Annotated in this window: 59 protein-coding genes, 1 other RNA gene and 1 riboswitch (1 of these 61 only partly in view); of the genes, 35 read left to right on the forward strand and 25 right to left on the reverse strand. The window is 66.7% G+C overall.

What is annotated here, in order from left to right:
• Window positions 1–50: 50 nt before the first annotated feature.
• Together GGR03_RS24645 and GGR03_RS14965 are read left to right on the forward strand one after the other, a co-directional pair.
• On the forward strand, window positions 51–1,730 hold the full coding sequence (locus GGR03_RS24645; RefSeq protein WP_183209447.1) for a peptidoglycan L,D-endopeptidase MepK: 1,680 nt from the start codon (window positions 51–53) through the stop codon (window positions 1,728–1,730).
• Between the two features lie 740 nt (window positions 1,731–2,470).
• Complete coding sequence (locus tag GGR03_RS14965; protein ID WP_183209449.1) at window positions 2,471–2,902, forward strand: Ros/MucR family transcriptional regulator; 432 nt, start codon at window positions 2,471–2,473, stop codon at window positions 2,900–2,902.
• An 88-nt stretch (window positions 2,903–2,990) separates the two neighbouring features.
• Here GGR03_RS14965 and GGR03_RS14970 read toward each other — a convergent pair whose 3' ends face one another.
• Together GGR03_RS14970 and GGR03_RS14975 are read right to left on the reverse strand one after the other, a co-directional pair.
• Entirely contained in the window at window positions 2,991–3,254 is a 264-nt protein-coding gene (locus GGR03_RS14970) for a DUF2312 domain-containing protein (protein WP_163043884.1), read from the reverse strand.
• Window positions 3,255–3,357: 103 nt separating this feature from the next.
• On the reverse strand, window positions 3,358–3,663 hold the full coding sequence (locus GGR03_RS14975) for a DUF1244 domain-containing protein (RefSeq protein ID WP_183209451.1): 306 nt from the start codon (window positions 3,661–3,663) through the stop codon (window positions 3,358–3,360).
• Between the two features lie 322 nt (window positions 3,664–3,985).
• On the opposite strand from GGR03_RS14975, the gene GGR03_RS14980 reads away from it, so the two are divergent.
• Together GGR03_RS14980 and pyk are read left to right on the forward strand one after the other, a co-directional pair.
• The gene (locus GGR03_RS14980) at window positions 3,986–4,456 is read left to right on the forward strand and encodes a DUF1036 domain-containing protein (RefSeq protein WP_246368058.1); all 471 of its coding nucleotides are present in this window, start codon (window positions 3,986–3,988) and stop codon (window positions 4,454–4,456) included.
• On the forward strand, window positions 4,453–5,889 hold the full coding sequence (gene pyk, locus GGR03_RS14985) for a pyruvate kinase (RefSeq protein ID WP_183209453.1): 1,437 nt from the start codon (window positions 4,453–4,455) through the stop codon (window positions 5,887–5,889). Before GGR03_RS14980 ends, pyk begins: the two co-directional genes overlap by 4 nt.
• 84 nt (window positions 5,890–5,973) lie before the next feature.
• Here the strand turns inward: pyk and GGR03_RS14990 are convergent, their stop codons facing one another.
• The 7 genes from GGR03_RS14990 to GGR03_RS15020 form a co-directional block, all read right to left on the reverse strand.
• A complete protein-coding gene (locus GGR03_RS14990) occupies window positions 5,974–6,261 on the reverse strand; it encodes a type II toxin-antitoxin system RelE/ParE family toxin (RefSeq protein ID WP_183209455.1) in 288 nt (95 codons plus the stop codon).
• Complete coding sequence (locus GGR03_RS14995) at window positions 6,258–6,485, reverse strand: hypothetical protein (RefSeq protein ID WP_183209457.1); 228 nt, start codon at window positions 6,483–6,485, stop codon at window positions 6,258–6,260. Before GGR03_RS14995 ends, GGR03_RS14990 begins: the two co-directional genes overlap by 4 nt.
• Window positions 6,486–6,540: 55 nt before the next feature.
• On the reverse strand, window positions 6,541–7,284 hold the full coding sequence (locus GGR03_RS15000; protein ID WP_246368060.1) for a tetratricopeptide repeat protein: 744 nt from the start codon (window positions 7,282–7,284) through the stop codon (window positions 6,541–6,543).
• Between the two features lie 80 nt (window positions 7,285–7,364).
• Window positions 7,365–7,490, reverse strand: coding sequence for a type B 50S ribosomal protein L36 (gene ykgO, locus GGR03_RS15005; RefSeq protein ID WP_163043889.1), 126 nt, complete (start codon window positions 7,488–7,490; stop codon window positions 7,365–7,367).
• 176 nt (window positions 7,491–7,666) lie between these two features.
• A complete protein-coding gene (locus tag GGR03_RS15010) occupies window positions 7,667–8,743 on the reverse strand; it encodes a 5-(carboxyamino)imidazole ribonucleotide synthase (RefSeq protein WP_183209459.1) in 1,077 nt (358 codons plus the stop codon).
• Window positions 8,740–9,243, reverse strand: a complete 504-nt coding sequence (gene purE, locus GGR03_RS15015; protein ID WP_183209461.1) for a 5-(carboxyamino)imidazole ribonucleotide mutase — start codon at window positions 9,241–9,243, stop codon at window positions 8,740–8,742. Before purE ends, GGR03_RS15010 begins: the two co-directional genes overlap by 4 nt.
• The gene (locus tag GGR03_RS15020) at window positions 9,240–9,443 is read right to left on the reverse strand and encodes a YdcH family protein (protein ID WP_163043892.1); all 204 of its coding nucleotides are present in this window, start codon (window positions 9,441–9,443) and stop codon (window positions 9,240–9,242) included. Before GGR03_RS15020 ends, purE begins: the two co-directional genes overlap by 4 nt.
• A gap of 210 nt (window positions 9,444–9,653) precedes the next feature.
• Between GGR03_RS15020 and GGR03_RS15025 the strand changes: the two genes are divergently transcribed.
• Window positions 9,654–9,830 (forward strand): YdcH family protein, encoded by a 177-nt coding sequence (locus GGR03_RS15025; protein ID WP_183209464.1) that lies wholly within the window; start codon window positions 9,654–9,656, stop codon window positions 9,828–9,830.
• Window positions 9,831–9,875: 45 nt separating this feature from the next.
• Here GGR03_RS15025 and GGR03_RS15030 read toward each other — a convergent pair whose 3' ends face one another.
• Window positions 9,876–11,507 carry an acyl-CoA synthetase gene (locus GGR03_RS15030; protein WP_183209466.1) on the reverse strand — a complete coding sequence of 544 codons (1,632 nt, stop codon included), beginning with the start codon at window positions 11,505–11,507 and terminating at the stop codon, window positions 9,876–9,878.
• A gap of 60 nt (window positions 11,508–11,567) precedes the next feature.
• Window positions 11,568–12,326: a sulfite exporter TauE/SafE family protein gene (locus GGR03_RS15035; protein WP_246368062.1), complete on the reverse strand. Its 759-nt coding sequence runs from the start codon at window positions 12,324–12,326 to the stop codon at window positions 11,568–11,570.
• 204 nt (window positions 12,327–12,530) lie between these two features.
• On the opposite strand from GGR03_RS15035, the gene GGR03_RS15040 reads away from it, so the two are divergent.
• The 8 genes from GGR03_RS15040 (at window position 12,531) to GGR03_RS15075 (ending at window position 19,989) form a co-directional block, all read left to right on the forward strand.
• Window positions 12,531–13,184 carry a thiamine phosphate synthase gene (locus GGR03_RS15040; RefSeq protein ID WP_183209468.1) on the forward strand — a complete coding sequence of 218 codons (654 nt, stop codon included), beginning with the start codon at window positions 12,531–12,533 and terminating at the stop codon, window positions 13,182–13,184.
• A complete protein-coding gene (locus tag GGR03_RS15045; protein ID WP_183209470.1) occupies window positions 13,184–14,209 on the forward strand; it encodes a tetratricopeptide repeat protein in 1,026 nt (341 codons plus the stop codon). Before GGR03_RS15040 ends, GGR03_RS15045 begins: the two co-directional genes overlap by 1 nt.
• Before the next feature lie 200 nt (window positions 14,210–14,409).
• Complete coding sequence (efp, locus tag GGR03_RS15050) at window positions 14,410–14,973, forward strand: elongation factor P (RefSeq protein ID WP_183209472.1); 564 nt, start codon at window positions 14,410–14,412, stop codon at window positions 14,971–14,973.
• 70 nt (window positions 14,974–15,043) lie between these two features.
• Complete coding sequence (locus tag GGR03_RS15055; RefSeq protein WP_183209474.1) at window positions 15,044–15,880, forward strand: inositol monophosphatase family protein; 837 nt, start codon at window positions 15,044–15,046, stop codon at window positions 15,878–15,880.
• A gap of 196 nt (window positions 15,881–16,076) precedes the next feature.
• A complete protein-coding gene (locus GGR03_RS15060) occupies window positions 16,077–17,108 on the forward strand; it encodes a MotA/TolQ/ExbB proton channel family protein (RefSeq protein ID WP_183209476.1) in 1,032 nt (343 codons plus the stop codon).
• A 3-nt stretch (window positions 17,109–17,111) separates the two neighbouring features.
• Window positions 17,112–18,140: a peptidoglycan -binding protein gene (locus tag GGR03_RS15065; protein WP_183209477.1), complete on the forward strand. Its 1,029-nt coding sequence runs from the start codon at window positions 17,112–17,114 to the stop codon at window positions 18,138–18,140.
• A 146-nt stretch (window positions 18,141–18,286) separates the two neighbouring features.
• Window positions 18,287–19,540 (forward strand): PQQ-dependent sugar dehydrogenase, encoded by a 1,254-nt coding sequence (locus GGR03_RS15070; RefSeq protein ID WP_183209478.1) that lies wholly within the window; start codon window positions 18,287–18,289, stop codon window positions 19,538–19,540.
• 113 nt (window positions 19,541–19,653) lie between these two features.
• Entirely contained in the window at window positions 19,654–19,989 is a 336-nt protein-coding gene (locus GGR03_RS15075) for a c-type cytochrome (protein ID WP_183209479.1), read from the forward strand.
• Window positions 19,990–20,008: 19 nt separating this feature from the next.
• Here GGR03_RS15075 and GGR03_RS15080 read toward each other — a convergent pair whose 3' ends face one another.
• Window positions 20,009–21,802: an ABC transporter transmembrane domain-containing protein gene (locus tag GGR03_RS15080; RefSeq protein ID WP_183210051.1), complete on the reverse strand. Its 1,794-nt coding sequence runs from the start codon at window positions 21,800–21,802 to the stop codon at window positions 20,009–20,011.
• 203 nt (window positions 21,803–22,005) lie between these two features.
• On the opposite strand from GGR03_RS15080, the gene rpmE reads away from it, so the two are divergent.
• Window positions 22,006–22,227 carry a 50S ribosomal protein L31 gene (gene rpmE, locus GGR03_RS15085; RefSeq protein ID WP_163043904.1) on the forward strand — a complete coding sequence of 74 codons (222 nt, stop codon included), beginning with the start codon at window positions 22,006–22,008 and terminating at the stop codon, window positions 22,225–22,227.
• 82 nt (window positions 22,228–22,309) lie between these two features.
• Here rpmE and GGR03_RS15090 read toward each other — a convergent pair whose 3' ends face one another.
• The 6 genes from GGR03_RS15090 to rcdA form a co-directional block, all read right to left on the reverse strand.
• A complete protein-coding gene (locus tag GGR03_RS15090; protein WP_183210097.1) occupies window positions 22,310–22,477 on the reverse strand; it encodes a hypothetical protein in 168 nt (55 codons plus the stop codon).
• Entirely contained in the window at window positions 22,474–23,811 is a 1,338-nt protein-coding gene (locus tag GGR03_RS15095; RefSeq protein ID WP_183209480.1) for an amidase, read from the reverse strand. The genes GGR03_RS15090 and GGR03_RS15095 overlap by 4 nt, the downstream gene beginning before the upstream one ends.
• Window positions 23,804–25,219, reverse strand: coding sequence for a TRAP transporter large permease (locus tag GGR03_RS15100; RefSeq protein ID WP_183209481.1), 1,416 nt, complete (start codon window positions 25,217–25,219; stop codon window positions 23,804–23,806). The genes GGR03_RS15095 and GGR03_RS15100 overlap by 8 nt, the downstream gene beginning before the upstream one ends.
• Window positions 25,216–25,800: a TRAP transporter small permease subunit gene (locus GGR03_RS15105; protein ID WP_183209482.1), complete on the reverse strand. Its 585-nt coding sequence runs from the start codon at window positions 25,798–25,800 to the stop codon at window positions 25,216–25,218. The genes GGR03_RS15100 and GGR03_RS15105 overlap by 4 nt, the downstream gene beginning before the upstream one ends.
• A gap of 77 nt (window positions 25,801–25,877) precedes the next feature.
• A complete protein-coding gene (locus GGR03_RS15110; protein WP_183209484.1) occupies window positions 25,878–27,002 on the reverse strand; it encodes a TRAP transporter substrate-binding protein in 1,125 nt (374 codons plus the stop codon).
• 350 nt (window positions 27,003–27,352) lie between these two features.
• A complete protein-coding gene (rcdA, locus tag GGR03_RS15115; RefSeq protein ID WP_183209486.1) occupies window positions 27,353–27,883 on the reverse strand; it encodes a protease adaptor protein RcdA in 531 nt (176 codons plus the stop codon).
• A 330-nt stretch (window positions 27,884–28,213) separates the two neighbouring features.
• Here rcdA and GGR03_RS15120 point away from each other — a divergent pair, with 330 nt between their 5' ends.
• Window positions 28,214–29,203, forward strand: a complete 990-nt coding sequence (locus GGR03_RS15120) for an NAD(P)H-quinone oxidoreductase (RefSeq protein WP_183209488.1) — start codon at window positions 28,214–28,216, stop codon at window positions 29,201–29,203.
• Window positions 29,204–29,398: 195 nt separating this feature from the next.
• Entirely contained in the window at window positions 29,399–30,103 is a 705-nt protein-coding gene (locus GGR03_RS15125) for a DUF1013 domain-containing protein (RefSeq protein WP_183209490.1), read from the forward strand.
• Window positions 30,104–30,162: 59 nt separating this feature from the next.
• On the opposite strand, the gene GGR03_RS15130 is transcribed toward GGR03_RS15125, so the two are convergent.
• Together GGR03_RS15130 and GGR03_RS15135 are read right to left on the reverse strand one after the other, a co-directional pair.
• Window positions 30,163–30,954, reverse strand: coding sequence for an SDR family NAD(P)-dependent oxidoreductase (locus GGR03_RS15130; RefSeq protein ID WP_183209492.1), 792 nt, complete (start codon window positions 30,952–30,954; stop codon window positions 30,163–30,165).
• A 90-nt stretch (window positions 30,955–31,044) separates the two neighbouring features.
• A complete protein-coding gene (locus GGR03_RS15135) occupies window positions 31,045–31,854 on the reverse strand; it encodes an SDR family oxidoreductase (RefSeq protein WP_183209495.1) in 810 nt (269 codons plus the stop codon).
• Window positions 31,855–31,982: 128 nt separating this feature from the next.
• Here GGR03_RS15135 and GGR03_RS15140 point away from each other — a divergent pair, with 128 nt between their 5' ends.
• The 8 genes from GGR03_RS15140 to phoB all read left to right on the forward strand — a co-directional run bounded on the left by GGR03_RS15140 (window position 31,983) and on the right by phoB (window position 40,923).
• Window positions 31,983–33,242, forward strand: coding sequence for a hypothetical protein (locus GGR03_RS15140; RefSeq protein WP_183209497.1), 1,260 nt, complete (start codon window positions 31,983–31,985; stop codon window positions 33,240–33,242).
• Between the two features lie 117 nt (window positions 33,243–33,359).
• Window positions 33,360–34,652, forward strand: coding sequence for an ATP-binding protein (locus GGR03_RS15145; RefSeq protein ID WP_183209499.1), 1,293 nt, complete (start codon window positions 33,360–33,362; stop codon window positions 34,650–34,652).
• Between the two features lie 160 nt (window positions 34,653–34,812).
• Window positions 34,813–35,847 carry a substrate-binding domain-containing protein gene (locus GGR03_RS15150; protein WP_183209501.1) on the forward strand — a complete coding sequence of 345 codons (1,035 nt, stop codon included), beginning with the start codon at window positions 34,813–34,815 and terminating at the stop codon, window positions 35,845–35,847.
• 61 nt (window positions 35,848–35,908) lie between these two features.
• Window positions 35,909–37,291, forward strand: a complete 1,383-nt coding sequence (pstC, locus tag GGR03_RS15155; RefSeq protein ID WP_210292160.1) for a phosphate ABC transporter permease subunit PstC — start codon at window positions 35,909–35,911, stop codon at window positions 37,289–37,291.
• Window positions 37,284–38,573, forward strand: coding sequence for a phosphate ABC transporter permease PstA (gene pstA, locus GGR03_RS15160; RefSeq protein ID WP_183209503.1), 1,290 nt, complete (start codon window positions 37,284–37,286; stop codon window positions 38,571–38,573). Before pstC ends, pstA begins: the two co-directional genes overlap by 8 nt.
• Before the next feature lie 22 nt (window positions 38,574–38,595).
• Entirely contained in the window at window positions 38,596–39,405 is an 810-nt protein-coding gene (gene pstB, locus GGR03_RS15165; RefSeq protein WP_246368140.1) for a phosphate ABC transporter ATP-binding protein PstB, read from the forward strand.
• 25 nt (window positions 39,406–39,430) lie between these two features.
• Window positions 39,431–40,168: a phosphate signaling complex protein PhoU gene (gene phoU, locus GGR03_RS15170; RefSeq protein WP_418884983.1), complete on the forward strand. Its 738-nt coding sequence runs from the start codon at window positions 39,431–39,433 to the stop codon at window positions 40,166–40,168.
• 5 nt (window positions 40,169–40,173) lie between these two features.
• The gene (gene phoB / locus GGR03_RS15175) at window positions 40,174–40,923 is read left to right on the forward strand and encodes a phosphate regulon transcriptional regulator PhoB (protein WP_183209518.1); all 750 of its coding nucleotides are present in this window, start codon (window positions 40,174–40,176) and stop codon (window positions 40,921–40,923) included.
• A 22-nt stretch (window positions 40,924–40,945) separates the two neighbouring features.
• Here phoB and GGR03_RS15180 read toward each other — a convergent pair whose 3' ends face one another.
• On the reverse strand, window positions 40,946–41,506 hold the full coding sequence (locus GGR03_RS15180) for a GcrA family cell cycle regulator (protein WP_183209520.1): 561 nt from the start codon (window positions 41,504–41,506) through the stop codon (window positions 40,946–40,948).
• A gap of 403 nt (window positions 41,507–41,909) precedes the next feature.
• On the opposite strand from GGR03_RS15180, the gene GGR03_RS15185 reads away from it, so the two are divergent.
• From GGR03_RS15185 to GGR03_RS15210, 6 genes are all read left to right on the forward strand, one after another.
• Window positions 41,910–43,124 (forward strand): aspartate aminotransferase family protein, encoded by a 1,215-nt coding sequence (locus tag GGR03_RS15185; protein WP_183209522.1) that lies wholly within the window; start codon window positions 41,910–41,912, stop codon window positions 43,122–43,124.
• 10 nt (window positions 43,125–43,134) lie between these two features.
• Window positions 43,135–44,079: an ornithine carbamoyltransferase gene (argF, locus tag GGR03_RS15190; protein WP_183209524.1), complete on the forward strand. Its 945-nt coding sequence runs from the start codon at window positions 43,135–43,137 to the stop codon at window positions 44,077–44,079.
• Window positions 44,072–45,112: an Hsp33 family molecular chaperone gene (locus tag GGR03_RS15195; protein ID WP_183209527.1), complete on the forward strand. Its 1,041-nt coding sequence runs from the start codon at window positions 44,072–44,074 to the stop codon at window positions 45,110–45,112. The genes argF and GGR03_RS15195 overlap by 8 nt, the downstream gene beginning before the upstream one ends.
• Before the next feature lie 256 nt (window positions 45,113–45,368).
• Complete coding sequence (locus GGR03_RS15200; RefSeq protein ID WP_183209529.1) at window positions 45,369–46,322, forward strand: sigma-70 family RNA polymerase sigma factor; 954 nt, start codon at window positions 45,369–45,371, stop codon at window positions 46,320–46,322.
• 76 nt (window positions 46,323–46,398) lie between these two features.
• Entirely contained in the window at window positions 46,399–46,911 is a 513-nt protein-coding gene (locus tag GGR03_RS15205; RefSeq protein ID WP_252920279.1) for a carboxymuconolactone decarboxylase family protein, read from the forward strand.
• A gap of 113 nt (window positions 46,912–47,024) precedes the next feature.
• On the forward strand, window positions 47,025–47,627 hold the full coding sequence (locus tag GGR03_RS15210; RefSeq protein ID WP_183209531.1) for an OsmC family protein: 603 nt from the start codon (window positions 47,025–47,027) through the stop codon (window positions 47,625–47,627).
• Between the two features lie 97 nt (window positions 47,628–47,724).
• Here GGR03_RS15210 and GGR03_RS15215 read toward each other — a convergent pair whose 3' ends face one another.
• Together GGR03_RS15215 and apaG are read right to left on the reverse strand one after the other, a co-directional pair.
• Window positions 47,725–48,612, reverse strand: coding sequence for a DMT family transporter (locus GGR03_RS15215; RefSeq protein ID WP_183209533.1), 888 nt, complete (start codon window positions 48,610–48,612; stop codon window positions 47,725–47,727).
• A 223-nt stretch (window positions 48,613–48,835) separates the two neighbouring features.
• On the reverse strand, window positions 48,836–49,228 hold the full coding sequence (gene apaG / locus GGR03_RS15220; RefSeq protein ID WP_183209535.1) for a Co2+/Mg2+ efflux protein ApaG: 393 nt from the start codon (window positions 49,226–49,228) through the stop codon (window positions 48,836–48,838).
• A 99-nt stretch (window positions 49,229–49,327) separates the two neighbouring features.
• Between apaG and GGR03_RS15225 the strand changes: the two genes are divergently transcribed.
• Window positions 49,328–49,933: a CDP-alcohol phosphatidyltransferase family protein gene (locus GGR03_RS15225; RefSeq protein ID WP_183209538.1), complete on the forward strand. Its 606-nt coding sequence runs from the start codon at window positions 49,328–49,330 to the stop codon at window positions 49,931–49,933.
• A gap of 4 nt (window positions 49,934–49,937) precedes the next feature.
• On the opposite strand, the gene GGR03_RS15230 is transcribed toward GGR03_RS15225, so the two are convergent.
• On the reverse strand, window positions 49,938–51,134 hold the full coding sequence (locus GGR03_RS15230) for an O-succinylhomoserine sulfhydrylase (RefSeq protein WP_183209540.1): 1,197 nt from the start codon (window positions 51,132–51,134) through the stop codon (window positions 49,938–49,940).
• 71 nt (window positions 51,135–51,205) lie between these two features.
• Window positions 51,206–51,283: riboswitch (SAM riboswitch) on the reverse strand.
• Window positions 51,284–51,355: 72 nt separating this feature from the next.
• Here GGR03_RS15230 and GGR03_RS15235 point away from each other — a divergent pair.
• The 3 genes from GGR03_RS15235 to GGR03_RS15245 all read left to right on the forward strand — a co-directional run bounded on the left by GGR03_RS15235 (window position 51,356) and on the right by GGR03_RS15245 (window position 53,344).
• Window positions 51,356–52,450 (forward strand): 2'-deoxycytidine 5'-triphosphate deaminase, encoded by a 1,095-nt coding sequence (locus GGR03_RS15235; protein WP_183209542.1) that lies wholly within the window; start codon window positions 51,356–51,358, stop codon window positions 52,448–52,450.
• A gap of 77 nt (window positions 52,451–52,527) precedes the next feature.
• Window positions 52,528–52,683, forward strand: a non-coding RNA gene (gene ssrS / locus GGR03_RS15240) — 6S RNA.
• A gap of 55 nt (window positions 52,684–52,738) precedes the next feature.
• Entirely contained in the window at window positions 52,739–53,344 is a 606-nt protein-coding gene (locus GGR03_RS15245; protein ID WP_183209544.1) for a 5-formyltetrahydrofolate cyclo-ligase, read from the forward strand.
• On the opposite strand, the gene GGR03_RS15250 is transcribed toward GGR03_RS15245, so the two are convergent.
• Window positions 53,341–53,856 (reverse strand): CAP domain-containing protein, encoded by a 516-nt coding sequence (locus tag GGR03_RS15250; RefSeq protein ID WP_183209546.1) that lies wholly within the window; start codon window positions 53,854–53,856, stop codon window positions 53,341–53,343. The genes GGR03_RS15245 and GGR03_RS15250 overlap by 4 nt on opposite strands.
• Before the next feature lie 385 nt (window positions 53,857–54,241).
• Between GGR03_RS15250 and GGR03_RS15255 the strand changes: the two genes are divergently transcribed.
• Window positions 54,242–54,377, forward strand: the 5' portion of a protein-coding gene (locus GGR03_RS15255) for a TIGR00282 family metallophosphoesterase (protein WP_183209548.1). The gene runs 686 nt beyond the window's last position; the window shows 136 of its 822 coding nt (coding positions 1–136); the start codon lies at window positions 54,242–54,244; the stop codon falls past the right edge of the window.

Consider the following 54,377-nt stretch of genomic DNA (forward strand, 5'->3'; position numbering starts at 1 on the left):
GCCCGGGGGACATGCGCGGGGACTGCAGCGGTTTTTGAGGGGAATACCGAATGCTCGGACACACCGCTCGCGCGGGCCGCATGGCCAAGCGCATCGCGACGCTCGCTGCTCTGGTCGTGTTCGGACTGGGGGTTGCGACGACGGTGAAAGCCGAGACCCGGGTCATCAAGCTCTACAACGTCCACAACAAGGAGCAGGGCTCCTTCGCCTACAAGCGCAACGGCCGCTACGTGGCGGCGGAGATGAAGAAGATCAACTGGTTCCTGCGCGACTGGCGCCGGAACGAGCCGACCACCATCGACCCGCGCCTCATCGACCTGGTATGGGAAGCCTACCGCCAGACCGGCTCGAGCAACGCCATCAACGTCGTCAGTTCCTACCGCTCCCCAGCTACCAACAACATGCTGCGTTCGCGCAGCTCCGGCGTCGCCAAGACCAGCCAGCACACGGCCGGCAAGGCGATGGATTTCTACATTCCCGGTGTCCCGCTCAAGAAGATGCGTGACATCGGCCTGAAGATGCAGGTCGGGGGCGTCGGTTATTATCCCCGGTCCGGTTCGCCCTTCGTGCATTTCGACGTCGGCAATGCGCGCCACTGGCCGCGCATGAGCCGCAAGGAACTGGTTGCCGTCTTCCCGAAGGGGAACACCGTGCACGTTCCGTCCGACGGCAAGCCGCTGCCCGGCTACCAGCAGGCGCTCGCCTCCTACAAGCAGCGCAAGGGCGCTTCCGAGGTCCAGGTCGCGAATGCCAGTTCGTCCGGTGGCGGCAAGACGCTTCTGGCCATGCTGTTCGGCGGCGGGAGCGACGAGGCCGAGGATGAGGCGGATGTGGCACCGGCCGCGGCGCCTGCAGCTCGCCAGCCTGCAGCCCGCCAGCCCGAGCCGGCTGTCGCCGTGGCCTCGGTCGTGCCGCAGTCGCGCCCGAACCAGAGCCTGCCCAACGCCGTGGCGGTGCAGGTCGGCGATCGCTTCGACGTGACTTCGCCGGCGCGCGAGAATGCTCCGGCCGTCGAGACGGAAGTCGCGGCGCTGGAGTCTGCCAAGATCCCGGTCCCGACCTGGGCGCCATCGCGGGCCATGCCGGAACAGCCGGCAACCGCCGAGCCGGACGCCGTATCCTCGCTGGTCGCGGCACTCGAGACCCAGGCTGCCGAGACCGTTGCCGCCGGCCAGATGGCCTACGCCGTGCCCACCCCGCGTGACCGGCCGCAATTCGATGCCGTGCTGAACGAGCCGGCGGTGGTCGCCGCTGCCCCTGCAGCGCCTTCCACGCCCGCTGCCGATCCGGCCAAGCCGACTGTCGTCGCTGCGGCACCGGTGCCGGCTGCCTCGCCGCGCCCGGCGGCAAAGCCGGAGACGACACAGGTGGCTTCCCTGCTCACCGCGGCGGCAAGCCGTCCGGCTCCGCTGCTTCAGCCGGCGCGCGCGCCGGTGATCGAAGGCAAGGGCGGACGCGTGCTGAAGGAGCCGGCGATGCCGCCGGTCAAGGCCGTCACCGTCGATCCGCAGGAAGCCATCGCGTCGCGTATCGCCGTCGCCGCCCTGGTCGCCGATCCGGCCCAGCGCGCACGCGAATTGCCGCAGCAGATGCCGGATGGGCACCGTCTGGTCGGCGATGTCCCGTCCTCGGTCTTTGCCGCGGGTTTCGCGCCCGCAACGGCCGCGCAGAAGACCGGCCGCTTCTCCGGCTCGGCAGTGAACTTCCTGCCGCTCGTGAAGCTCCAGTAAGTCTTAACGTCTCGTGACCGCCCCCGGCGGTCACGAGACGTACTACGGGGGTGCCAAGGAGCGGCCCCTTCGACGGCATCCCGCGCGGGGTGAGTGGCGGTAGAGTGCCGGACGCTTGCCCCGTCTGCGTTCGGGACCGGCCTCGTCCGCGCGGGGATGCCGCGATGATCCCCATCTCCTGTCGGTGCAGCACGGTTGCGTCCGCGCCGTGGGGACCGTCGCAATAGCGGCTATCAGCCCGCGTCCCGAAATATCCTCCAGATGAAGGCCCCTGCCACTGTGACGGCAGCTGCAGCCGGCGCCGAATCCGGCCCAATACGGCCAGCAAAACGTGCGGTCTTGGAAAGCTTGCAACTCACTGGCGAGATGAACCCCGCCGGGAATTATTCCCGGGCCGCCGAACGGCAGGCGTAGAATGTGTCGTAAAGAACTGAAATCCCGGCACCATAGTTCATGTCTTCACATATGGGCTCTGTGAATTCTTACCTGTTCGTAATGATCGTGTGATCGATTCTCTGAAATGCTCAATTCGGAACGTCTTCCCGACCGGGTGGAAATCAAAAAGCTTGGGATTGCAAAGGTGGCGCTTGACACTAAGTATAGAGTTATGAATACGGATCTCTGAGGGCGTTGTATCGCACATCGCGCCATCGAAACACGCGTAACTTGTACGCTGCCGCGGAGATCACCACTGCGGACCAGCTAGTCCGCCACCCTCTTCGCACATGATTGGAAAAAAAATGGATCAGATCGAAAACGTCGACAACAACGAGATGCTGATGGAATTGACGGCCGAAGTGGTGGCCGCCTATGTCAGCAACAATTCGTTGCCTGTCTCGGAACTTCCGGGACTTATCTCCGACGTCTATGGCGCGCTCGGCCGCACCACCATCGCGCCGCAGGCACCCCTGGCCGAGAAGCCGAAGCCGGCCGTGCCGGTCAAGAAGTCGGTGACCGACGACTTCATCATCTGTCTCGAGGACGGCAAGAAGTTCAAGTCGCTCAAGCGCCATTTGATGACCCACTACAACCTGACTCCCGAGGAGTATCGGGAGAAGTGGGATCTGCCGACCGACTATCCGATGGTTGCCCCGAACTATGCCGCCGCGCGCTCGCGCCTCGCCAAGCAGATGGGCCTTGGCCACAAGCGGCGCCGCGCCGCTGCGAGGTAATCACGAAGGCAGCAGCTTGCTGCCGCTGTGATGAAAAAAGGCCCGCAGGCTTGCGCCCGCGGGCCTTTTTCGTGTCGCAAGGGAGAGGTCAGTCCTTGGCGAGATCGGCGGCCATGCCGAGTGCCTGCAGGTAGAGATCGAGGATCGCCTCCTGTTCCTGGCGCTCGTTCTGATCCTGCTTGCGCAGCGAGATCACGCGGCGCAGCACCTTGGTGTCGAAGCCGTTGCCCTTGGCCTCCGCATAGACGTCCTTGATGTCGTCCGCGATGGTCTTCTTTTCTTCCTCGAGTCGTTCGATCCGCTCGACGAAAGAGCGTAGTTGATCCTGAGCGACATCATGCACGTCGGACATCTCGGGTCTCCGTATGGCGCCGTCATGCGGCATTCGCGCAGCGGCCTAGCAGACGCGAGCGATTCGTTGAATGGGGCCGGCGCGAGGGCCGGGGAGTCTCTCGTCAGTCGTGCGGCCGGGACGTCCCGAAGCGCGCCTGGGACTCGGGGGCCGCTTCCGTCTGGTAGGTCTCGCGCCACACCTCGTAGGGCATCCCGTAGACGATTTCCCGCGCCTCGTCCTTGCTGATTTCGCGACCGTCGGCGGCAGCTGCGTCCCGGTACCAGTTGGAGAGACAGTTGCGGCAAAAGCCGGCGAGGTTCATCAGGTCGATATTCTGCACGTCTGTCCGGGCGCGCAGGTGATCGCGCAATCGCCGGAACGCCGCTGCCTCGTATTCGAGGCGCTGCCTCTCGCTGATGTCGTCCATGATCGCGGCTCCTTGTGCGGTTCGTCCCTGCTCGCCCCGCATATCGCCCCCGCCGCAACGCGGATCAAGTCCACGACCGGCGACGGCACGGGCTCGCCTATTGCGGCACGATAGGCTAGGTGCGGAGGCATCGTCGCGCGCGTTCGGTGCCGGCAACGCTTTGCCCCCGCTGAGATCGTCGGTATGTCAGTGTGGCACCGCCGCCTTGGCGGCCGAAGCACCACCTGCGGTCAGCCTCACGAAAGTCATGTCGTTGACAGCATTGGCCGCTATGCGAAGAAGAGGCATTCTGCGACCTGATCCGCATAGCGAGGATAGCGTGATGAAATCTGACTCCCTGCGCTGGCTATGGAACGGCGCGGCAGCCTGCGTGACGGCCATCGGCCTGACGGTCCTGTCGGCGCCGCTGACGGCCGACGCCGCCAAGGCCGATTTCCGCGTCTGCAATGGCACGCAATCGCTGGTCGGCGTCGCCATCGGCTACCGCGCCGAGGCGGGCTGGACGACCGAAGGCTGGTGGCGCATTCCCGCGACGACCTGCAAGTCGATCATCGAGGGCCCGCTGTCGTCGCGCTACTACTATCTCTACGCCGAGGATGCCGACGGCAATGGCCGCTGGGCGGGTACGGTCAGCCTCTGCATCGCCGAAAACGAATTCAAGATCGCTGGCGTCAAGGACTGCTTTCAGCGCGGGTACCAGAAGATGGGCTTCCGCGAATACGACACGGGCGAGCAGGCAAGCTGGATGGTCCAGCTGACCGAAGCGCCCCGCGAAGGTACGGATACACAATGAGACGCAACCGCAGGGTCAAGATTCTCGCCACGCTGGGACCCGCTTCGTCTTCGGAAGAGATGATCCGCAAGCTTCACGAGGCTGGCGCGGATGTCTTCCGCATCAACATGAGCCATGCCGACCACGACACGATGCGCGAGCTGGTCAAGCGGATCCGCCGGGTCGAGGAAGCCGTGGGCCGCCCGATCGGTATCCTCGCCGACCTCCAGGGACCGAAGCTCCGGGTCGGGCCGTTCGAGGAGGGCAAGGTTTCGCTCACCGTCGGGCAGGAATTCACCCTCGACGACGACCCGACGCCCGGCAACGCCACGCGGGTCTACCTGCCGCATCCCGAGATTCTCGCGGCTGTCCAGGAAGGGCACCGTCTGCTGATCGACGACGGCCGGCTGCAGCTCGTCTGCATCTCCACCGACCAGCATCACATCAAGTGCCGCGTCGTCGCCGGCGACAAGATCTCCGACCGCAAGGGCGTCAGCCTTCCAGACACGACGCTCGCCACTGGCGCGCTGACCGACAAGGACCGCCGCGATCTCGACGCGGTGCTGGCCGAGAACGTCGACTGGGTCGCGCTGTCCTTCATCCAGCGTCCCGACGACCTGGCCGAGGCGCGCAAGATCGCGCGCGGCCGCGCCTTTCTTCTGTCGAAGATCGAAAAGCCCCAGGCGGTCGAGCGGCTCGACGAGATCATCGAATTGTCGGACGCCATCATGGTCGCCCGCGGCGATCTCGGCGTCGAACTGCCGCTCGAGACCGTACCCGGCATCCAGAAGCGAATCACCCGCGCCGCCCGCAAGGCCGGCAAGCCGGTCGTCGTGGCGACGCAGATGCTGGAATCGATGATCTCGGCACCCGTGCCGACGCGCGCCGAGGTCTCGGACGTCTCCACCGCCGTCTACGAAGGCGCCGACGCGGTGATGCTCTCGGCGGAATCGGCGGCTGGCGACTATCCGGTCGAAGCCGTCGCCACGATGGATCGGATCGCCGTGCAGGTCGAAAAGGACCCGCTCTATCCCGGCATCATCTTCGCCCAGCGCCCGGCGCCCGAGCCGACCGGCGCCGACGCCGTCTCGCTCGCGGCCCGGCAGATGGCCGAGACCCTCGGCGTCGCGGTGATCGTCACCTACACGGCGACCGGCACGACCGGCCTGCGCACCGCCCGCGAGCGGCCGCAGATCCCGATCCTGGCGCTGTCGCCGGTGGTCGAGACCGCCCGCCGCCTGTCGTTGGTCTGGGGCCTGCATTGCGTCGTCACCGAGGACGCGCAGGACCTCGACGACATGGTCGATCGCGCCTGCCGGATATCGGTCGAGCAGGGTTATGCAAGGTCGGGCGAACGGCTGATCGTCACGGCCGGCGTGCCGCTGCGCACCCCCGGCGCGACCAACATGCTGCGCATCGCCTATATCGGCTCGGACGGCCTCTCGGCCGTCTGAGGCTGCTTCCGCCTCAAAGCCATCCGCTCGCGACGGCGTCGTGCGCGAGCGGATGGGGCTTCGCTTATGGTGTGGATTGTCGCGTCACTCGAATCTGGGAAGCGGTTTGCGTGCTGCGTGACGCAGCCTGGTGATCACGACTTCGTCCGCTGCAACGTGATAAAACAGAAAATAGGGGTAGGGCGCCAGGAAGACCCGACGGGTACGTGAGCGGCTGGTCGCCTGGGCTGCATTTGGGTCGGCCTCGATCAGGGCCGTTGCAGCCAGTATGCGTTTGCTGAAGCGTGCAGCAACTCGTGGAGACTGTGCGGCTTTATAAAAGAGCGCCTCGTCGATCTGACGGAGAGCGGTTTCAGTGTAGCGCAGCCTCAACGGCGATATTTCGAAAAGACAGCGTTGACCGCCGCATCCGTAGCTATCTCGCCGCGCCGAATTTCGGCCTCGGCCTCGATGAGATCGGCTTCTTCTTCTGGCGACAGTTGATAGACCGCGTCGTCGTCGCCAGTCAGCCGCAGAAGGATGCGCGCGTACTCATCCTGCAGTTCAGCAGGCAGGGTCCGGACTCGCTCCAGGGCCTGTTCCAGCAATGCAGTCATGGCGCCGTTATACCTGTGATCCACCGCGAATAAATGGCTCGCTCGCCTGCCACGTTCACAGCAGCGGGCCGACCAGTTCGTCGGACAGACGTCCTGCCGCGTCCTGCGCCGATTTGAGCGCCGGATAGACGGTCAGCACCTGCATGTAGGCTTGGAGCGCCTTGTCCTTGTGGCCCGTCCGCTCGAGGATGGTGGCAAGGCCCATCATCGCGCCCCAGTGGCGCGGCTCGCGCAGCAGCGTCTGCTCGATGTCGGCCAGCGACTTGCCCCACTCGTCAGTGGTGAAGGCCAGCGTCGCGCGGCGATTCCACGCTTCCGCATAGTCGGGCGCCAGCACCAGCGCCTGGTCGAGCAGGTCGCGCGCAGCAGCGCTGTTCTGCTCCGACATTGCCGTTGCCGCCCGCAGCATCAGCAGGTCGATCGTGGCGCTGCCGCTGCGACGCCATTGCCGCTCGATCCGAGAAGCGATCAGGCGTGCCTTGCCTTCGTCGGGCTCCTGGCGAAGCTCGGCAAACAGATCGTCGATCGCCCGCTCCGGCGTTGCCGGGGCATCGTCGGCTTCGGCGGCTTCCGGGGTGTCGCCTTCCGGCAGGGGCGCGCTGCCGAAGGCGTCAGGGGATTCCTCGAGCTCTTCGTCCGGCGCCGGCAAAACCATCGGCGGCTCCGGCTCTTCGGGGCCCGGCACGATGTCCGGCGACGCTTCGGGCATGGCTGCCGGCGGCTCGCCATCCTGCGCGAGGGCAGGGGCCGGGAATGCCAGGACGAGGCTGAGGGCGGCAGAAATCAGAACGGCGCGCATAAGGAGAACCTACGTCTCCCATGCGCGCCGTCAAACTGAAATATCGGTGAGCGGCCTGCCCGAAGGCGGCCGGCTCGGGATCAGCCCTGGCGGGCCTTGAAGCGCGGGGCTTCCTTGTTGATGATGTAGACGCGGCCCTTGCGGCGAACCAGGCGGTTGGCGCGGTGGCGGGTCTTCAGTGCCTTGAGCGAATTCTTGATCTTCATGACATCACCGGATCGTCTGAAGCGACGATCGGATCCTTTCCGTTCCGCCGCATAGGGAAGGGGCGCGCCGGCCGAGGCCTGCTACGCAAGTGCTGCGGAGATAGCTTTGCCGGCACGTATTGTCAACGAGTCGCGGCCGTTCCGCTGCATTGTCTTCGCCGCGACGAACGTGGCCACTATCGGCGGGAAAGCCGGGTGAAATGGCCCATCTTGCGCCCCGGCCGCGCTTCCGCCTTGCCGTAGAGATGCACCACCGTCTCCGGCTCGCCGAGCAATTCGGCGACGCGGCCAATCTCGTCGCCGATGAGATTCTCCATCACGCAGTCCGAATGCCGGCCGGGATCGCCGAGCGGCAGGCCCGCTATGGCGCGGACATGCTGCTCGAACTGCGAGATGGCGCAGGCGGCTTCGGTCCAGTGCCCGGAATTGTGGACGCGCGGCGCGATCTCGTTCACCCGCAGGCTGTCGTCGGCCAGCACGAAGAACTCGACGCCGATCACGCCGACATAGCCGAGCCGGTCGGCAATGCGGCTGGCGATCGCCTTTGCCGCATCGGCAACGCTTTGGGTCAGCCGTCCCGGCACCGTGGATCGCCGCAGGATGCCGAGGCTGTGGACATTCTCGGCCGGATCATAGGCGACGACGGTGCCATCCGTGCCGCGCGCCGCGATCACCGAGCACTCATAGGCGAACGGGACCTTCTTCTCCAGGATCGACGGCACGCTGCCGAGGCTCTCGAAGGCATCCGCATAAGGCCCGCTCGGCCGGATGATCGCCTGGCCCTTGCCGTCATAGCCGAAGCGGCGGGTCTTCAGGATGCAGTCGCCGCCGAGATCGAGCAGCGCATGACCGAGTTCCTCCACCGTATCGATCGCCCGCCATTCGGCGGTCTCGACGTCGATGCCGTTGAGAAACGCCTTTTCCACCACGCGGTCCTGCGCCACCTCCAGCGCCTCGGCGGGCGGATGCAGCAGCGCCGCGCCGATCGCCGCGCGCACCGGCTCGACGGGAACGTTCTCAAACTCGTAGGTGACGACGTCGCACTGGCTGGCCAGCCGGCCGAGCGCACCGGTATCGTCATAGGAGGCGACGATGGTCTCGCCGGCCACCTGGGCGGCCGGACAACCGGCGTCCGGGTCGAGGATGGTGACACGGTAGCCGAGGCGCGCCGCCGCCATGGCCAGCATGCGCCCGAGTTGGCCGCCGCCGATGATGCCGATCATGCTGCCGGCAGGCAAAGGCGCGGCGCTCATGCGTCGTCCCGCGGCTGCGGCGCGACGGCGTCCGTCTGGGCCTGCCGGTACGCGTCGAGCCGGGCGGCTAGCGCGCTGTCGGATAGCGCCAGCACGGCGGCGGCGAGCAGCGCGGCGTTGATCGCGCCGGCCCGGCCGATCGCCAGCGTCCCGACCGGAATGCCGGCCGGCATCTGGACGATCGAGAGAAGGCTGTCCTTGCCTGACAGCGCGCGGCTTTCGACCGGCACGCCGAAGACCGGCAGCGGGGTCAACGCGGCGGTCATGCCCGGCAGATGCGCCGCGCCGCCGGCGCCGGCGATGATCACCTTGAAGCCGGCGTCCCGCGCGCCGCGGGCAAATTCGTACAGACGCTCCGGCGTGCGATGCGCCGAGACGATCCGCGCGTCGAATGCGACGCCGAGCGCTTCCAGCGTGTCGGCGGCGTTCTTCATCACGCTCCAGTCCGACTGGCTGCCCATGATGATGGCGACCGGGACGATTGTGGTGGCCTCGCTCATGCGCTGATGTCCGGGATGATCTGGTCCTCGAGGTCCTGCAGCCGGTCCTTGATCGCGAGCTTCTTCTTCTTCATGCGCTGCACCTGGAGCCGGTCGCATCCCATGGCTTCCATCGCATTCACGGCGGCATCGAAATCCGCATGTTCCTGCCGCAGGCGTGCGACCTGGAGCCTCAGGCCCGCCTGTTCCTGATCCGCCATCATCATCCTTTCGGAACGCTTGCTCGCCGTCGAATCGTGCCCCGGCATTGCCATTGTGCGGGCCCGGCGATGATTAACAAATGCCGCATTGAGGCGATAGCGATGGACCCGTCAGCCGTTCGACAGTGCTACCGAATTGTGACACCTTCGAACGGTCGACGTTGCGGTCCCGCAGTCGGGGCCGCTGCCTCACTCACGAAGGGAGAAGCCATGTCCTTGGATACCCATCTCGCGACGCTCGAACAACGCCACTCGGCGCTGGATAACGAGATTTCGGCCGCGCTGGTCTCGAAACCGGCCATGACGGACGCCGAACTCGCAGAGATGAAGCGGCGGAAGCTCAAGCTGAAAGACGAGATCGAACGTCTCCGCCAACCCAGGAACTGAGCCTCGCGCCGGGTGCGGGAATGCCCCGCGCCCGGTCACCGACCCTTATTCGAGCATCTTTCGCAGGACGTATTTCTGGATCTTGCCGGTCGACGTCCGCGGCACCTCGGCGAAGCGGATTTCCTTCGGGCATTTGAACCGCGCCAGATGCGCGCGGCAGTGTTCCATCAGCGCCTCGGCGGTCACGCTGCGGCCGGGCTTCAGTTCGACGAAGGCGAGCGGCGTCTCGCCCCATTTCTCGTCGGGCCGCGCGACCACCGCCACGGTCGCGACGTCCGGATGCTGGTAGAGCGCGTTCTCGACCTCGATCGACGAGATGTTCTCGCCGCCCGAGATGATGATGTCCTTTGCCCGGTCCTTCAGCTCGACATAGCCGTCCTCGTGCATCACCCCGAGGTCGCCCGAATGGAACCAGCCGCCGCGGAACGCCTCCGCCGAGGCGTCGGGGTTCTTCAGATAGCCGCGCATGACGATATTGCCGCGGAACATCACCTCGCCGATCGTCTCGCCGTCGGCGGGTGTCTTCGCCATCGTCTCCGGATCCATGACCGCCAGATCCTCGAGCGCGGCATAGCGCACGCCCTGGCGCGCCGTCTGCGCTGCGCGGGCGGGGCCCTCGAGCGCATCCCAGTCCTGCTTCCATTCGTTGACCACGGCCGGGCCGTAGGTCTCGGTCAGCCCGTAGAGATGCGTCACCTCGAAGCCGGCGTCGCGCATGCCGGCCAGGACGGCCTGCGGCGGCGGCGCGGCGGCGGTGTTGAAGACGACGCTCTGGGGAAAGGCGCGCTTCTCGCTTTCGTCGGCATTGATCAGCATCGACATCACGATCGGCGCGCCGCAGAGATGGGTCACGCCGTGTTCGGCGATCGCCTCGTACATCGCCTTCGCCCGGACCCAGCGCAGGCAGACATGCGTGCCGGCCTGCACCGCCAGGGTCCAGGGGAAGCACCAGCCGTTGCAGTGGAACATCGGCAGCGTCCACAGATAGACCGGGTATCGCCCGAGCCCGGCGGCGATGACGTTGGCGTAGCCCATCAGCGCCGCGCCGCGGTGATGGTAGACGACGCCCTTGGGATTGCCGGTCGTCCCGGACGTGTAGTTGAGCGAGATCGCATCCCACTCGTCACCCGGCATCTGCCATTCGTAGGCGGGGTCGCCCTCGGCCAGCAGCGCCTCGTATTCGAGGCTGCCGATGGGATCGCCCTTCGGTGCCGGCGCGTCGGCGGGGAAGTCGGGATCGTCGTAGTCGACGACCAGCGGCCGGCACGTCGCCATCGCCAGCGCCTCGCGCATCACCGTGGAAAATTCCCGGTCGACGATCACGACCCTGGCTTCGGCGTGGTCGAGCTGAAAGGCGATGATCGCCGCGTCCAGCCGTGTGTTGATCGACAGCAGCACGGCCCCCGCCATCGGCACGCCGTGATGGGCCTCGAGCATGGCCGGCGTGTTCGACAGCATCACTGCCACCGTGTCGCCCCTCACAATGCCGCGCCGTTCCAGCGCCGAGGCGAGCTGCCGCGAGCGGCGGTAGAAGTCCGCATAGTTCCGGCGGAGCGACCCGTGGATGATCGCGATCCGGTCGGGGTGCACCTGGGCGGCCCGCGACAGGAAGGTGAGGGGCGTCAGCGGCTGGTAGTTCGCCGGGTTGCGGTCGAGATGCTCGTCGTAGATGCCCATGGTTCCCCCCGATCGGCGTTCAGCCGTGTCGGGAAATCATAGAAGACCGCGCGGCCCCCGTCACGACAGCAGGCCGACCACCCCGTCATAGACGAGCTTCGCGCCGACCGGGATCAGGACGCCATAGGTGATCCAGTAGAACGACGCCGGATCGATGCGCCGCACGATCCACACGCCGACGAGCGTCGCGGCGAAGCCGAGGGGCAGCAGCACCGCCGACGTCGCCAGGTTCTGGGACGAGAACTGCCCGAGCAGGAAGTAGGCCGGCAGCTTGGCGGCATTGACCGCGGCGAAGAACAACACCGAGGTGCTGGCATAGACCGACGGCTTCAGCCGCAGCGGCAGCACGTAGACCTGGTAGGGCGGCCCGCCGGCATGGCTGACGAAGCTCGCGAAGCCCGACAGCGCGCCCCAGAAGCCGGCCCGCAGCCGGTTCGGTGCGCGGGCATGCTCCTGGTGGCGCGAGGAAACGAACCAACGGATAGCGAACCACAGCGACAAGAGCCCCAGCAGCACGCGGAACCCGTCCGCCGGAATCAACGCCGCGGCGAAATAGCCGAACGCCACGCCGGCGAAGGCCGCCGGCAGGATCGACATCAGGACGCTGCGGTCGAATTCGCGACGCCAGGCGACGAGGCCGATCAGATCCGTCGCCACCAGGACCGGCAGCAGGATGCTGGCCGCCGTCACCGGGTCTACGACGAAGGCCATCAGCGGCACGCCGAGCAGGGTGATCGAGCCGCCGAAGCCGCCTTTCGACAGCCCGATCAGCATGACCGCGGGAACGGCGAAGACGTAGAAGAGGGGGTCGGTGATCAAGCGTCAGGCCGGTCCGGTATCGATCGGTCGCCATCCTTACGGTCGGTGCGGGGCGCCCGCAACCGCGGCGGCTCCGTCCTGCCGCTCGCGCGCTTGTGTGCACGGCCGCTTTCGCAAGGGACGCGGGATTTGCTAAAACGCCTGCGGGCGTCCAAGTGTCGCTGCGAAAACCAGCCAGAACTCCCGCGAGAACCTCGTCCCCCGATGAATGAAGAACTGATCCGTCCGAGGCTCGTCCTCATCACCACGCCGCTCTCCGACGCCGATGCCGAGACCGCGATGCGCGCGGCGCTTGCAGGCGGCGACGTGGCCTCCGTCATCATCGACCCCGCCGGCCGCGACGAGGCATCGTTCCAGCGCCTCGCGGAACTGCTGGTGCCGATGATCCAGGAAGCCGGCGCCGCGGCGATCATCGTCGACGACACGCGCTGTGCCGGCCGGGTAGGAGCCGACGGCATCCATGTGACGGGCGGCGAGGTCGCGGCTCTGGCCGAGGCGATCGATCGTTTTGCGCCGAAGCTGATCGTCGGCGGATCCGGCTTCGAGACCCGCCACGAGGCGCTCGAGGCCGGCGAGAAGCTCCCCGACTATCTGTTCTTCGGGCGCCTCGGCGCCGACCTCGCGGACGAGGCGCACGAGAAAAACCTCGAAATGGCCGAATGGTGGGCCGAGATCGTCGAACTCCCCTGCATAGTCATGGCCGGCCGCAGCATCGAGAGCGTCGCCGAGGCGGCGGCGACGAGGGCCGAGTTCGTCGCGGTGTCGGCTGCCGTCTTCGCCGATCCACAGGGCGCCGGCGCCGCCGTCGCCCGCGCCAATGCGCTGTTCGACGCGTATATGGAAAGCGAGGCTGCGTGATGCGCCTTCGCCTGATCTGGATGCGGGTGGCGGCACCCGTGCTCGGCGCGATGGTCGCGCTGGCGGCGATTCCGGCGGCGGCCCAGGAGGACGACGGCAAGGTCACGATCGACGAGATGCTGCGTGGCTCGCAGGGCGACGACCTGCCGACGCCGTCCGCCGTGCCGGAACAGGCGGCGCCCACCGCGGCGGCGCCTGCCCGTGCAGACCTCGCCTATGGCGCCTTTCAGCGCGGCTTCTATCTCTCCGCCCTGAAGATCGCCGAGCCGCTGGCCAATCTCGGCGACCCTGCAGCGCAGACGCTACTCGGCGAGATCTACTCCCGCGGCCTCGGCGTGGCGCAGGACCTTGCCGCCGCCGCCAAATGGTACGAGGCGGCGGCGAAATCGGGCAGCCCCGAGGGGCAGTTCCGCTATGCGATGATGCTGCTCGACGGGACGGCCGGCAAGGAAGACCTCGCCCAGGCGCGCGACCTGATGAAGGCGGCGGCCGACCAGGGCCTGCCGCTGGCGCAGTACAACTATGCGCAGATGCTGATCGAGGCGGCGCCCAATGCCGGCTTCGAGGAGGCGCGGCCATTGTTCGAGAAAGCTGCCAATGCCGGCGTTCCCGACGCGCAATATGCGATGTCCCAGCTCTATGCCTACGGTCGCGGCGTCACCGCGGACGTCGCCCGCGCCCGCACCTGGCTGCGTGCGGCGGCGATCAACGGCCAGGACACGGCGCAGGTCGAATACGGGATCTGGTTGATCAACGGCAAGGGCGGGGAGGCGAGGCCGGAGGAAGGCTTCCGCTTCCTCAGGCGCGCTGCCGAAAGCGGCAACCCGATCGCCATCAACCGGGTGGCGCATCTCTACAAGGACGGCATCGGCACGGAGCCCGATACGGTCGAGGCCGCCAAATGGGCGGTGCTGGCCAAGCGCCTGTCCAACACCGATCCGGTCCTCGACGATTTCTTCCGGGGCCTCGAAGCCGATGCGCAGAAGTCGGCGCTGGAGGCCGCCAACCGTCTCGGATCGGGCTGAGCCGCGCGGCCGAGACTTGAAAGAAACGCGCGATTGTGGTCTTGAGCCGCCATCGGCGAGCCACGCGCGCGACCTCGGCGCGCCTCGCGCAGGGCCAGCTGCAGTGCCCGGCGCCCGATGGAAGATGCCCGACGTTACGCCCAACCGACGATGCCGCGCGACCGCGACCCGGGTCGCGGCCGAACCCTTCGAGAGCTTTCATGAAGATCAACGGAAACGAAATCCGCCCCGGCAATGTGATCGAGCACAATGGCGGCCTGTGGGCCGCGATCAAGACCGCCCACGTCAAGCCGGGCAAGGGCGGCGCCTTCGCCCAGGTCGAGCTCAAGAACCTGATCGACGGCACCAAGCTCAACGAGCGGTTCCGGGCGTCTGAGACGGTCGAGCGGGTTCGCCTCGAGCAGAACGACTACCAGTTCCTCTATGCCGAAGGCGAGATGCTGGTGTTCATGGACACCGGCACCTACGAGCAGCTGGAGCTCCAGAAGGATTTCGTCGGCGACCGCGCCGCCTTCCTGCAGGACGGCATGATGGTCACCGTGGAAAGCCACGAGGACAAGCCGATCGGCATCAAGCTCCCCGACCAGGTCGTGCTGACCATCGTCGAGGCCGACCCGGTGGTGAAGGGGCAGACCGCCGCCTCGTCCTACAAGCCGGCGGTGATGGACAACGGCATCCGGGTGATGGTGCCGCCCTTCATCGAGGCGGGCGAGAAGATCCTCGTCGACACCAACGAGATCACCTATCTGCGGCGCGCCGACTGATCGTCGGCGCCCGCCTCCTTCGCTTCTCCTTTCCGGGTTTCGGCCCAAAGTTCCTTCCTGAAAGTACCAGATGGCTCGTTCTGCCCTTCTCAACGTGATGACCCAGGCCGCCATGAAGGCCGGCCGCGGGCTGATCCGCGACTTCGGCGAGGTGCAGAACCTGCAGGTCTCGATGAAGGGCCCTGCCGACTTCGTGTCGAATGCCGACAGGCGGGCCGAGGAGGTGATCTTCCAGGAACTCTCCCGTGCCCGCCCCGACTGGGGCTTCTTGATGGAAGAGCGCGGCACGGTCGAAGGACGCGACCCGCAGCACCGCTGGATCGTCGATCCGCTCGACGGCACGACCAACTTCCTGCACGGCCTGCCGATGTTCGCCGTCTCGATCGCGCTCGAGCGTGACGGCCAGCTCGTTGCCGGCGTCATCCTCAATCCGGCGATGGACGAGCTGTATACGGCCGAGAAGGGCGGCGGCGCGTTCCTCAACGATCGCCGCCTGCGCGTCGCGGCGCGCCAGCGCCTGCCGGAATCGCTGTTCGCAACCGGCATCCCGTTCCTCGGCCAGGGCGACCACGCCGCCTCTCTCTACGAGATGCGCCAGATCATGGGCGAGACCTCCGGCATCAGGCGCATGGGGGCGGCCGCCCTCGACCTCGCTTACGTCGCGGCGGGCCGCTTCGACGGCTACTGGGAGCGCGCGCTGCGGCCATGGGACGTCGCGGCCGGCGCGGTGCTGATCCGCGAGGCCGGCGGGTTCCTCTCCGGCATGGACGGCGAAAAGTTCGACCACATGCAGGGCGACGTCGCCTGCGGCAACGAATTCATGCACAAGGCGCTGGTGGAACAGCTGCGTCAGGCGACGTTGCGGCGGCAGGCGGCCAGCGCATCGCGAGCGTCTGATCCGGCCTGAAAGCGCAAAACTTAACGCTAATTTAAGCCTTATGCTGCTGCGTTGCAGCGTCGAACGTTTAAATGCGCCGCATTGTTGCCTATCCTCTTGGCGGAATTCGAGTACAAGCGACGTGGGAGACGACATGCCGGATGCGCGTTCGCGCGGCTAGCCGCCGTCTGCGGCACCGGATCCCCCACGGGAGTGATGGAACGCGATGCAGGTCTTCAGTTCGCCAGCCAAGTCCGGGAGACCGGACGATTTCGACCCGATCCGGCTTTCCAGCCCGCTTGTCTTCCTCTGGTCGATGCTGGTGTTCCTGGCGCTCGTCGGCTTCGTCGCGGCGATCCTCGGCCGCCAGGTTGCTTCGGCCTTCGTCACCAATCCCGGGCTGAATGGCCTGATCATCGGCGTGCTGTGCGTCGGCATCTTCCTTGCCATGCTGCAGGTATTGCGGCTTCAGCGCGAGGTGCGCTGGGTCAATGCCTATCGCGACGGGGCCGATGATTTCGACCAGATGAAGGATCCCGTCCTCCTGGCGCCGATGCGCGCCATGATCGGCCGGCGCCGCTCGCTCTCGCTGTCCACCCAGTCGATGCGCTCGATCCTCGATTCGATCGCTACGCGCCTCGACGAGACGCGCGACATCGCCCGCTACCTCATCGGCCTGCTGGTGTTCCTCGGCCTGCTCGGCACGTTCTGGGGCTTGCTTCGCACCATCGGCTCCATCGGCGCCACCATCCAGGGCCTCGATCCGTCGATCGGCGACACCAACGCCATCCTGGATTCCCTCAAGGCCGGCCTGGCGGCACCGCTTTCCGGCATGGGCACCGCGTTTTCCTCGTCGCTGTTCGGCCTCTCCGGCTCCCTCGTCCTCGGCTTCCTCGACCTGCAGATCGGCCGGGCGCAGAACCGGTTCTATACGGAACTGGAGAACTGGCTGTCCTCGGTCACCGATGTCGGCTCGGACATGGTGCTGGCTCCCGGCGCGTCCGGCGAAGGCGGCGGCGAATTGCGCCTTCTCTCCGAGCGGCTCGGCAAGCTGGTGCAGGACCAGGGGGCCAGCCCGCGCACCAGCGCAGCCATGGCGAACCTCGCGGAGAGCATCCAGGGGCTGGTCCAGCACATGCGCGGCGAGCAGCAGATCCTGCGGGATTTCGTCGAGGCGCAGGCCGGCGAGCAGCGTGAACTCCGCAAGGTGCTGGAGCGCCTCTCCAGCCAGCTCGGCAGCGGCGACAAGGGTCGCTGATCGATGGCGCTCTCGAGAAACCGTCGGAGCGAACGCAACATCGACTACTGGCCGGGGTTCGTCGACGCCCTGTCGACGCTGCTCCTGGCGATCATGTTCCTCCTCTCGGTGTTCGTGCTGGCGCAGTTCATCCTGTCCCGCGAGATCTCCGGCCAGGACGAGGTGCTGGACCGGCTGAACAGCCAGATCAACGAACTCACCCAGCTGCTGGCGCTGGAACGCTCGTCGGGCCAGGATTTCGAGGACCAGATCGCCTCGCTGCAGGCTTCGCTCGCTTCCGCCGAGGAGGATCGCAGCCGCCTGCAGCAGGCGCTCGATTCGGGCTCGGGCTCGGCCGCGATCGCAGGGGCGCAGGTGGGCCAGCTGGAAAGCGCGCTCGATGACGAGAGGGCGCTGTCGCAGCGTGCCCGCAGCCAGGTCGAGCTGCTCAACCAGCAGCTCTCGGCGCTTCGCCAGCAGATCGCCGCGCTCGAAAGCGCGCTGGAAGTCTCGGAAGTCCGCGACGCCGAAAGCCGCACCCGCATCGCCGATCTCGGCCGCCGGCTGAACGTCGCCCTGGCGCAGCGGGTGCAGGAACTCTCCCGCTACCGTTCCGACTTCTTCGGCCGGCTGCGCGAGATCCTGTCCGATCGCGACAACATCCGCATCGTCGGCGACCGCTTCGTCTTCCAGTCCGAGGTGCTGTTCCCGTCCGGATCCGATGTCCTTCAGCCCGCCGGCGCCGAGGAGATGGCCAAGCTCGCCAGCGCCATCGTCGAGCTGAACCGGGAGATCCCCTCGGACATCAACTGGATCATCCGCGTCGACGGCCATACCGACAACGTCCCGATCTCCGGCGGCCGGTTCGAGGACAATTGGGAACTGTCGACCGAACGCGCCGGTGCTGTGGTCAAGTATCTGATCAGCCAGGGCGTGCCACCCGAGCGGCTGGCGGCGACCGGCTTCGGCGAGTTCCAGCCGATCGAGCCGGGCGACAGCCCCGAGGCCCGCGATCGCAACCGCCGGATCGAGTTCAAGCTCACCGAACGCTGATCGTCCGGTTGCAACCGCTACCATCCATGCGGCGATCGGCTGCGCGGCGCGGATGATTGACGGCCGCGCGGACCCCTGCCAGCATCCCTTCCGTAGGGGCAAAGCCCTTGTCAAAGACCGTGTAGCAAGCACGGCAGGGAGGAAACATGGTTAGATTGCTGATGAGCACGGTGGCCTTTGCCGGCCTCGTGGCGACGAATGCGTTCGCCCAGAGCGACGACAACATGACGAAGCTGCGGGGGATGCAGTCGACCGGTACGTCGATGGACTTCCGCACGGTCGAGCAGACCGGCGATTATGCCGACCAGCTGCGGGCCAATCTCGAGGACATCGAGCTTCCCTCCGGTTTCAAGATCGAACTCTACGCCGTGGTGCCCGACGCACGGCACATCGCGATCGGACCGCAGGGCGTGGTGACCTTCGTCGGGACCCGCAAGCAGGACGTCTGGGCGGTGACCGATCGCGACAAGAACCGCGTCGCCGACGAGGTGAAGCAGTTCGCCCCGTCGATCGAGTTCGCCATCCCGAACGGCGTCTGCTTCTCCAAGGACGGGTTCCTGTACCTCGCCGAGCAGAACCGCGTGCTGGTCCTGCCGGCGGCCGAATTCTTCTACGAGAGCCCGGACGTCGCCGTCGACGAGGCCGTGCCGAAGGGCGAGCTGATCCCCGTCGAGGAGGAGTCGTTCAACCACACCGCCCGCGTCTGCCGGATCGGCCCGGACGACAAGCTCTACATCTCCCTGGGCCAGCCGTTCAACGTGCCGCCGCCGGAGAAGGCCGACCTCTACGACCGGACGGGCATCGGCGGCATCATCCGGATGAACCGCGACGGGTCCGGCCGCGAAGTCTTCGCCCGCGGCATCCGCAACTCCGTCGGCATGCAGTTCAACCCGGAGAATGGCGACCTCTGGTTCACCGACAACCAGGTGGACGGCATGGGCGACGACATCCCGCCGGGCGAGCTCAACCGCGCCACCGAGGCAGGCCAGAATTTCGGCTTTCCCTGGTATGGTGGCGGCACGGTCCGCACCAACGAGTACAAGGATGCCGAGGTGCCCGCCGGCGTTGTTCAGCCGGAGGTCGAGATGGCCGCCCACGCCGCCGACCTCGGCATGGACTTCTACACCGGCACCAGCTTCCCGCAGAAATATCGCGGCGGCATCTTCTCGGCCCAGCACGGTTCCTGGAACCGCACCGAGCCGGTGGGCGCGCGGGTGATGTTCACCCCGGTGAACGAGGACGGGACGGCCGGCGAGACCGAAGCCTTCGCCGAGGGTTGGCTGACGGACAGCGGTGAATATATCGGCCGGCCGGTCGACGTCGCGGTGATGAAGGACGGCTCGCTGCTGGTCTCCGACGACCTCGCCGGCGCGCTGTACCGGATCTCCTACGGCGACTGATTTCGGCATCTCGAAGCTCCCGCGCCTGCCCGGCGCGGGAGAAACGCTTCCGACCGCCGCTGTCGCGCGACGGCCGGAAGGGTCCCGCTCGATCAATCCAGGAAAGTTACCAGATGCCCCGTGTTTCGCTGCTCACCGCGGCACTTGTCGCTCTGCCATTTGCCGCCGCCCCAAGCCTTGCCGCAGACCTCGCCGCCGGCAAGCAGAAGGCGCAGATGTGCGCTACATGTCATGGTCGCGACGGCATAGCGACGGCCCCCGACGCGCCGAACCTCGCCGGTGATAGCAGCATCTACCTTGCCGAGCAGCTGAAGGCGTTTCGCGAGGGCAGGCGCCAGCACCAGCAGATGTCGATCATCGCGCAGGGCCTGAGCGACGAGGACATCGCCGACCTCTCGGCATGGTTCGCCGCGATCGAGGTGACGGCGACGCTGCCGACAGTGAACTGAATCAGCGGGGGCAGGAGCCTTATTCGGCCGCCTGGCGCTCGCCAGCGCCGCCGTTGAACTGCAGGCGGGCGAGCCTGGCGTAGAGACCGTCGCGGGCAACCAGCGCCTGGTGCGTTCCCTCCTCGACGACCCGCCCGCCGTCCAGCACGAGGATGCGGTCGGCCTTCAGGACCGTCGCGAGCCGATGCGCGATGACCAGGGTGGTCCGCCCCTCCATCAGCTTCTCCAGCGCGATCTGCACCAGCTTCTCGCTCTCCGCGTCGAGGGCGGACGTCGCCTCGTCGAGCAGGAGGATCGGCGCGTCCCGCAGGATGGCGCGGGCGATCGCGATACGCTGGCGCTGGCCGCCGGAGAGGGTGATGCCGCGTTCGCCGATGACCGTGTCGTAGCCCTTGTCCAGCGCCTCGATGAAGCCGTCGGCGAGCGCCGAGCGGGCGGCCGAACGGATCCGCGAATCGTCCGGGTCGATCTCGCCGAAGCCGATATTCTCCGACGCGTTCGCCGCGAAGATCGAGACGTCCTGCGGCACCAAAGCGATGCGGCTGCGCAGCGCGTGGAGGTCGGCCTGCCTGATGTCCACCCCGTCCACGAGGATGCGGCCGGCATCGGGATCATAGAAGCGCTCGATCAGCGAGAAGATCGTCGACTTGCCGGCGCCGGAAGGACCGACGATCGCCACCGTCTCGCCGGGCCGGATCGAGAAGGACAGCTGGTGCACCGTCGGCAGGTCCGGGCGGGTCGGATAGGCGAAGCTGACATCCTCGAACACCACCGCGCCCTGCGCCGGGACCGGCATCGGCAGCGGATCGGCCGCCTCCGGAACGCTCGATTCCTCGCCGAGCAGCTCGCTCAGGCGCTCTGCCGCACCGGCGGCCTGGGCGAGTTCCCCCCAGACCTCGGACAGCTGCCCCAGCGCACCGGCCGCGAACACGGCGTAGAGCAGGAACTGGCCGAGCGTGCCCGGCGTCATCGTCCCCGCCGTCACCTGCTGGGCGCCGATCCACAGCACGGCGATGATCGATCCGAAGATCAGGAAGATTGCAAAGGCGGTGAGAAACGCGCGCGCAGTGATCGACGAGCGGGCTGCGCCGAAGGCGAGCTCAACCGCGCGGGAGAACCGGCCGGAGGCGGCTGCCTCCCCGGTGAAGGCCTGCACCGTGCGCATCGCGCCGATCGCCTCGCTGGCATAGGCCGTGGCGTCCGCCAGCGTGTCCTGCGCCAGGCGCGAGCGGCGCCTGACCGAGCGGCCGAAGGCAACGAGCGGCAGGACGATGATCGGGATCGCCCCGATGACGATCAGCGACAGGCCGGGGCTGGTGACCACCATCATGGTCACCGCGCCGAAGAACAGGATGGCGTTGCGCAGGGCGAGCGAGGCCGTGGCACCGACGGCGGACTTCACCTGCGTCGTGTCGGCGCTCAGCCGCGAGATGATCTCGCCCGACATCGAGCGGTCGAAGAATCCCGGCGACAGGCGGGTGATGTGCGCGAAGACGTCCTTGCGAAGGTCCGCCACCACCCGCTCGCCGAGCGTGATGACGAAGAAATAGCGGCCGGCGCTGGCGGCGGCGAGGACGAGGGCGAGCAGGATCAGCGTCGCGAAATAGAGGTCGATGAAGCCGGTGTCGGAGGTGGCGAAGCCGTGGTCGACGACGCGCCGGACGGCGAGCGGCAGCGACAGCGTGGTGACGGCGGCGAGCGACAGGCAGACGACGGCGCCGGTCATCAGTCCCTTGTAGCGGAACATGTACGGCGCCAGCCGGGCCAGCGGCCTCAGATTGCGCCGCCGGGCCGCGCTCTTCTGTTCCGCCATGATGATATCGGCCACGCTGGTCTCCAGGCTTTTGGGCGCCAGGGCGGCTCTTGTGCCCCGACCGGCCCTGATGTATAGGCTCGACCCTGATTTTGGAAGCGAAGCGCGCTCCGTGATCCCCGCGACATCGAGACCGGCGGGCGGCTTTGCCGCAGCGGCTCAAGCGTGCCGGGGGGGGGCGGCAGGACCAAGGACCGAAGGCGATGAAGAAAGACATCCACCCGAACTACCACAACATCACCATCGTGATGACCAACGGCACCGAGTACGAGACCCGGTCCACCTGGGGTTCGGAAGGCGACAAGATGAACCTCGACATCGACCCGACCAGCCATCCGGCCTGGACCGGCGGCAACCAGCACCTTCTCGACCGCGGCGGCCGCGTCTCCCGCTTCAAGAAGCGGTATGAAGGCCTCAAGATCTAAGCTTCGGCAAATCGTCTTGCGAAAGAGCCCGGCCCTCGCGCCGGGCTTTTTCATGCGCAGGATCGGCAGCGGTGCCGCGCCCTCACGGATGCGGCGGCACACGGTGGAAGAACAGGTCGTAGCCGCACAGGAGTATGGTGACGAGCACGACGATGCTGAGGTCGAGCGTCGCCACCTTGGTGACCAGCACCAGCAGAAAGACGCCCAGGACCACGAAGGCGATCACCGACAAGAAGCGCTCCAGGGTCATCCCTGCATCTCCTGTTGAAACGAAGTTTCAAGCCACTGGGCAGTGCGCAGCAGCCGCGCGTCGTCGCCGCGCCGCCCGACCAGCTGGACGCCCATCGGCAGGCCGTCCGGTGTCTCCAGCAACGGCAGGCTGACGCTTGGCACGCCGAGGAAGGCCCAGAGCGCGTTGAACGCCGTCGCGTCCTCCGTGCCCTCGCCGTCCCTGGACGGGCCGGTGGCGGCAGGCGTGACGATCGCGTCGCAGCGTTCGAGGACCGCCTCCAGTCCGGCATAGAGGACGGTTCGCCAGTCGAGCGCTGCCAGATAGTCCCGCGCGAGCACCGCATCGCCCTCCGCCAGCATGTCGGACAGCATCGGCGACAGCGCCGCCGGGTGCCGCTGGCGGATTCCGGTGAGGTTCTTCGCCATCTCGGCGAGCATCACCCGCTCGGCGAGGATCCGGCCGTCGGCGAAGATATGCGGCAGCGGCGCCTCGAAGCAGCGTTCGCCGAGAGCCACGATCAGCTCGTCGAAAGCCTCCTGCATTTCCGTGCCGGCGCAATCCCACCACGGGGTCCGCACGAAGGCGAGCGTCGGGACGACCGGCGGGGCGCTGCCCGCATGGTCGAGGAGGCGCGGATGCGGAGCCAGCGCGGTCGCGGTATCGGCGGCGTCGAAGCCGAACAGGGCCTCCGCCAGCAGCGCGACGCCCGCGACGTTGGGCGCGAAGACGCACGGGGCACTGAGGCTGGGCACCAGGTCCAGCGCGCCGCGGCGCGAGATGGCGCCGAAGCTCGGCCGGTAGCCGGTGACCCCGGCCCGCGCCGCCGAGCCGACGAGCGCGGATCGTCCGTCGAGGCCGACGGAAAGCGGAACGACGCCGGTGGCCACCGCCACCGCCGCGCCGTCCGGTGTCGCGCTGGGGCTGCCCCAATTCTCATCGTCCCGTCGGAAGTCGCCGACGCCGAGTTCCGCCACGCGGGTCTTGCCTGCCACCATCGCCCCGGCACCGCGCAGCCGCTCGACGATGGCGGATTCCTTCTCGGGTACGCGCCCCTGCAGCGGCGCAAAACCCCGCTCGGTAGGGATCCACGCGGTATCGATCGTATCGTCGACGGCAACGGCCAGCCCGTGCAACCGACCGAGCGCCCGGCCCCGCCCGCGAAACTGGTCGAGCGAGGCCGCCTGCCGCCGCGCGAAACCCGCGTCGAACCAGGCAAAGCCGGTCGTCGCCGCCCCCAGGCACTCGACGCGGGCGACAACCGCCTCGGTCAGCTCGATCGCTCGCATTGCCCCGGTCGCCAGCCGCTCGCGCAGTACGGTGGCCGGAAGGTCAAGGATGCGCCGGTCAGCCATAAACGGCATTGGGAAGGTAGAAGACGATCTGCGGGAAGACGTAGACGATCGCCATGGCCAGGAACACCATGAAGAGGAACGGTATCAGGCCCATGAAGATCTGCGTCAGGCGCACCTCCGGCGGCGCGATCCCCTTGAGGTAATAGGCGCTCATTGCCATTGGAGGGGTGAGGAACGACGTCTGCAGGTTCAGCGCGACGAGGATGCCGAAGAACAGCGGGTCGATGCCGAACATCGGCAGGAGCGGCAGGAAGATCGGCACGAAGATGATGATGATCTCGCTCCACTCCAGCGGCCAGCCGAGCAGGAAGATGATCAGCTGGGCGAGCAGCAGGAACTGCAGCGGCGTCAGGTCGAGACCCTGGACGAACTCCGAGATGACCGCCTCTCCGCCGAGATAGGAGAACACCGAGGAGAAGGTGTAGGAGCCGACGAACAGCCAGCAGACCATCGCGGTCGTGCGCACCGTAAGATACACGGACTCCCGCAGTCGCTGGAAGGTCATCGCCTGGTAGGCCACGGCCAGCAGGAGGCCACCGAGAGCGCCGATTGCCGCCGCCTCCGTCGGCGTTGCCAGGCCGAACAGGATCGAGCCCAGCACCGCCAGGATCAGCACCGCCAGCGGCAGGAACGACGTGGCGATCATGAACAGCATCCGGCCGAACGGCACGTCGGGGATCTCTCCCGGAGAAGGCTTGGGCGCGACGGACGGCTGCAGAATCGACCGTCCGACGACGTAGACCATGTAAAGCCCGACCAGCAGGAATCCCGGAAGCAGGGCGCCGGCATAGAGCCGGACGATCGATGTACCGGACGCTGCCGCGTAGACGATCAGCATGATCGACGGCGGGATCAGGATCCCGAGCGTGCCGCCGGCGCAGATGATGCCAGTGGCAAAGGACGTGTCATAGCGCGCCTTCAGCATCGCCGGCAGGGCGAGCAGTCCCATAAGCGTCACCACGGCCCCGACAATGCCGGTGGCGGTGGCAAATAGCGCGCAGGTGATCAATGCCGCTACGCCCAGCGAGCCGGGGATGTTCTTCGAGGCGATGTTCAGCGTCGTAAAGAGCCGATTGACGATATTGGCGCGCTCGACGATGTAGCCCATGAACAGGAACAGCGGGACGGCAGTCAGCACTTCGTTGCTCATCACCGTGTAGGTCTGGTTGATGAACAGGTCGAAGATCCGACTGTTGAAGAATCCGTCGAGCCAGAGGGTGACGCTGTCGTAAAGGCCCGCGTCCTCCTCGAGACGGTTGAAGGCCCGCCACATCCGGTCGCCGTCGAAATAGGCGTAGTATCCAAAGATGATGCCCATCGCCATCAGGGTGAAGGCGATCGGGAACCCGAGGAAGACCAGGAAGATGAACAGCCCCAGCATGAACAGGGCAACCTGCGGTTCGGTCATGGATGTGCGTCGCTTTCCGCGGCAGTGGCTTTGTTGAGAAGGAGGTCCTCGGTTTCCTGCACGTCCTCATCGGCGCGCAGCCAGAAGCCGGTGCGGATGCACTGGATGCAGCGCAGGATCTCGGCGATGCCCTGGATGAACAGGAGAATACCGGCGGCGACCATGACAGCCTTGAACTGGTAGATCGGGATGCCCGCAGGGCTGTTGACGCTGACCTCGCCGTAGCTGACCGAACGGGCCGCGTATTTCCAGCCGGTGACGATCAGGGCAGTGACGCCGGGGAAGAAGAAGAAGAGGTAGAGGACGAGGTCGACCGTCGCCTGCGTCCGGGGCTTCCACAGCCGGTAGAGAAAGTCACCGCGCACATGGCCGCCGCGCGACAGCGTATAGGCGCCGCCCATCATGAACAGCGTGCCGTACATGATGAAGGAGACGTCGAAGGCCCAGGCCGTCGGCTTGTTCAACACGTAGCGGACGAAAACCTCGTAGCTGGTGCCGAAGGTCATCAGCATGATCAGCCAGCCGAACGTCTTGCCGAAAGCGGCCGACAGCGAGTCGGCGAAGCGAATGAAAGCGACCATGGGCCCCCGATCCATCTGCAGAAAGGGCCCGGCGGCCAGGGCCACCGGGCTTGTTCAAGGCTTCTGCCGGGCGCCGATCAGCTGTCGAGCTTGCCGGGGAAGAAATGCTCGTAGGCCAGACGGTAGTCCGGCGCGTTGAGAATTTCGTAGTAGGTCACCCGCTCGACCCACTCTCGCTGGCTGTCGAGCACCTTCTTGATGAAGGGGTCGCCCTCGAGTTCCGTGATCATCTCGGACCACGCCTCCAGCTGCGCCGCGAGGATTTCCTTCGGCGTCTGGTGCACGGTCACGCCGCTCTCGCTCTGCAGTTTCTGCAGATCGGCCGAATAATTGTCGAGCGCGAACGCGGTGTTCGCCGTCGACGCCGCCTCGACGCCGTATTCCATGATCGCCCGGAGATCGTCGTCGAGATCTTCCATGAAATCCCGGTTGAACAGGAACTCGAAAGCTTCCGACGCCTGATGGTAGGAGCCGAGATAGTAGTTCTTGGCGACGTCCTGAGCCCCGAAGCGCATGTCGGACGACGGGTTGTTGAACTCGAAGGCGTCGATGACGCCGCGTTCCATTGCCGGGACGATTTCGCCGCCGGGCAACTGGGTCACGCTCATGCCCATCGACTGCATCAGATCGGCGGCGAGGCCGACGGTGCGGTATTTCAGGCCGCCGATGTCCGCGACGGTTTCCACCGGGTTCTTGAACCAGCCGAGCGGCTGCGCCGGCATCGGAAACCCGAGGAGACCGACGATGTTGAGGCCCATATTGTCCTGCGTGAGCTCGCGGTAGAGCTCGCGCCCGCCACCCTGGTAGAACCAGGAAAGCATGGTCGTCGGGTTGCCGCCGAAGACCGGGCCGGTGCCGAACAGCGAAGACGCCTTGTTCTTCCCGTACCAGTAGGCGGAGACCGAGTGCGCGGCATCGAGCACGCCGTCATTGACGGCGTCGATGACCTGGAAGGCGCCGACGACGGCGCCGGCGGGCAGGAGATCGATCTTGAGGCGGCCGCCGCTCATCTGCTCGACCCGCTCGACATATTGACGAGCCATGTCCATCCAGATGTCCGACGCCGGCCAGGATGTCTGCATCTTCACCACGAGCGGCGACTGCGCGAGGACTGCGGGCGCCGCCAGGCTGGTCGCCGCGGCGCCTGCCACGACGGCCCCGCCTCTCAGGAACTTGCGTCGCGTAACCGATGCATCGGACATCGTTATTGCGCCGTCGTTGTTTGTGCGTCGCACCATAATATTCCTCCCTTACAGTTATTCGAAAAAATTAGTCTTGTGCCTCCCAGCCCGGCGAAGATTGCCGATTAGGTCCGTTGCGTCAATGAAGGGTGTGACGATTGCCGTTGCCATGGATGAACCTGGCAAGGGTGCGCCTGCGAAGGCTGGCGCAAGCGCAGCAGGAAGAACCCGGCGTCCGGCGACGCCAGGTTGCAGTGCCCGGAGGGGTCCGGCGGCAATCAGCTGCTATGGGGAGCGATCCGCCCGCCTTGCCTGGGTCGATGGAAAGCCCGATCGACGGGCGCGCGTCACCGACCGCCCGGGCGGCTCACTCAGCCGTTGAAGGCGGTCTTCAGGAGGTTGATCTGCTCGCCGACCGGATTGGTGTTCGGCCAGCCCTCGCGGCGCGAGGCTTCGCCATAGATCTCGCGGTCGAGCATGGCGATCCGCCGCTCGAGCTTCACGGCGCGTTCGACGATGTGGCGAAACGTCTCGGGCAGCTCGGCATATTGCGGGGATTCGCGGGCGCTGCCGAGCCCTTCCAGCCGCACCTTCACCTTCTCCGCCTCGACCTGCGCCCGCGACATGTCGCCCTGATTGGCGGCGCGCTGCAGCAGCAGCCAGGACGCCACCTGCATCAGCCGCGTGGTCAGCCGCATCGATTCGGCCGCATAGAGCGTCGCCCCGGCCTTCGACATCGCCTTGGCCTCGATCCGGCCGGCGCCATCCAGATACACCGCCGTCTCGTCGACAAGGGACATGCCCTCGTTGAACAACGGCTGGAACGAGCGCGAGAACGCCAGATGCTCGGCAAGCCGGATCGTCCGGTCTTCCGTCGGTAGATCGGTGTTCTGCGTCGTCATTGGCTGCGACAGCTCCCGGCGGCCTGCGTCTTGTCTGTCTCGGCAAGACGGAGATTCGTGCGTTCCGGGAAAGTGCGGCGGCTCCTCCCGATTGGCAAGCTTCTGCCGGTAACGATGGTTAACCGACGTTAAGCGAATCGCACGCAAAAAAAAGAGCCGCGACAGCGGCTCTCAGGAGTTTCAACAGGGAGGCGTCAAACGGGGCGACCAGCGCTCCGCCTATCCATCAATCTGGACTGATCGAAGTTAAACACCGGAAACCTTACCGGGAGATTAACGCCCGCTCGCCATCGCAAGATTCTCTCTACCTTCCTGCGCCGGAGGCAAACGATGATGACACACGAGATGACGGTCGCGCTGTTCGACGGATTTGGCGGACCGGAGGTCCTGAAGCCCGGACGCCGGCCGGTTCCACAGCCGGCGCCGGGCGAGATCCTGGTTGCGATTGCCGCCGCCGGCGTGAACCGGCCCGACGTGCTGCAGCGCCTCGGCGCCTATCCGCCGCCGGCGGGCGCGCCCGACTGGCCTGGCCTGGAATTCGCCGGCACCGTCGCGGCGCTCGGCGAGGGCGCTATGCGCTACAAGCTGGGCGACCCGGTGATGGCCCTCGTGGCGGGCGGCGGCTACGCCGAATATGCGGTGGTCGCCGAGACCAACGCGCTGCCCGTGCCGGAAGGCCTGTCCCTCGAGGAAGCCGCAGGCATTCCGGAGACGTTCTTCACCGTCTGGCACAACGTCTTCCAGCGCGGCGGCCTGAAGGAGGGCGAGAGCTTCCTCGTCCATGGCGGCACGTCCGGCATCGGCACGACCGCGATCCAGCTCGCCAAGGCCTTCGGGGCGCGGGTCTTCGCGACCGCCGGCAGTGACGACAAGTGCCGGGCCGCCGAGGAGCTCGGCGCGGAGCTCTGCGTCAACTACCGCAGCGGCGACTTCGTCGCGGCGCTTTCCGAAGCCACCGGGGGCAGGGGGATCAACCTCGTACTCGACATGGTCGGCGGCGACTACACCAACAAGAATCTGAAGCTCGCCGCCGAGGACGGGCGCATCGTCCAGATCGCCTTCCTGAACGGCCCGAAGGTCGAGATCGATCTCAACCTCGTCATGCGCAAGCGGCTGACGCTGACCGGCTCGACGCTGCGGGCACGGTCTGTGGGCTTCAAGGCCGGCATCGCACAGGAGCTCGAGGCGAAGGTCTGGCCGCTGCTGGCCGCCGGCACCGTCCGGCCCCTGATCGAGGCGCGCTATCCGCTCGCCGAAGCGGCCGAGGCGCATCGGCACATGGACGAGGATCATATCGGCAAGATCGTGCTGACGACTTAGCGCGGACCGGGGCGGCGGGCGTTGCGGTCCGCAGGCGTCGAGAGGCGGCGTGGGGCGGCCCATCTTATATGCAGCCGTCTGCTCGCTATCCTTGCACCCATGCGGCCGACGTTTTATAACCGCCGCCAATTCCAGGACATGTGGTGAGATTCCACGTCCTGCCTCCCGGGGCAGGCACTAAGGAGGATTGTATCCGTGGCACAGCAACTATTGATGCCGAAGGCGACGGCGGTTTGGCTCGTCGACAACACCTCGCTTTCCTTCGAGCAGATCGCCGATTTCTGCACGCTGCATCCGCTCGAGGTGAAGGCGATCGCCGACGGCGAGTCGGCGACCGGCATCAAGGGCCTCGACCCGGTGATGAACGGCCAGCTGACGCGCGACGAGATCGAGAAGGGCGAGAAGGATCCCAATTACCGGATCAAGGTCGCGACCCCCAAGGTCCGCGTGCCGGAAGCCAAGCGCAAGGCGCCGCGCTACACGCCGGTGTCGAAGCGCCAGGACCGGCCGAACGCCATTCTCTGGCTGGTGCGCAACCATCCGGAACTGAAGGACGCGCAGATTTCGCGTTTGGTCGGCACGACGAAGAACACCATCCAGCAGATCCGCGAGCGCACGCACTGGAACTCCGCCACGCTTCAGCCGATGGATCCGGTGACGCTCGGCCTCTGCTCGCAGATCGATCTCGATCTGGAGGTCGAGAAGGCCTCGCGCGGCATCATCCGTCCCGAGGAGATCGCCGAGGAGGAGCGTCTGCTCTCGGCGTCGCAGACCCAGAACTGGCGACACGAGCCGACTGCTCCGGCAGAGGACGGCGAACTCGATGCGGCTGCGGTGTTCGCCAAGCTCACCTCGATGCGTCGCACCGAGAGCGATGAGGACGGCGACGAGCGCGGCTGAGCGCCGCCCGCTCGCTTGAGGGCGGCCCGGGGCCACGGCCCCGGGGCATCGCCGGTAGCTCAGTCCTCGTTCGGAACCGGCATCGTGTAGTTGAGGCCGAGCCGACCGCCATCGGCATAGATCGTCTGGCCGGTGACGTAGCTGGCGTCCTTCGAGGCGAGGAATGCTGCTATTCCGGCGATTTCCTCCGGTTCCCCGATCCGCCCCAGCGGGGTGCGCGACAGGATCTTCTTCGACGCCGCCTTGTCGCTGGCCACGGCCTTCAGGAGGTCGGTCATGATCGAGCCGGGTCCGATCGCGTTGACCCGGATGCCGTAGGGCGCGAGCGATAGCGCCATGACCTTCGTCAGCTGGCTGACCCCGCCCTTCGAGACGGAATAGGGGACCTGGTCGGCCAGGGCGAAGACGGCATTCACCGACGACATGTTGATGATCGAGCCGGGCTCGCCGCCGGCCTTCACCTTTTCCACCATGTGCCGCGCGACTGCCTGGCCGCAGAGGAACGAGCCCTTGAGGTTCACGCCCATCACGCGGTCGAAGGCGCTTTCCTCCAGGTCGAGGAAGTCGGCCTTGTGGACGATGCCGGCATTGTTGACCAGGATGTCGATGTCGCCGAACTCCCCGAGCGCCATCGCGACGAGATTGTGGACATGCAGCCGGTCCGCGACGTTGCAGACGGCCGAGCGCACCTCGCCCCATTCGGAAAGCGACTTCTCGGCCGCCGTGCCCGCCTTCTCGTCGATGTCGGCGACGATCACGCGTGCGCCGTCCTGCAGGAAGCGTTGGGCGATGGCGTAGCCGATCCCCTTGGCGCCGCCGGTGACGATCGCGACCTGTCCCTCGAATGCCATCGCGCTACTCCTTCGCTTCGTTGCGCCGGGTGGAGCCGGCAAAGCGACTGCATAGCAGAAGGCAAAGTGCGTGCGCGAGGGCGGCCGGCCTCAGCCGTTGCCGCGAAATCCAGGGTAGAGCGTCATGCCGCCGTCGACGAACAGTGTCTGCCCGGTGATGTAGTCGGCAGCGTCCGACACCAGCCACGCCACCGTCCGCCCGACGTCGGCCGGCTCGCCGATCCGGCCGTAGGGGATCAGCTTCAGCATCGCGTCCTTGTCGTCCTCGCGCTCCTCGGCGTTGATCGCGGTGGCGATGGCACCCGGCGCGACCGAATTGACCCGGATCTTCTCCGACGCGACTTCCTGGGCGATGGAACGCATCAGCAGGTCGAGGCCGCCCTTGGAAGCCGCGTAGTTCACTCGGTACGCCCAGGGGATTACCTGGTGGACGGAGGAATCGAAGACCAGCTTGCCGAGCGCCGGGCTCACCGATTTCCGTAGACCCTTGGACCGGAACCGCCGGACCGCCTCGCGGCCGACCAGGAACGCGCCGGTGAGGTTGACGCCGATCACCGCATTCCAGTCGTCGAGGCTCATCTCGGCGAGCGCCGCATCCTTCTGGATGCCGGCATTCGAGACGACGATGTCGAGGGCACCGAGTTCGCGCTCGGCCTGGTCGAACATCGCGACCACCTCGCTCTCCGACGCCACGTCGGCGGCGATCGCTATGGCGCGCCGGCCTAGCGCCTCAACCTCGGCGACCGCCGCATCGGCTTCCTCTGGGGAGCCGTGGTAATTGACCACGACGTCCGCCCCGGCGCGGGCGATCTCGAGGGCTGTCGCCCTGCCGATCCCCGACGAGGAGCCGGTCACGAGGGCGATCTGCCCCTCGAGGCTGAGTAGGTCGGGCAATGTCATGGGGGTCCTCCGGTCAGCGTTTTGGTCGGGCGACAGTGGCTTGCATCGTTCGGTCAACGCAGCTTGCCCGAATTGGCTGCCTCGGCAGCCGTCGCCCGGAACGCGGACGGCAGTCGCTGCCGGGAAATGTGCTGAAGTCCCGCCGGCTCGCGAGCGAAGCCCACGCAACGGTCGATATCCGTGGCTGGACGACGCGCCGCCGCGTACTATGCTGCAAACGCAGTGCTCGTCACCTCCGGCCGGGCTTCGCTTCGATTGACAAAGGGCAGCGTTATTTGGCCAGCACGATTGAAACGAGTGTCCGTCGCGCGCTGCAGGAAGGAAATGCGGACGACCCGGACTTTCGGGTCCAGGTCTACGAGGCAGCCGAACGGGCCATCCAGCGTGTCGTCGCGGAAAAAGGCGTCGGCCAGGCCGCTGCGGACCGGCAGCTCGAACAGCTGATCGCGGCGATCGAGCGCATCGAGGCCGATTATCCGCCGGGCGGCGTGCCCGCGCCGCACGCCGACGAGGCCGATGCCGAGCCGGTGCCTGCGACTTTCGAGGTGACGGCATCGCATGCCGGCGATCCGTCGGTGCCGGAGGCCGGAACACTGGCCGCTTCCGCAAGTGCCGGCGAGGAGCCGCTCCCCGACATCGGTGCGCCGGATCGCGGTGCGCCCCCGCAGCATGGGGCGCCCGTCGCGGAGACGGCCGGCGCGTCGGCCGGGCCATCTCCCGCGGGCGACTGGTCCCCGGGCAATCGCAAGCCGGCCGCGGCGAAGTCGCGACGCGCGCCGCGCTGGCTCGTCGGCGTGATTGCGGCGATCCTCGTCCTGGCGCTGCTCTTGGTCGCGGCGTGGTGGCTTTACTCTTCGTTGATGGCGACGCCGGAAGTCGAGACGAGCGGCATGACGGTCGAGGAGGCGATCCGCACGGCATCGGGGGAGGGCGAGGAGCCCAACGCGGACTGGATCAACATCTTCGACGGCAGCGACATCGAGGCGGTGCGGGCGACGGATGGCGGCCGCGTGACGGCGGAACAGACCACAGCGGGTCGCTCCGGCGTGCGGATCGAAGTGCCCGCTGTGGGGGGCGGAACCGAGATCGGTCTGGTCATCGGGCCGGGCGTGCTGCGCTCTCTCGGTGGGCAGACGGTGCGGGGCGAACTGACCGTCGGCTCCCCGGACGGCACGCCGCGCGAGTTCAGCCTGCGCTGCCTTTTCGCCGGCGACACCACCTGCGGCCGGCAGCGCTTCGCGACCAGCATCGCGGAGGAGACCTTCATCTTCGACATGGAGATTCCGGCCGGTTCGGCCGCGGAAGGCCAGCTCGCAATCGACCCGGGCATTGGTCAGGATACGCGGGACCTCATGGTGTTTGCGCTCCGCCTGCGGCCGGCCGGTTGAAGCGCCGGCTCTCGCCTTTCGCTCTCGTCGTCATGAAGCTCTAAAGTTTCCGCCATAGGACCGAGCGATGACCGGCCGATTGTCCCCCTTCGGCCATCCGGGGAAGCTGCGACCACGATGACCGATGAAGCCCAGGACGAGGAAGAGGCGCCGCTGCGTGCCGTCCCCCGGCGTCGCGCCAAGACGATCACGGTGGCGGCGGCCGCGCTCTTCGTGCTGCTTGGCACGACATTCCCGGACGCAGCCGCTGGCTGCTTCGCCGCCTTCGTCGTCCTGATGCTGGTCGTCCACTGGCCGAGCCGCGGTGCAAGCCCACGCCGGATCCGCGCCGCCGAGCGGGAGGTGGTCTGGCCCGGGCGCGGCATGAAGGCAGTGGTCGAGGCCTTCCAGGAGCCCGCCTTCATCGTCGACCGCTTCATGCTGCTGCGCTACCGCAACCCCGCCTCGCTGATCGCCTTCGGCAACATGGCGCTGGGCGATCCGGTCTCGCTGCGGTTTCGCTCGCCGGAGCTTCTGGCTGTGGTCGAGCGGGTCATCGAGCACCTGCAGCCCGGCCTGGCGACGCTCGAAGACCGCCGCCCGCTCGACCGGACGTGGCAGGTGGAGGTGGTGCCGATCCCGCCCTACCAGGGCGAGCGGCCGCATTTCTTCCTGATGTTGTTCCGCGATCGCACGGCCGAGCTGCGGCTCGAGCGGATGCGCACCGATTTCGTCGCCAATGCCAGCCACGAGCTGCGCACGCCGCTCGCCTCGCTGACCGGTTTCATCGAGACACTGCAGGGCCCGGCGCGCAACGACGCCGCCGCCCGCGACCGCTTCCTCGACATCATGCGGGAGCAGGCGACCCGCATGTCACGGCTGATCGACGATCTCTTGTCGCTGTCGCGGATCGAGATGAAGCGCCACGTGCCGATCTCGACGACAGCCGATCTCGCGGCCTTGTTCCGCAAGGTCGAGGCGCAGATGCGCCCGCTCGCCGAGCAGCGCGGCCTGACGATCGAACTGATCGTGCCGGACGAGCCGGTGCTGGTCATCGGTGACGAAGACGAGCTGATGCAGGTCTTCGCCAATCTCGTCGAGAACGCCTGCAAATACGGTGATGGCGGCGGCCGCGTCGAGATGCAGCTGGCACGCACTGCCGAACGCGGCGCGCCGGTGATCAATGCCTCGGTCCGCGACTTCGGCCGCGGCATCGCCGCCGAGCATGTGCCGCGCCTGACCGAACGCTTCTACCGCGTCGACCTCGGCAAGGACCGCTCGCAGCGGGGAACCGGGCTCGGCCTTTCGATCGTGCGCAACATTCTCCTGCGCCATCGCAGCCGACTCCTGATCAGCTCGCAGGTCAACGAGGGCTCGGTTTTCACCGCTCGCTTCCCCGATCCTGGAAAGTCAACCGCTGATTCTGATTAAAGCCATACAATTCAACGTCTTAAACTGTCATAATAGTGAGACGTTTCTGTCATAGAGACTTCTTGTCGGGCCGATAGAGCTAACCGCGAACCGTAGCCGCCAAACAGGGTGGCCTCGCAACGCTCGGTTCGGAAACGTAACTCCTCAAGGAGACTCACCCGTGAAGAACACGCTCATCGCCGGCCTTGCGCTCGGCACCGCCCTTTCGCTCGTCGGTCATGCCGGCGCGCAGAGCCGCGACCAGATCCAGATCGTCGGTTCCTCGACGGTTTTCCCTTACACGCAGGCCGTCGTCGAGCAGTTCGCGAACGAGTCGGGCATGGCTGCTCCCGTTCTCGAGTCGACCGGTACCGGTGGCGGCATGCAGATCTTCTGCGGCGGCGTCGGCGCCCAGACGCCTGACATCACCGGTGCGTCGCGCGCCATGACCGAGTCGGAGTGGGAACTCTGCAAGGGCAACGGCGTCACCAATGTCACCGAAATCCTGCTCGGCTACGACGCTCTGTCGCTCGCCAGCGCCCAGTCGGGTCCCGACCTGAGCGTCACCAAGGCGCAGCTCTTCCAGGCCCTGGCCGGTGAAGTCGAGGTCGACGGCGAGATCGTGCCGAATCCTTATCAGAACTGGAACCAGATCGATCCGTCGCTGCCGGACCAGACGATCCTCGTCTACGGTCCGCCCCCGACGTCGGGTACCCGCGACGCGTGGGTCGAGCTGGTCATGGAAGAGGGCTGCGAGGCCTTCCCGGCGATCGAAGCACTCGAGGACGACCGCAAGGAAGAAGTCTGCCAGCGCATGCGCACCGACGGCCCGTTCGTCGAGGCCGGCGAGAACGACAACCTCATCGTCCAGCGTCTGACGTCTGACGATCATGCCGTCGGCATCTTCGGCTACTCGTTCCTCTTCGAGAACCAGGACACGCTCAAGGGCGCCGCGATCGATGGCGTCCAGCCGTCGGAAGAGACGGTTGCGTCCGGCGAGTACGGCGTGTCGCGTCCGCTCTTCATCTACATCAAGAACGACCACCGCCAGGCGATCCCGGGCCTCGAGGAATTCATCGCCGAGTACGTCAGCGACGAAGCCCTCGCGACCGGCGGCTATCTCGAGGAGCGTGGCCTGGTCCCGCTCTCGGCCGAGGAACTGGCGAAGGTGCAGGAAGCTGCCACCGCCGGCACCGCGATGGAAAACCCGTCCTGATCGATAGCACCACCGTCTGCCGGCCATCGTGGCCGGCAGACATTTTGAGGGGATCAGCGCCTTGCCACTCTCTTATGTCTTCCTCATCCCCGTCGCCTTTGCCTTCCTGGCATTCGGCCTCGCCGCGCGTCGCGCGTCGGCGATCCCGAGCGGCGAGGCGGGCAAGCTGCATTCCCTGCCGAAATATCACGGCTATCTCGTCGCCCTGAGCATTCTCGTTCCGAGCTTTCTGCTCATCATTGCCTGGCTGATGCTGGAGCCGGTCATCCTGCGCTCGGTCGTCGTGTCGGCCCTGCCGGACCTGACCCGCGACGCCGCCACGCCGTCCCAGCTGAGCCTTATCGTCAGCCAGGTGCAGCAGGCCGCGACCGGGACGACCTTCGGCACGCCGGAGCCCTACATCCTCGAAGGCGCCCGCACGCTCGTCGCCGCCCAGCAATTGTCCCGCTGGCTGCTGCCCGTCGTGGTCGTGGCGATCTGCCTTCTCGCCATTTTCCTCATCCTGCCCCGGATCTCCCTGCGCTTCCGGGCGCGGGACAAGACCGAGCGGGTCATTCGCGGCATTCTCATCGTCTGCGCGACCGTCTCGATCCTCGCCACCGTCGGCATTCTCGCCTCGCTGGTCTTCGAGGGCTTCCGCTTCTTCTCGCTCGTCCCGCTGACCGAATTCCTCTTCGGCACGCGCTGGGACACGCAGATCGCCATTCGGCCCGACCAGGTCGCCTCGTCCGGTGCCTTCGGTGCGATCCCGGTCTTCGCCGGCACGCTGATGATCGCACTGATCGCGATGGCCGTGGCGACACCGGTCGGACTGTTCGCCGCGATCTACATGGCCGAGTTCGCCTCGCCGTTGGTGCGGGGCGTGGTCAAGCCGCTGATCGAGGTGCTCGCCGGTATCCCGACGATCGTCTACGGCTTCTTCGCCGTGCTGATCGTCTCCCCGGCCATCCGCGAATGGGGCGCGGCGATCGGCCTGTCGATCTCGCCGACCGCGGCCATCGTGCCGGGCCTGGTGATGGGCGTTATGCTCATCCCGTTCATCTCCTCGCTGGCCGACGACGCCATCAACGCCGTGCCCACCTCGCTGCGTGACGGCTCGCTTGGTCTCGGTGCCAACCGCAACGAGACGGTCACCAAGGTCATCCTGCCGGCGGCGCTCCCCGGTATCGTCGGCGGTATCCTGCTCGCCACCAGCCGCGCCATCGGCGAGACGATGATCGTGGTGATGGCGGCGGGCCTCACCGCCAACCTGACCGCCAATCCCTTCGAGGGCGTGACCACCGTCACCGTGCAGATCGTTACCCTGCTGATCGGCGACACCGCCTTTGACAATCCGAAGACGCTGGCCGCCTTCGGCCTCGGCCTCAGCCTGTTTGTCGCGACCCTGGGTCTCAATCTCCTCGCCCTCGGGATCGTCAGAAAGTATCGGGAACAATATGACTGATGCCACCCTGGATGGTTCATCCGCGCAGCCCGCGACCGATGTCCGGACGGCGATCCGCAACAGCCTGAAATCGCGCCGACGCAAGCAGACCCGCCTGCGGATCTACGGTCTGGCGGCAATCGTGTTCGCGCTGTCCATGCTGGCCGTGCTCGTCGGGTCGGTCATCATGACCTCGCTGCCGGCCTGGACGCAGACGCAGGTGCTGATCGACGTCACCGTGCCGCCACAGGCAGCGGAGGGCGTCAATGTGCGGCCGGGTCCGCTCGCCAACGAATCCATCATGGCGTTGTTCCCGCCCGTCGAGGGACGCGCCGAAGAGCGCGCCATCACCTCGATCCTTAGTAACGGCGCGCAATACATCATCCGCGACACGCTTGAGGCGGGCACGCTGCAGCCCGGCGAGACGCTCCCGATCTGGGTTCCGGTCTCCGACCCCTACGAGCAGCTCTACGAAGGCGTCATCACTGCCGAGCAGCCGGAAAATCGCCGCCCGCTGAACGACGCGGCGATCGCCAGGTTCCAGACGCTGGAGGCCGATGGCCGCGTTCGCTCAGCCTTTGCGTGGGACCTGTTCACGTCGGCTGACAGCCGCTTCCCCGAAGTCGCCGGCCTGCGCGGTGCGATCGTCGGCTCGTTCTACCTGCTGCTGATCTGCCTCGTCGTCAGCGTGCCGCTCGGCGTCGGGGCTGCGGTCTATCTCGAGGAATACGCGACCAAGAACCGGTTCACCGACTTCATCGAGATCAACGTCAACAATCTCGCGGCGGTACCGTCGGTGGTGTTCGGCCTCCTCGGCCTGGCGCTGTTCATCGGCTTCTTCGGCATGCCGCGATCCGTGCCGCTGGTCGGCGGTCTGGTGCTGGCCCTGATGACCCTGCCGACGATCATCATCACCACACGCAGCGCGCTGAAGGCGGTGCCGCCGTCGATCCGCGAGGCGGCTCGCGGTGTCGGCGCCTCGGACATGCAGGTCATCGGTCACCACGTGCTGCCGCTGGCGGCGCCCGGCATCATGACCGGCGTCATCATCGGACTGGCCCAGGCCCTCGGTGAGACGGCGCCGCTGCTTCTGATCGGCATGAACGCCTTCATCACTGCGGCGCCGAGCAGCCTCGTCGAGGCCTCGACGGCGCTCCCGACCCAGATCTTCATCTGGTTCGACAGCCCGGAGCGCGGCTTCGTCGCGCGAACCAGCGCCGCGATCTGCGTGCTGCTGATCTTCCTCTCGCTCATGAACATCACCGCGATCATCCTGCGTCGTCGCTTCGAGAGGCGCTGGTAGAATGCAACGGGACACCGCCATGATGGAACATTTTCAGACGATGCATACGAAGGGTCCTGCCGTGCAGCCGATCAGTGCGACCAAGATGCAGGCCGAGAAGGTTTCCGTTCACTACGGGACCAAGCAGGCGCTGTTCGATGTCGACCTCGACATCCTCGATCGCGAGGTGACGGCGCTCATCGGTCCGTCCGGCTGCGGCAAGTCGACCTTCCTGCGCTGCCTCAACCGGATGAACGACGCCATCGCGTCGGCAAAGGTCAGCGGCAAGATCACCCTCGACGGCGGCGACATCTATTCGCCCGGCCTCGATGTGGTCGAGCTGCGCGCCCGGGTCGGCATGGTGTTCCAGAAGCCCAACCCGTTCCCGAAATCGATCTTCGACAATGTCGCCTACGGCCCGCGGATCCACGGCCTGGCCCGCAACAAGTCGGACCTTCAGGAGATCGTCGTGGGCAGCCTGCGCAAGGCCGGCCTGTACGAGGAGGTCAAGGACCGGCTCGACGAGCCGGGCACGGGCCTTTCCGGCGGCCAGCAGCAGCGTCTCTGCATTGCCCGCGCCATCGCCGTCTCGCCCGAGGTGATCCTGATGGACGAGCCCTGTTCGGCGCTCGACCCGATCGCCACCGCCCGGGTCGAGGAACTGATCGACGAGCTCAAGCAGAACTACACGATCGTCATCGTCACCCATTCGATGCAGCAGGCCGCCCGCGTGTCCCAGCGGACCGCAATGTTCCATCTGGGCTATCTCGTGGAGGTCGGGCCGACGGAGAAGATGTTCTCCAACCCGGACGACAAGCGCACCCAGGACTACATCACCGGCCGCTTCGGCTGATCGACAGGAGGAAGCGGCCATGGTCATGTCCGAGCACATCGTTACGTCCTACGAGGACGAGCTGAAGTACATCGTCCGCCGCATCTCGGAGATGGGCGGCCAGGCGGAACGCATGGTCGAGCAGTCGGTCTTGGCGCTGACCCGCAGTGACTGGGGCCTCGCGCAGTCTGTGGTGGCGGACGATCTCCTGCTCGACGCCGCGCAGCGCGAGCTCGACGAACGAGCGATCCTCACCATCGCCAAGCGGCAACCGATGGCGATCGACCTGCGCGAGATCGTCGGCGCGATCCGCATTTCCAACGATCTCGAGCGGATCGGCGATCTCGCCAAGAACATCGCCAAGCGCGTCATCGCGGTGCACGATCACAGCCAGCCGATCCAGCTGGTCCGGGGCCTCGAGCATCTGTCGGAACTCGCCCTCGACCAGCTGAAGGAAGTGCTCGACGCCTATGGCGCCCGCGACGAGCAGCGGGCGATGGCGGTGCGCGAGAACGACGAGCAGATCGATGCGATGTACACCTCGATCTTCCGCGAACTCCTCACCTACATGATGGAGGATCCGCGCAACATCACCGCCTGCACCCATCTCCTGTTCACCGCCAAGAACATCGAGCGGATCGGCGACCACGCGACCAACATCGCCGAGACAATCTACTACATCAAGACCGGCGATCAGATGGAGGCCGAGCGGCCGAAGGACGATCGTACCACCTCCCTGCTGCAGCCGGGCTCCAACCTGCCGCCAGCCGGCCTCGAGGGATAACGACCATGGCCATGCGGATCGCCGTCGTCGAGGACGAGGAAGCGCTCGGCGTCCTGCTTCGCTACAATCTCGAGGCCGAGGGCTACGAGGTCGACGTGATCGCCCGGGGCGACGAGGCCGACATCAGGCTGCGCGAGGAGGTCCCCGACCTCCTCATCCTCGACTGGATGCTGCCGGGCCTGTCGGGGGTCGAGCTCTGCCGGCGGCTGCGCCAACGCGGCGAGACGGAACGCCTGCCGATCATCATGCTGACGGCGCGCGGCGAGGAGAGCGAGCGGGTGCGCGGCCTCTCGGTCGGCGCCGATGACTACGTGGTGAAGCCGTTCTCGACGCCCGAGCTGATCGCCCGCGTGCGGGCCATGCTGCGAAGAGCCAAGCCGGAGAAGATCTCCAGCCAGCTCAGCGCCGGCGACATCGACCTCGACCGGGAGACCCACCGGATCCGGCGTGCCGGCCGCGAGGTGAAGCTCGGACCGACGGAGTTCAAGCTGCTCGAGTTCTTCATGCAGTCGCCGGGCCGGGTGTTCTCGCGCGAGCAGCTGCTCGACGGCGTCTGGGGCCGGGACATCTATGTCGACGAGCGGACGGTGGACGTCCATGTCGGCCGGCTGCGCAAGGCGATCAACCGGGGCCGCCAGCGCGACCCGATCCGAACCGTCCGCGGCGCGGGCTATGCCTTGGACGAGCAGTTCACGGCCGCCAGGCCGGCGACCGTGAAAACCCGCGACAGCGCCGGCTCGGAACCGCGCCTCTAGATCGCAGGCCCGAAGCCGCGCCTCAACGGGCGCGGCGGCGGTCCGAAACCGGCTGGAAAGCCATTTTCGCGTGGTACTGGCAATAGGGCGAGGCGTCCTTCGAGCTGTTGCCGCAGAAGTGGAAGTCCGGCTTCAGCGGGTCGCCGACCGGCCACTTGCACGTCCGCTCGTTGAGCTGCACCAGCGTCAGCTTGCGGGCGATGGGAACCACCTCGCCGGTCTGGCGCCGGGGCTCTTCGAGAACTTCCAGCTCTTCCTCGTGATCGATCTTGAGGGCCGTCGCGCCCATCGAGCGCGGCATCGCCCGCGGTGCCTGGGCCGCCTGGGCCGCCTGGGCGGAGACGAAGCGGCTGGCCATCATGACCTCCACCGTCTCGACTTCGACCGGGCGCACGGCCTGCGGCTCGGCGTGCGTCTGCAGGGTCGCCGGTGCCTTGGCCCGCGACTCCAGCTTCAGCCGGTGCACCTTGCCGATGACGGCGTTGCGCGTGACGCCGCCCAGCCGATCCGCGATCTGGCTGGCGCTGAGGCCGTCGGTCCAAAGTTGTTTCAACAACGCGACGCGTTCATCTGTCCAGCCCATGACAAGCTCCTTGATCGTATGGTTGCCGCGGACGGAATCCCTACTCCTGCGCGTCACGAGGGTGCACGCAGGCACTCACTACATCTATTCAGGAACCAGGTCCGCCGCACGAAATCTGGTGTGTTGAAGCCAATTTAACGCACGCCTTGACTCCGTGACAAGAGTCGCAGGGGTGGATTGAATCGCGTCAGTGGCTTTTCCCCAGAGTTCTGCCTCCTCCGATGCGGCAGGAAGATGGCCGCGAGGGGCGGGCTCGCGTGGCCGGTTGATTGACACTCGTCCGGCTCACCGTGATATAGCCACGGTTCCGAGTGCTCGGAACGTCTTTCGAAGCCTGCCCCAACGGCAGGCTTTGATGTTTCAGGAACTGATCCTCAGAGGATCCGCAACGAAGTCGATCGTGATGGCCGAATTCAAGGACGCGCATTCGCCGCTCTATGACACCTACGCCCGGGCGCCGCTCGCTTTCGAGCGCGGCGAGGGTGTCTGGCTGGTCACCGGCGAGGGCCGACGCTACATGGATTTTGCCGCCGGCATCGCGGTGAACTCGCTGGGCCATGCGCATCCGCACCTCGTCGCGGCGCTGACCGAGCAGGCGAACAAGCTCTGGCACCTCTCAAATCTCTACGAAATCCCAGGCCAGCGGCGCCTCGCCGAGCGCCTCACGGAAGCGACCTTCGCCGACCGCGCCTTCTTCACCAATTCCGGTGCCGAGGCACTGGAATGCGCGATCAAGACGGCGCGTCGCTATCATTATGTCGACGGGGCGCCGGAGCGGTATCGCATCCTCACTTTCGAGGGCGCCTTCCACGGCCGCACGCTGGCGACGATCGCCGCAGGCGGCCAGGCGAAATATCTCGAAGGCTTCGGCCCCAAGGCGCCCGGCTTCGACCAGCTGCCCTTCGGCGATCACGAGGCCTTGAAGCAGGCCGCGGCCGAACCCGACGTCGCCGCGATCCTGATCGAGCCGATCCAGGGCGAGGGGGGTGTCCGCTCGGTGCCGCCGCAATGCCTGCAGGGCCTGCGCGATCTTTGCGACGAGCACGGCATCCTCCTGATCTACGACGAGGTGCAGACCGGCATCGGCCGCACCGGGCGTCTCTACGCCTACGAGCATTCCGGCGCCGCGCCCGATATCATGGCTTCCGCCAAGGGCATCGGCGGCGGTTTCCCGATGGGCGTCTGCCTTGCCACGGAGGCGGCCGCGCGGGGCATGACGCCCGGCACCCATGGCAGCACCTATGGCGGCAATCCGCTGGCCATGGCCGTCGGCAATGCCGTGCTGGACGTCGTGCTGGGCGAGGGGTTCCTGACCCATGTCCAGGACGTCGCGCTCCTCCTGAAGCAGTCGCTGGCCTCGCTCGCCGACCGCTATCCCGACGTCGTGGGCGAAGTTCGCGGCCAGGGCCTCCTGATCGGCCTGAAGGCCAAGGTGCCGAACGTCCAGCTGGTCGCCGCGATGCGCGACGAGGGCCTGCTCGCGGCGCCCGCCGGCGACAATGTCGTGCGGCTGCTGCCGCCGTTGATCGTCACCGTGGACGAGGTGCACGAGGCCACGAGCCGTATCGAAGCGGCCGTCGCCGGCCTGTCGCTGGCCGGCCAGCGCAAGAGCGCATGAGGCAATCGTTATGAGAAACGGCAATCCGAGGCATTTCCTCGACATCTCCACCGTCGCGCGCGGCGAGCTGCGCGCCATCGTCGACGACGCCGCCTCCCGCAAGACGCTGGGCCGGAACGCCTCGCGGCCGCTCGAGGGCAAGACGCTGGCGATGATCTTCGACAAGCCGTCGACCCGCACCCGCGTCTCCTTCGACGTGGCGATGCGCCAGCTCGGCGGCGAGACGCTGATCCTGTCCGGCGCCGAGATGCAGCTCGGTCGCGAGGAGACCATTGCCGACACCGCCAAGGTGCTGTCGCGCTATGTCGACGCGATCATGATCCGCACCACCGCTCATGACCGCCTGACCGAGCTCGCCGAGAACGCCACCGTCCCGGTGATCAACGGCCTGACCGACGACACCCATCCCTGCCAGATCATGGCCGACCTTCTGACCTTCGAGGAAAAGCGCGGGCCCGTGCGCGGCAAGATCTTCGCCTGGTCGGGTGACGGCAACAACGTACTCGCCTCGCTCGTCGAGGCGGCCGCGCGCTTCGAGTTCACGCTGCGCATCGCGACGCCGCCGGGCTCGGAGCCCGACATGCGCTATGTCGAGAATGCCCGCGGCGAGGGCGCCACGGTGCTGCTCACCAACGACCCGGTGGAAGCCGTCACCGGCGCCGACTGCGTCGTCACCGACACCTGGGTGTCGATGGGCCGCGAGGACAAGGCGCGCGGCCACAACGTCTTCATGCCCTATCAGGTCAACGAGCGGCTGATGGCCCATGCCAATCCCGAGGCGCTGTTCATGCACTGTCTGCCCGCCCATCGCGGCGAGGAGGTCACCGACGCGGTGATGGACGGTCCGCAGTCGGTGGTGTTCGACGAGGCCGAGAACCGGCTGCATGCCCAAAAGTCCATCCTCGCCTGGTGCTTCGGCGAGGTCGCGCCGGCTGCGGGTGCCGCGCATGGCTGACAGCGATCTCAGCCTCGGCGAGTTCGGCTTCGCGGGCGACGACGCCGTCGTGCCCTTCGCCGTCGAGGCGCTGGACGCCCGCGGCCGCGCCGTCCAGCTCGGACCGATGCTCGACGACATCCTCAATCGCCACGATTATCCCGAGCCCGTCGCGCGCCTCCTGGCCGAGATGGTGGTGATGACCGTGCTGCTCGGCACGTCGCTGAAGTTCGACGGCAAGTTCATCGCCCAGACCCAGACCGACGGGCCCGTCGATCTCCTCGTCGTCGATTTCACCACCCCGTCGAGCGTCCGCGCCTATGCCCGCTTCGACGAGACCAAGCTTGCCGCCGCCATCGAGGCCGGCGAGACCTCGTCGGAGGCGCTGCTCGGTGTCGGCGTCATGGCGCTGACCGTCGACCAGGGCGCCTACATGCAGCGCTACCAGGGCATCGTCGAACTCAACGGCACGACGATCGAGGAAGTGGCGGAGGGCTATTTCCGCCAATCCGAGCAGATCCCGACCGCGATCAAGCTTGCCGTCGCCCGCATCGCCAGGCGCGGCGAGAACGGCGGCTTCGTCGAGAGCTGGCGGGCCGGCGGCCTGATCGCCCAGTTCCTGCCTGACTCCCCCGATCGCATGCGCATGCCCGACTTGCCGGGCGGCGACGCGCCGGAAGGCGTCGATGACGACGAGGGTGAGTTCGAGCCGGACGATGCCTGGCTCGAGGTCCGCGCGCTGGTCGACACGATCGAGGCCTCCGAGCTCGCCGATCCCGAGATCGGCGTCGAGCGCCTCTTGTTCCGCCTCTTCCACGAGCGCGGCGTGCGGGTCTTCCCGCCGCACCCCGTCGACGACGAATGTTCCTGCTCTCGCGAGCGCATCAAGGAAGTGCTCTCCAACTTCTCCGCCACCGAGATCACCGACAGCATCGAGGACGGCCGCATCGCCGTGACCTGCGAATTCTGCGGCGAGGCCTACGAGTTCGACCCGGAAGAGTTCGCGGCGGGGGCGGAGACGACGCCGGGCGAGGATGAGCCGGACAAGGGGTGAGGCGAGCTTCTCCGCGTGCTTGTCGGCTTCGTCGCGTCGGGGAGCGCGGGCAAGAGGAGCCCGAAGCACGTCGTGGCGTCGACCGCTGAGCCTGAAGAAGACCCTTGCTCAAGATGCAAGAGGGAGAGGCTCGCGACGCAATATTGCCGGATGCTGAGCTTACCACCGCTCCGGCCCCCGCCGGTCGTCGTGCAGCATCCGACGAAAGCTGCGGCCGGCTTCGAACTTTTTGGAGCTCCGGCGCCTCATTCTCCTCATGGATCATGAAGCTCACCTCCGACCGACGGATGCCGAACTGGCGGTTGCCGCTCGTGGCGGCGACTGTACCAGCCTTGGGCTGCTGCTCGAGCGCCATCGCGCGCGGCTCTTCGGAGCGGCGCTGCGCGTGCTGGGCTATGGCCCGGAAGCCGAGGATGCCGTCCAGGACACGTTCCTGATCGCGCTCAGGCACATCGGAGACCTCAAGGACCCTGAGGCAGTGGTGGGCTGGCTCTTCACCGTGTTGCACCGCTGCTGCCTGCGCCAGTTGCGCCAGAAGCGGGGCGAGGTTCTCACCGGCGAGGTGCCAGATGTCCCCGACGAGCGACCGGGGATCGAGGAGCGGCTTGAGAAGGTCGCGCTGCGCGAATGGATCTGGGATGCCCTGCACAAGCTTCCTGAACCGCTGCGGGCCACCGCCATGCTTCGCTACTTCGGCAGCTATCAGTCCTATGAGGATCTGGCCGCTATCCTGGCTGTCCCGATTGGCACCGTCCGTAGCCGGTTATCACAATCCAAGCGCAAGCTGGCGGAGATGCTGCTCGACACAGCCGGTCTCTGCGATCCCGATGCCAGATCGCAGTCTCGCGAGCACCAGCAATTTTATTCCGAAGCCTTTCGCGGCCTCTTACGCCCTGCCGACCGCGACCACTATCTCAGCCACTTCGCCGAGGATATCCTGCTGTTCCGCGGAGGAGGCACGCCCGTCGTCGGGCGATCTTTCATAGCCCAGGAAGTCGACGAGGACACCGATGCCGGCATCCTCCTCGAACCGCAGCGCGTCCTCAGCGCCGGCAATGTGAGTGTCGTCGAGGGACGGTTCGTGAATCCTCCCGAGGATCCGTTCCATTGTCCCCCCGGTGTCGCCTTCGTGATCTTCCGGCGCGAGGACAAGGCGACCCGCATGCACATCCATCTTTCGCCGCGCCCGCCCAGAATCGACGACGATTGATCGAACTTCTCCTCCCGCCTTCGGCTCCCTTGTAGCGTGACCATTGATTGGCACGGATTATCTGAGGAGAGCCATTGTGCTGAACTTCCCCTACATCGCTTATCCGCCTAGGGCCCGGAGCAAGCCGATCGTCCGACGGATTCTCATTTTGGGCGTCTTTTGCGCGGCGTTGTGTATTCCGGTCGGCGCCCGGGCCGATCCGGCGAACACCGAAGCCACGTACCAGGATATCGAGCAGACGCTCGGCAACGTCCCGAGTTTTCTCCGGCGGTTTCCCAAAGCCGCACTGCCTGGCGCCTGGGCCGAGGTTAAGGCACTGCAGTTCTCGGACGAAACCGCACTGCCGCCAAAAGCGAAGGCGTTGATCTCCCTCGCCGTCTCGGCACAAATCCCCTGCCAGTACTGCATCTGGGAAGACACCGAGAGCGCCAAGCGGGCCGGCGCGACCGAGGACGAGATCAACGAGGCTATCGCGATCTCAGCGCTGACCCGACACTGGAGCACCGTCTTCAACGGCATGCAGCTCGATCTCGAGGCCTTCAAGACCGAGCTGGGCGGCGACCCGCAGGCGCAACAGCCTGCAAACTAGCGCTGCTCATCGGCAGCCTGTCGATGCCGGATTGCGTGCCGCACCCAAAAGCCAGCGTCGCTATCCCGGCTCTCGCAGCATTGGCCGAAATGCTCACATCAAAGGAAACCCATATGCCTGCTATTTTTGGAGAAGTTGTAAGTTCGGTTGCTGATATCGTTTCGGTAATGAAGAAGCATGGTGATGCGGTGCGCGGGACGTACCGCGCGCGTTACCACTTCGATACAGAATCGAGCGGTTACTACACGACTCCAATTCTGGAGCGCCCTGCGAGTATGCAGGCCAATGAGCCAGGAGTCGTTTATCCGTGGGAGCAAATATTCACAGCCGCAGCGGTATGCGCGGGTTCCGACTATCCCATGCTCGCGGCACACGAGGGAATCGATCTCCAGTCGATCGATTTCGTCGTGGAGGGGGTATTCGATCCACGCGGCGAGTTCGATGAGATGGATGGGCTCGAAGCGCCTGTCGATGCCCGCCACTGCTTCCTGTCTCTCCACCTCTGCGCCACGCTGAGATCCTCGGCGTCGCTCGTCGCACTGGAGAAACTGCACGAGCGCGCGATCGCCTACAACATGGTGCTTGGCGCCCTCCGAGGGATCCCGATGACCAGCGAACTGGTCGTTTCGCTCGGCATGAAAGATGGATCAACGCTTCGGGACCCAAGTCCTTTGGACAGGCCCTGGACCAGGAGGGCCTCGCTCCCGCAGATGTAGCGCGGCGCAAGCCAATACCTGCACCGTCGCGAACGCGGCGGTGCAGGAACAGGAGTAGCCGAGGGTGGCATGACCGATCGCCAGAATGTCCCGAACGTCAGCTTGTTCCTGAATGGACCCTGTTCTCCCGCCAGATCGTGAAAACCCCGCTGGCGACGATGATCGCGGCGCCGACGAACACCGGCGAATCCGGCAGCTCGTTCCAGAACAGCCAGCCGATCAGCGTCGCCCAGACCAGCGCGGTGTAGTCGAGCGGCGCGACGACGACGGCCGGGGCGAGGCGGAAGGCCTGGGTCATCAGCGTCATTCCCGCCGTCCCGAAGAGCGCGATCGCCGCGAAGAGCCAGTAGTCTTCCGGCTGCACCGGCACCCAGACGAACGGCACGACGAGCAAGCTCAGCAGCGCCCCGGCCCCGGTCAGATAGAGCAGCAGCGTCCAGACGCTCTCGCGCCGGTCCACCCAACGGGCGCTGATCATCAGAGCTGCATAGAAGAGCGCCGTCGCGATCGGCAGCAGCGAGGCGGGCTGGAAGGCGGCGGCGCCGGGACGCACCGCGATCAGCACGCCCGCAAAGCCGACCAGCACCGCCAGCCAGCGCCGCCAGCCGACAGGATCACGCAGGAACAGCGCCGAGATCGCCGTGATGAACAGCGGCGCCACGAAGACCAGGGCCGTCGCCTCGGCCAGCGCCAGGTATTTGAGGCTGGAGAAGAACAGGAAGGCGGCAGAGATCCAGAGCAGCCCGCGCAGCAGATGCGTCACCGGCCGATGCGAGCGTAGCGCCGCCGTTCCGCCCATGGCGGCGGCGATCAGGATGGCGAAGGGCAGCGCGATCAGGTTGCGCAGGAACAGGATCTGCAGCGGCGAATAGTTCGACGCGAGCGCCTTGGCGAGGGCATCGTTGACGCAGAGGCACGCGACCCCCACGCACATCATCGCCATGCCCGCCAGGGTTGCGCGTCTCGTTTCCAGGGTAGCCTGCATGCTGCACTCGCCGTTTCGGCGCAACTCCTAGCAGGTTGTCGAAGATTGTCATGAGGGCGGGCGGCGGGGTCGTCGGTTATGCCCGACTGACGCCGGACTGTGGCGAGACAGGCCCGACGTCTCTGATTATCAGGCAGGTCTGGCATCGCGGCAGGTCGTCGCGGCGCCGGCACAGATCGATCCGACCGGGACGCGTCGCCCAGGCTCTACCGCAGGCCTGCGCCTAGTTCAGCACCCGCGACCGGGCCGGCAGGTCCAGCGAGAAGGCCGGGATCTCGACCTCGAACAGCGAGCCGTCCGGGGCCCGCATGCGGTAATGGCCGCGCATGAAGCCTGACGGCGTCGTCAGCGGGCAGCCCGACGTGTAGGTGAAGCTGTCGCCGGGCGAGAGCGTCGGCTGCTCGCCGACCACGCCGGGGCCGCTGATTTCCTCGACATGGCCGTTGGCGTCGGTGATGTGCCAGTATCGTGACTGCAGCTGTACGACGTCCGGGCTGCCATTGGCGATCTCGACCGTGTACGCCCAGACCCAGCGCCCGTCCTCGGGAGCCGACTGGTCGTCGAGATAGCTCGGGGTCACGCTGACGGTGATCGCCCTGGTCGTCGCCGTGTACATGAGGATGCCCTGACCGCCTTGCGCGTCGCTTCGGCCTATCTTATCGCGGCGCACGCGAGCCGGGTCAACGGGCCGGCGAACTCTCTGCGGAGACGATCTTTGCTCGACGGCGTGCTGAAGAAGCGGATCGATCCGCCCATCGCGTGTCTGGCCGCGATGCTCTGCCGGCAGGGGGTCGGCGCCGACGCGGTGACGGTGGCGGGTCTCGTCCTCGGTCTCGGCGCAGCACTCGCCATCGCCTTCGGCCAGCTCTGGCTCGGCCTTGCCCTGATCCTCGTCTCGCGACTCGCCGACGGGCTCGACGGCGCGGTCGCGCGGCTGACGCGCCGGACGGATCGCGGCGGCTATCTCGACATCGTCTTCGACTACATCTTCTACGGCGCCATCCCGCTCGCCTTCGCGATCCTCGATCCCGACGCCAACGCGCTCGCCGCCGCGGTGCTGCTGACGAGCTTCTACGCCAACGGCGCGAGCTTCCTCGCCTTCGCGGTGATGGCCGAGAAGCGCGGGCTCGCCACCGAGCAGCGCGGCAAGAAGTCGCTGTATTTCTCGACCGGCCTCGCCGAGGCGACGGAGACCATCGCCACCTTCGTGCTGTTCTGCCTGTTCCCGGCCCATTTCGCCGTCATCGCCTATGTCTTTGCGGCGATGACGGCGTGGACCTGCGTCTCCCGCATCAGGCTGAGCCTGCAGCTGTTCCGCTAAAGGTTCAGGCCGCGGCCAGCGCCGCGTCGATGTCCTCGATGAGATCCTCGACATCCTCGATGCCGACCGAGAGCCGCAGCAGCCCGTCTGAAATGCCGAGTTCGGCGCGGGCTTCCGGCGTCAGGTTCTTGTGCGTCGTCGTCGCCGGATGGGTGATCAGGCTCTTGGCGTCGCCGAGATTGTTGGAGATCAGGATGATCTGCAGCGCGTTGGCGAAGGCGAAGGCCGCCTTCTTGCCGCCCGTCAGCTCGAAGGCAAGCAGCGTCGAGCCGCCGGTCATCTGCCGGGCGATGATCGCCGCGTCCGGATGGTCGGCGCGGCCGGGATAGAGCACCTTGGCGACTTCCGGCCGCTCGGCGAGGAAATCGGCGATCTTGCCGGCGCTCTTCGTCTGGTGCGCCACCCGCAGTGGCAGCGTCTCCAGGCCCTTCAGCAGCGTCCAGGCGTTGAACGGCGAGAGCGAAGGGCCGGTGTGGCGGAAATAATCGTGCAAGTTTTCGTCGATCCAGTCCTTCGAGGAGAGGATCACGCCGCCGAGGCACCGGCCCTGGCCGTCGATATGCTTGGTCGCCGAGTAGACCACCACGTCGGCGCCGAGCTCCAGCGGGCGCTGCTGCATCGGCGTCGCGAAGACGTTGTCGACGACGAGCCGCGCGCCGGCGGCATGGGCGATCTCCGCCACCGCCGGGATGTCGATCACCTCGAGCGTCGGGTTGGTCGGCGTCTCCATGAAGAACACCTTGGTCTCCGGCCGCACCGCTGCCTGCCAGGCGTCGAGGCTGCGCCCGTCGACCAGCGTGCAGGCGACGCCGCAGCGTGCCATCACCGTCTCGACGACGTATCGGCAGGAGCCGAACAGCGCCCGGGCCGCGACGATATGGTCGCCGGCCTTCAGCTGGCACTGGATCGCCGCGGCGACGGCAGCCATGCCGGAAGCAGTGGCGCGCGCGTCCTCGGCGCCCTCCAACGCCATCATCCGCTCCTCGAACATCCGCGTCGTCGGGTTGGCGTAACGGCTATAGATGAAGCCGGGCTCCTCGCCCTTGAACCGTGCCTCGGCGGCCTCGGCGCTGTCGTAGACGAAGCCCTGGGTGAGGAAGAGCGCCTCGGAGGTCTCGCCGAAGCCCGAGCGGGCCGTCCCGGCGTGGACCATGGCGGTGGCGGGCCGCAACTTGCGGGGCGTATCCGTCTTCTTCAGCATCGCGTCGTCTCCGAACAAAAATAAACCGGCTGCCGCGTCGCCGCGAAGCCGGTTGGTCGAAGGCGCAAGAGCCATATCGTCAATCGGCCCTTTAGCGACTTGTTTTACGTGGCTGCAAGCCGGCCGGCCAAATCACCACTCTAGGCCTTGCAAATAGACCCGATGCCGTTACGCGTCAATCGGCGGCGCGAGGCGCCGGGACGATGAGGGGATGGCAATTGATGCAGGGCGGAATTCTGCCGGACCGCGAGATCGCGGCGCTGTTCGAGACGGGCGCCATCGCCGCGCCGGTGGAGCGCGACGGCGACCAGATCCAGCCGGCGAGTCTCGACCTGCGGCTCGGGGCGAAGGCCTACCGGGTGCGGGCAAGCTTCCTGCCGGGCGCCGGACAGACGGTCGCCGGCAAGCTGGAGCGCTTCTCGCTGCACGAGTTCAGCCTCACCGAGGGCGCCGTGCTGGAGACGGGCTGCGTCTATGTCGTGGAACTCCTGGAAGCGCTGAAGCTGCCGGCGGAGGTGCGGGCGACTGCGAACCCCAAATCCTCCACCGGCCGGCTCGACATCTTCACCCGCGTCCTGACCGACGGCGCGCAGGAATTCGACAAGCTGCCGGCGGGCTACGAGGGCCCGCTCTATGTCGAGATCTCGCCGCGCACCTTCCCGATCCTGGTGCGCCAGGGCTCGCGCCTGTCGCAGATACGCTTCCGCACCGGCGAGCCGCTGCTCGGCGAGGCGGAACTCGCGGCGCTGCACGCCACCGACCGGCTGACCTCGGCGCCCGGCGCGAACATTTCCGGCGGCGGCATCGCGCTGTCGATCGACCTTTCGGGCGACCCCGCCGGTGGCAGCGATGCGCTCGTCGGCTATCGCGGCAAGCGCCATACCGGCGTCGTCGACGTCGACAGGCGCGGCGCCTATCGACTGAAGGATTTCTGGGAGCCGATCCATCGCAGCCAGGGCGGCGAACTGATCCTCGATCCGGACGAGTTCTACATCCTCGTCTCGAAGGAATCGGTGCATGTGCCGCCGGCCTTTGCCGCCGAGATGACGCCCTACGATCCGCTGGTCGGCGAATTCCGCGTCCATTATGCCGGCTTCTTCGACCCGGGCTTCGGCCATTCCGCCGCCGGCGGCACCGGCAGCCGGGCGGTGCTCGAGGTCCGCAGCCATGACGTGCCGTTCATCCTCGAAGACGGCCAGATCGTCGGCCGGCTGGTCTACGAGCACATGCAGGCGCTGCCCGACCGGCTCTACGGCCTCGACCTGAAATCGAACTACCAGGCGCAGGGGCTGAAACTGTCGAAGCACTTCGTCTGACGGCCGTCGCGAATAAACCGGTTCGGGGAGCGTCCAGCCTATGGAAGGGGAGGGGCGTCTCGCCTATGTTCCGTCACGGCGGGCTGGCCGGTGCGACAGGGGTGACATTTGCTCGGGGCCTTAGTCTTCCCCAGGGAGCTGTCCCTGCCTTGGCTCGTGGGCCGGGGCACACGGCGCCCACCTACTCTGTAGGTTCCCGGGATCGACTACTCCATCGGCCGGGTGGCTCGCCGCTTCTCTTCCCTTTCGCCCCGGAATCGGACAGGTCTCCATCAGGAGGCGATGCCGATGCGTGACGATATCAGGGACCTGAAGGCGGAACTGCGCCGTGCGGCGCTGGCCCGCCGCGACGCGATGACCACCGAGGCGCGAATCGAGGCCTCGCTCGCCATCGCCGACCATGTCGCCGCGCTGGTCGACATTACACCCGGCATGCCGGTTTCCGGTTTCCTGCCGATCCGCTCCGAAATCGACATCCGTCCGCTGATGATGACGCTCGCCGATCGCGGTGCGCTTCTCTGCGTGCCGGCGATCGTCGAGGGCCGGCTGGTGTTCCGCCAGCTGGTGCGCGGCGCGCCGCTCGAGCCGCAGGGCTTCGGCACCTATGCGCCCGGCGCCGACGCCGCGATCTTCGATCCCGAACTCATGCTGGTGCCGCTGGCAGCCTTCGACCGCAGGGGCGGCCGCGTCGGCTACGGCCGCGGCTACTACGACGGGGCGATCGCCAGCCTGCGCGAGAAGGGGATGAATCCCCGTCTCGTCGGCATCGCGTTTGCCGTGCAGGAAGTGGAGCACGTCCCGATGGAGTCCCACGACATCTTCCTCGATGTCGTCGTCACCGAGGCCGGCGTCGCCGCGGGTGCGGCAACGCCTTCGGTGGGCGCGGCGAACTAGCCGCGGCGCTTGGCCTGCGTGCCGAGGATCATCGCCCAGTAGGGCTGGCCGTTGCGGCCGGTCGCGGCGGCAAAGCCGATCTCCGTCACTTCCGGCTTCAGCAGGTTGCGGCGATGCCCGGCCGAATTCTCCCAGCCCCGGATCACCGCCGCGGTCGACGGATAGTTCCAGCCGATATTCTCCGCGACGCTGCCATAGTTGTAGCCGTACGCCTTCACCCGTGCCGGCAGGGCGCCTTCGACCGAATGGCTGAGCTTGCCGCGGGCGGCCATCGCGCGCGCCTGCCGTGTCGCCGCCTCGTCGAGAACCGAACTGTAGCGCAGAGCCGGCAGCCCGTGCGTCGAGCGGAACGCGTTGACGCGGGCGAGGCCGGCGTTGCGGTCGACGGAGATCTCCCGCGTCGAGGCGACGTCGATCGAGCCGGGCGTCGCGGTACAGCCGGTGACGAACAGCACGACGGCGAGCGCCGCCATGCGGAGCGGGCCGAGACGGTTGAACGGGGTGGTTTTCATGGCCTGTGTCCTCGTGCGATACCCGGCTTCCGCAAGGCAGGGTTTTGAGTTGACCGTTGCTGCGTCCCGGCCGGAAGGCTTACCGAAAGTCCGACATGCGCGTACGGCCCATCATGCTCACTGACATTTTGTCCGGGAATGTCTCAACGGATTGCGAAGCTGATCGCGACATTTCGGCATTTCGGCCGGACCGGCTTCCGCGCCGGCCCATGCCGTTGCCAATGCCGTGGGGGAAAGGCCGGCCTGGCGCAGCGTCATCCGGGCCTTCCTGTTGTATGGGACCGCATTCCGGCGGCTTCGTGCTGGCATCGCGGCAGACACGTGTTCGAAAGCCGACCATAAGCCGGCCATCGCATTTATTGCCGATGCGGCAGGGGGCCTACTGATGCGGTTCCTGTTTCTCGGTGACATGGTTGGCCGCACCGGCCGCACCGCCGTCTTCGAAAAGCTCCCCGGCCTCGTCGCCGACTGGCGGCTCGATTTCGTCGTCGTCAACGGCGAGAACGCCGCCGGCGGCTTCG

It is taken from the genome of Aurantimonas endophytica, assembly GCF_014196845.1.
GTDB lineage: Bacteria > Pseudomonadota > Alphaproteobacteria > Rhizobiales > Rhizobiaceae > Aurantimonas > Aurantimonas endophytica.

Bases quoted from the DNA above. Each gene is read 5' to 3' on its own strand.
- GGR03_RS15185 (WP_183209522.1), top strand. From the start codon at position 41,910: ATGGCCGAATTCAAGGACGCGCATTCGCCGCTCTATGACACCTACGCC.
- GGR03_RS15060 (WP_183209476.1), top strand. From the start codon at position 16,077: ATGCAGGTCTTCAGTTCGCCAGCCAAGTCCGGGAGACCGGACGATTTC.
- rcdA (WP_183209486.1), bottom strand. From the start codon at position 27,883: ATGACGACGCAGAACACCGATCTACCGACGGAAGACCGGACGATCCGG.
- GGR03_RS15070 (WP_183209478.1), top strand. From the start codon at position 18,287: ATGGTTAGATTGCTGATGAGCACGGTGGCCTTTGCCGGCCTCGTGGCG.
- GGR03_RS15180 (WP_183209520.1), bottom strand. From the start codon at position 41,506: ATGGGCTGGACAGATGAACGCGTCGCGTTGTTGAAACAACTTTGGACC.
- phoB (WP_183209518.1), top strand. From the start codon at position 40,174: ATGGCCATGCGGATCGCCGTCGTCGAGGACGAGGAAGCGCTCGGCGTC.
- GGR03_RS15135 (WP_183209495.1), bottom strand. From the start codon at position 31,854: ATGACATTGCCCGACCTACTCAGCCTCGAGGGGCAGATCGCCCTCGTG.
- GGR03_RS15065 (WP_183209477.1), top strand. From the start codon at position 17,112: ATGGCGCTCTCGAGAAACCGTCGGAGCGAACGCAACATCGACTACTGG.
- GGR03_RS15025 (WP_183209464.1), top strand. From the start codon at position 9,654: ATGTCCTTGGATACCCATCTCGCGACGCTCGAACAACGCCACTCGGCG.
- GGR03_RS15090 (WP_183210097.1), bottom strand. From the start codon at position 22,477: ATGACCCTGGAGCGCTTCTTGTCGGTGATCGCCTTCGTGGTCCTGGGC.
- GGR03_RS15230 (WP_183209540.1), bottom strand. From the start codon at position 51,134: ATGCTGAAGAAGACGGATACGCCCCGCAAGTTGCGGCCCGCCACCGCC.
- GGR03_RS15075 (WP_183209479.1), top strand. From the start codon at position 19,654: ATGCCCCGTGTTTCGCTGCTCACCGCGGCACTTGTCGCTCTGCCATTT.
- GGR03_RS15105 (WP_183209482.1), bottom strand. From the start codon at position 25,800: ATGGTCGCTTTCATTCGCTTCGCCGACTCGCTGTCGGCCGCTTTCGGC.
- GGR03_RS15095 (WP_183209480.1), bottom strand. From the start codon at position 23,811: ATGGCTGACCGGCGCATCCTTGACCTTCCGGCCACCGTACTGCGCGAG.
- GGR03_RS15195 (WP_183209527.1), top strand. From the start codon at position 44,072: ATGGCTGACAGCGATCTCAGCCTCGGCGAGTTCGGCTTCGCGGGCGAC.
- pstA (WP_183209503.1), top strand. From the start codon at position 37,284: ATGACTGATGCCACCCTGGATGGTTCATCCGCGCAGCCCGCGACCGAT.
- GGR03_RS15055 (WP_183209474.1), top strand. From the start codon at position 15,044: ATGGCTCGTTCTGCCCTTCTCAACGTGATGACCCAGGCCGCCATGAAG.
- GGR03_RS15145 (WP_183209499.1), top strand. From the start codon at position 33,360: ATGACCGATGAAGCCCAGGACGAGGAAGAGGCGCCGCTGCGTGCCGTC.
- purE (WP_183209461.1), bottom strand. From the start codon at position 9,243: ATGAGCGAGGCCACCACAATCGTCCCGGTCGCCATCATCATGGGCAGC.
- GGR03_RS15045 (WP_183209470.1), top strand. From the start codon at position 13,184: ATGCGCCTTCGCCTGATCTGGATGCGGGTGGCGGCACCCGTGCTCGGC.
- GGR03_RS15200 (WP_183209529.1), top strand. From the start codon at position 45,369: ATGGATCATGAAGCTCACCTCCGACCGACGGATGCCGAACTGGCGGTT.
- GGR03_RS14995 (WP_183209457.1), bottom strand. From the start codon at position 6,485: ATGACTGCATTGCTGGAACAGGCCCTGGAGCGAGTCCGGACCCTGCCT.
- GGR03_RS15020 (WP_163043892.1), bottom strand. From the start codon at position 9,443: ATGGCGGATCAGGAACAGGCGGGCCTGAGGCTCCAGGTCGCACGCCTG.
- GGR03_RS15235 (WP_183209542.1), top strand. From the start codon at position 51,356: ATGCAGGGCGGAATTCTGCCGGACCGCGAGATCGCGGCGCTGTTCGAG.
- argF (WP_183209524.1), top strand. From the start codon at position 43,135: ATGAGAAACGGCAATCCGAGGCATTTCCTCGACATCTCCACCGTCGCG.
- GGR03_RS14965 (WP_183209449.1), top strand. From the start codon at position 2,471: ATGGATCAGATCGAAAACGTCGACAACAACGAGATGCTGATGGAATTG.
- GGR03_RS14975 (WP_183209451.1), bottom strand. From the start codon at position 3,663: ATGGACGACATCAGCGAGAGGCAGCGCCTCGAATACGAGGCAGCGGCG.
- GGR03_RS24645 (WP_183209447.1), top strand. From the start codon at position 51: ATGCTCGGACACACCGCTCGCGCGGGCCGCATGGCCAAGCGCATCGCG.
- GGR03_RS15030 (WP_183209466.1), bottom strand. From the start codon at position 11,507: ATGGGCATCTACGACGAGCATCTCGACCGCAACCCGGCGAACTACCAG.
- pyk (WP_183209453.1), top strand. From the start codon at position 4,453: ATGAGACGCAACCGCAGGGTCAAGATTCTCGCCACGCTGGGACCCGCT.
- ykgO (WP_163043889.1), bottom strand. From the start codon at position 7,490: ATGAAGATCAAGAATTCGCTCAAGGCACTGAAGACCCGCCACCGCGCC.
- rpmE (WP_163043904.1), top strand. From the start codon at position 22,006: ATGAAGAAAGACATCCACCCGAACTACCACAACATCACCATCGTGATG.
- GGR03_RS15215 (WP_183209533.1), bottom strand. From the start codon at position 48,612: ATGCAGGCTACCCTGGAAACGAGACGCGCAACCCTGGCGGGCATGGCG.
- GGR03_RS15120 (WP_183209488.1), top strand. From the start codon at position 28,214: ATGATGACACACGAGATGACGGTCGCGCTGTTCGACGGATTTGGCGGA.
- GGR03_RS15110 (WP_183209484.1), bottom strand. From the start codon at position 27,002: ATGTCCGATGCATCGGTTACGCGACGCAAGTTCCTGAGAGGCGGGGCC.
- GGR03_RS15130 (WP_183209492.1), bottom strand. From the start codon at position 30,954: ATGGCATTCGAGGGACAGGTCGCGATCGTCACCGGCGGCGCCAAGGGG.
- GGR03_RS14980 (WP_246368058.1), top strand. From the start codon at position 3,986: ATGAAATCTGACTCCCTGCGCTGGCTATGGAACGGCGCGGCAGCCTGC.
- GGR03_RS15210 (WP_183209531.1), top strand. From the start codon at position 47,025: ATGCCTGCTATTTTTGGAGAAGTTGTAAGTTCGGTTGCTGATATCGTT.
- GGR03_RS15000 (WP_246368060.1), bottom strand. From the start codon at position 7,284: ATGCGCGCCGTTCTGATTTCTGCCGCCCTCAGCCTCGTCCTGGCATTC.
- efp (WP_183209472.1), top strand. From the start codon at position 14,410: ATGAAGATCAACGGAAACGAAATCCGCCCCGGCAATGTGATCGAGCAC.
- GGR03_RS15250 (WP_183209546.1), bottom strand. From the start codon at position 53,856: ATGAAAACCACCCCGTTCAACCGTCTCGGCCCGCTCCGCATGGCGGCG.
- GGR03_RS15040 (WP_183209468.1), top strand. From the start codon at position 12,531: ATGAATGAAGAACTGATCCGTCCGAGGCTCGTCCTCATCACCACGCCG.
- GGR03_RS15245 (WP_183209544.1), top strand. From the start codon at position 52,739: ATGCGTGACGATATCAGGGACCTGAAGGCGGAACTGCGCCGTGCGGCG.
- GGR03_RS15100 (WP_183209481.1), bottom strand. From the start codon at position 25,219: ATGACCGAACCGCAGGTTGCCCTGTTCATGCTGGGGCTGTTCATCTTC.
- GGR03_RS15080 (WP_183210051.1), bottom strand. From the start codon at position 21,802: ATGGCGGAACAGAAGAGCGCGGCCCGGCGGCGCAATCTGAGGCCGCTG.
- GGR03_RS15010 (WP_183209459.1), bottom strand. From the start codon at position 8,743: ATGAGCGCCGCGCCTTTGCCTGCCGGCAGCATGATCGGCATCATCGGC.
- apaG (WP_183209535.1), bottom strand. From the start codon at position 49,228: ATGTACACGGCGACGACCAGGGCGATCACCGTCAGCGTGACCCCGAGC.
- GGR03_RS14970 (WP_163043884.1), bottom strand. From the start codon at position 3,254: ATGTCCGACGTGCATGATGTCGCTCAGGATCAACTACGCTCTTTCGTC.
- phoU (WP_418884983.1), top strand. From the start codon at position 39,431: ATGTCCGAGCACATCGTTACGTCCTACGAGGACGAGCTGAAGTACATC.
- pstB (WP_246368140.1), top strand. From the start codon at position 38,596: ATGGAACATTTTCAGACGATGCATACGAAGGGTCCTGCCGTGCAGCCG.